Source organism: cyanobacterium endosymbiont of Epithemia turgida isolate EtSB Lake Yunoko (assembly GCF_000829235.1).
Lineage (GTDB): Bacteria > Cyanobacteriota > Cyanobacteriia > Cyanobacteriales > Microcystaceae > Rippkaea.
Map to the genome: position 1 here is coordinate 1 of NZ_AP012549.1, position 57,671 is coordinate 57,671.

A 57,671-nucleotide genomic window follows, 5' to 3' on the forward strand; every position below is an offset into this window, starting at 1 on the left:
TTTTTTAAAAAACCCCTCATATATTATTGTTAGAGTCTGAGACTAAAACTTAGAAAATGCGCGTTTATTCAACAAGAAATATTGACTTTTAAAAGTTGATATTTATAAAAAAGATATCCACAAGTCGAAGCATATATATGCTTGTTTAATGGAAATAGAGTAAGATTAAAGTTAGTCATAATACAAGATTGAAGTATCATGTAAGGAAGAGCAACTGTTATGGTAAGCTGAAGCTACAAATGGTCATATATATATAAATTTGTCAACCTACTAATTAACCCCAAATTATATAATTTTATTTTAAATATGCCTGAAATATTGAGTAATTAGTTCAAGAAGACATCTTTTTGTATTGGGAACAGTATTGAGATAACAAAGAGATAATTTGATGAGAACAAGGAAAAATACATTTCTAGATTGTCTTTATATGCGTTGTGACCATAACCTATCCATGACAACTCGATCATCCAAAATTCCCTGCAAAGACGATTCATTAATCAACTTATATTCATGAATCTATAAGCATTTAAATGGAGAATATGATGCATTTTGAGATGTTCACCTCGACATTAAATCTGGTGGTATGAGAAGAAGAATTTCATTTTTATTAAACCATTATGGAGAGAGTTATTGCTAAACAGAATATTCCTGGAGTAACAATAGAGGTCTAGAAACATTTGGACATTATTCCTTGGGGTTTTCAGTAGTGCATATGGATGCCACCGTAACCTGTTAGTTCTATCATTCAATTATAATTTTGTTTTATTTAGAACCAATTTTACTAGGTTGCGGTGTATGCCCTTTCTGAATATACCTAGTCTTCAAACTGGTGAGTGAACGACGAGGGCAAATTCTTGATTATGAAGCAGGTTTTGACTGCAAAGGATAAAACTAGGTAAAGGCCTATTTACCCTAAGAAGAAATGCATAATTCTACTATATAATCATCTATTGCTTACCCTGTGAAGTTGGCTAGGCAACTCTCTTCTTACCTGTCTCTGATAACATAATATTGAGTTTGCAGTCATAGACTTAAAATTAAAAGGTCTAAATGACTAAGAGAACTTTTGGAAAGTTGTTTAGTGCATCAGTCTGTCTTAACTACTTATATTATATACTAACTCACAGTGAACCTAAAAATCTATAAGATCAAGTAAATCTCAAAATCCCTTGATGGAGGTCCCAACATTGGATGAACTGCGAGCAGTACTAGAATTAGCGACAGAAGAAGATCTACGTCATTTAACCCAAATACTTTTTTGTCGTAAATTTAATCCCCTCGATTATTTGCAAACCCCTGACCCCATTGAAGTAGAAAGTCAAGACTGGGGAAGTTGGATAGATGCGGTGGAAAAACGGTTTCGTTACCTGGGAGCTGATGGCATCACGGTCCTACGAAAAAAGAGTAATCAAGTTAGCTACCGTCAAATTCTTATTCGTGTTTGTCAGTATTTAAAAATTTCTTATTCTAACCAGATGCCTACCACCGATATTGAAGCAGACATTTTTCTTTATTTGGTCAGTAAAGCTTGGAAAAAACTTCCTCTTTGTGAACAAAAGACCCTGATGAAAGGAATAGAACTATCATTAGCTAACTCTAACCGGGGTGAAACCCACCCTGCTAACTTTCAGAACAATCGCCTTAGTCTTTTGTTGAAGGGTAGCAGCGTGATCACGATAAACTCTTTCGTGAAACCCTGGCTACTTAAACATATTGCTCAACAATTTGTCCTCCATTTTGCTCGCTATCAAGTTGCAAAACAAGCTGTAGTTGGGGCTGGGACAGTGGCAGCTAATCAAATTGTACTTAACACCGCTAGACTAAGAATGGTGACGACAGCAGCCCGTTATGGGACGTTTCGTGGAGTTTTTGCTTTTGTTGGTCCGATGTTATGGGGTTGGTTGTTGGCTGATTTAGGATGGCGAGCGATTGCTACTAATTACGGTCGCATTATTCCAGTCATTTTTGCCTTAGCTCAAATTCGTCTTACTCGCACCGAATGTTGGGAAACCACTTAGATAAGTGAAAATAGTCAATATTTATCGTTTATATTCTAAATATTGTCAACTATTTAATTGATATTGTGAAGTCTTTGTTGTCGAGTTTCCAGTCAAGATCTAATGATCTTCAATGGGTAGAGAATTTCCTCAAGTTTGGGGTCTTTTTATTCCCCTTTTCTGCCACTATTGGGGGTGTAGGTTTAGTGATTGCCTTGTTTAGCCTGTGGCAGCAACGTTTTCACCAAATTATTTCTAAGCGTTTTACCTGGATATTAGGAGTATTCAGTCTTTGGCTGGTTATTACATCATTTTTTGCTTTTCAACCTATTCTTGCCTTACAAGGATTGCCAAATTTTCTACCAGGAATTCTTCTATTAGCTGCTTTCCCCATTTTTTTTGTTAATTTATATCGATTGTATCAGTTTGCTTGGTGGGTGGTTTTAACGTCTATTCTCCTGACTGGATTAGGGTTTATGCAACTAGGATGGGGTTGGGAAAGTCCACTTTTTTTTAGGAGTATTGGGATTAAATTACTGGCTTATGGTAACCCTGATGGACGAATGTCTTCTTTTTTGATGTATGCTAATATTTTAGCTATTTATCTTCTGGTTTCTTTTTTGTTAGCCATAGGGTTATGGATTTATATCTATCGTCACCGGCAAGCAAAACACAAACGAGAGATAATTGGGAAACTAACTATTCTCAGTCTTGCGGTAGTAGGAGATGGACTGGGACTAATTTTTACCAATTCTCGTAGTGTCTGGGGATTAGCCTTGTTAGGGATGGTGTCCTTTGCCATTTATTTACGTTGGTATTGGGCCATTTACCTAGCGGTTATCGCGGTTGGAATGGTTGTTTGGGCTGCCTGGGTTCCTTGGGGACAGGAAACTATACGTGAACTGGTTCCTGCTTATTTTTGGACAAGGTTGACGGATGAATTATATGATGATCGCTACGTCACTGCTTTACGGACTACCCAATGGAAAGTCGCTAGAGCGATGATATTACAACAGCCTTGGTTAGGATGGGGACTCCGGAATTTTACCCCAGTCTACCAAGCTGAAATGAATGTGTGGATGGGACATCCCCATAACTTATTTTTAATGTTGTTTGCTGAAATTGGCATCCCTGGAACTTTACTTTTTTGTGGCATTGTGGGAAATGTGATATTTCGAGGGGTAAGAAATTTAGTTCAATGGTCTAATAAGCAAGAAAAACGTCAAGAACATTTACTACTGTTTACTTATTTAATAAGTTTTTGCAGTTGTATTTTATTCAATCTATTTGATGTCACTCTTTTTGATATTCGGGTCAATCTGTTGGGGTGGTTTTTGTTGTCAGCGATCACTGGTATCACAGAAGTTAAACGTTAGTTTGTAAAGATATCTTAATTGAGACTTAAACTACTATAAAATATAATTATACATGTGAGTTATAAGAAGTATAAAACACAGTTATTCTTTCCGATACATAAGCTAAACCACAACGATATTAATGAGGTTTACTAACTTTTAGTTTATATTCTGTTGATGGTGAGTGATTGTTTTCAATTCTTGTTAATAGAGCTTTTAAAAAAGTTATATCAACAAGGTATTTTCGGTTTCTAAATAATTTATTTTCTGGAATAAATACACCGTCATTGTTGCTTGAAGTCAACTCAAAATCAATAATTGACCGCAGTCGTTTATGATTAGATGTAGTTCAACTAAAAAAATGTACTACAAATTTTAATCCCGTCCAACTAAGCTTTCAAAAACTCAAAATATTCTACTACAAGATTGATGAAAAACTTTGATTGGAGTAGAGTTTGTGAAACTAATTCATATTATTTTTCCTTTGCAAGTCGGTAAAAAACCGTACAGTCAAATAATTACCTAGAGCATAAGATCCACAAAGCGATGATAGTTTACCGGATTAGGAAATGTTTTTTTGCAATGGAGAAAAATATTTGATGTATAAAATCATCTGAAGGTCCAATATTCATGAATTATGAAAAGTAATTATAATGTTGGTAACTTGACCTCTACCCAAACGAGAACAGCATATTTTTCTCAAATAAATTCCGTTAATTTTGGAACGGTGTTACAGTGCTGTTTGAATCTTTTTTCGATTAATTGCACAATTTTTTCTATGTTAAAATCAAGTTTTTGCAAAAAATATCTTGATATTCTAAGGATTATTACGATTGATTTAAGATAAATATTGAAATTAATTTTTTTGTTTTTAAGAGTTTTAAGTTAAATAACTGAGGATAAATTTTTATGAGGCCTGTAACTTATTGATTATTGTGGTTATATTTCCCAGTTAATGAACTTTAAACGAATGAACTTTAAACGAATGAACTTTAAACTTAAATGGTTATCCCTAACTGACCAACAGTGCCGAGAATCTTATTACATTTAATTTATTTAGTCAGCAACGAATAATGAACTTGATTAATCGTTAGAGGAACATTATCTGTTTACTAAGAAATCATAATCAAAAACAATTGCATTAGCGGCTACGGCGGACTCAAAAGTATTCTAGAATTTTTCTCTCTGTCGTCAGAACCATAACTCCAAAACGAACTATCACCCCAAGCCTAAGCACTAATCCCTAAAGTGTAAAAATTGATATTTCTAACCAATAGTTGATGATCTTCTATAAGTTTTATCGTGATGGGCTTTACCAAATTGTTTTACAATAAAACACCTTTTCTGGTTTAGGCTGAACATGCTCTGAATTTTTTCTTTATAATTGCTGCTTTAGCGAATCTAAGTGAGTATTTACTCGATAATAAATAATATCCAATGTTTAAAACAATGTAATATCTACTATTGTCAATTTAATTTGTACTAAGTCTTAATGAGCTGCCTAGTTGACAACTTTCCTTAGAAAAATTATTATAGTCTTTCAGGGGCATAGCAAGTAAGCTTTGTTAAACCAGGTAAGCACGTCCTACTGAAACCTAACTTTTAAAAAGCAAGTTACTCCACTAAGTAGGGAATATATTACCTACCCTGAAATGGGTCACTATATGGTTGAGTTGGTAAAAGATGTGGGAGATGTGGGAGGAAAGTCTTGATGTAGTCATTAATCTTCCGAAAGTTAAATTCTATTTTTAATTTACCCTAACCTTGGGATGTAAAAATTTCTTTGGATCTATGCTAGGAAAAATAAAAGCTTGGTGGTATATGAAGGCAAGGAAAAACATTAAGGGCTTTTGGGAAAAGTTAGTAGAAAAGGCACGAACAATCAACTCTGATTCAACCATTGTTGAAAGTTTTAATTGGCAATAAAGGTAATGAACTGGTTGATGGCAAACCTCGTTTGTTAGAGATTTTGGGTGAATCTGCAGATGTTTTTGTTTTAGATTAAAATTATGGTCAATATTTTAGGGTTTGAATTCTCATTTGTGTTTACTGTTACTGCACAAACATACCTTGGCTTCTGTTGAGATATGACCTCGTTCTCGTTCACCTCCTCCTGTTTTTTCCAGAGCGCTTAAAAGTCACTGATTGGAAGTTGCCAGAAGTGTTGATGCTTATTGATGTTGGTTAACCTATAGTTCTCCGTTCTACTTTAAAATATTTCTCCGTTCTACTTTAAAATATTTCTCTATTCGTTTTCTTCGAGAACCCCTTAAAGTCTATTCAAGAAAATAATTAGGACTATTGCATATTATAAAATTAACTATCAAATTAGTTACATACACATTACAAGTATTATTACTTATTAAATAATAATACATAAAGTCAATTATTAGCCTTCGATTGCTTAGGATGACTACTCACTCTTTAGTGGTATTTTTTCATGTATTTCACCGAAGTTTAATTAAGAATTAACAATACTAACACTTGTCAAGAAAAAATTATTACAATGAAAATAACGAGGTTATCATTGAAACCTCATTGATGACAATTTATTGAGTTCAGGTCAATCAGCCATTTTTATGGAATATAGTACTCCGTCAGGGAAGGTTGTAGAGCCTCCGGCTCACAGGTGGGCTTATATTATAGGAACCACGATCGCTTTGTTAACACTTACCTTACCGATGTTTGCCATTGCTTATTATTCTCCACAAAATCATCGAGCTAGACCAGAAACCTCTATAGAAAATTTTCAGCCATTACCATGAAAGACCGGCAATCTTTCTTTTATCTATTTCCCAAACCTCAATGGGCTCCTGATTGATTATACTCAGGAGCAGCGACGACTTCAGCTATTTGCTTTACGACGGCTAATTCTTCAGAAATAAATCCTTTAGTGACATATTTTTAGAACAAAGGGAAAAGTTGTCGAAACAGGGAATAGTAGTTACGGAAAGGAATGGTAATGGAAACACATCTAGGATAAAAGGATCTAAAAGTAATGCCAGTTGACTCCTGATACCGTCGATGTAGTTCTCACATGCTCATAACATTACATACTTTACTGTTTTTATAAGTTTTCGTTGATGGGTTCAAAGGCTTTCCTATCAATCCTAAAATAGGGATTTTAAAAGCCTTCTATAAACCCTTGAAGTTTTCTTAAATCGGGTTATCATGTAATTTTTACCTAATTCATCGGGGTTGTGAGTAAAGATTACTAAAATAACTAGTCTGGGTTCCGAAGATAGTGAGTACTTGAGATAGTCTAACATCAAGTTACATAAGAAAAAATGTCATAAATGGTTGGTAATCATGGTTAACTCATAGCCTTTAGGCGACTGCAAGGGTTCTTTGAGTAATGGCATATAAATGGCTGCATTACACAATAGAGCGTCTAAAAATTTCTCAGTATCCTGAAAAGTTTCTGCAAACCGTTGAACAATCTTCAAGCTTTCTAGGTTAATAGGCTAAGAGCATGTAGTTGTCTTGGGAGATTTTTACTGCCTGAGCTACTTTATGGATTTTTTCTAAATTGCGACAGGCCATGACAACGTGGCAATTTCATTTTTGAGTGAGAGCTTTCGTTGCGTGTAACCCAACTTATGACTAAGCTCCTGTAATAATTATAGGTTTTTGAGTTTACCTCATTTATATTGATACTTCATTACCTGAAAGTTACTATTTGAGAAGCAATCTTATATCACTAAACCATAGATCTTTATTCTGGGGTTATTGTTGGGACAAATGTTTATCAACTTAATATAAGTGTATTTATTTAGTGGTTGAAGAGATGCTAAAAGCAAACTATTTGCTCGTAACTTGAGTATATTTAGGAGTTATAAGATGGCAAAAGGCTAAAAAACTGTCTTTCAGGACAGCTTATTTTAATAATTAAATTGCAATACCTTAGTAGTTGGACATAAATAATACTATATTGAAAAGTATTAAAAAATTAAATACACTATTAATTAATACCCAAGATTAGTCAAAAAAAATCGAATAAAGCTCAAAATTAATATCTGTATTAGTTCGCTTTAATTTAGCATAAAACTTTAACCTAGTTAGATAAAATCTATACTTTTTTATTTTAAATAAAAAATATTGCCACTTTTAAACTATTTTTTTCTCAAAATAATTAGACAACTTCCATAACTGCTATTGCTAATATATATTCATGGTCTTTTTTTTTCCATTTGTTCTTAATGCCATCGAATTCTAGAGAATAAGAATAAAAGCATCACTTTGAACGCTCTTTAAAGCTTATCCATATTCAAACCTTTTTTTCTATCTTTAAGTCGAGGAAGTACATTTGAAATAAATGGCAATTTCCCTCAGTTTTCACTCTATTGCCGAGAATATAATGACACTAACTCTATCTTTTGTTCTTTAAGCAACTTATTTAAGCTTGACTTAACCCCAATAAAGTCTTTTCTTGCTCCGACTTGAAAAACAATCTTAAGCGAATAGATGATACTAGTTGCTCATAATTATTGTCGCTAACTCTATTTATACACTTTTATATTTGTTTTTCATTATCACTTTTCAATATAAAACCTACATTAATATAGTACTATTTATATGTATCTAACTACTTATTTTTTAATTTTTAAAAAATAAGTAGTTAGATACATATAAAGCATTACATGGTAATACCTTTATCTTTTATTTATTAAACAATTGTTACAGCTAATCTATAAGAGTTGCTTGTTATACAATTTTAACTTAATCACTAAGAGTATGGTCTAATTATATTAGACTATGCTCTTAGTGATGCGATAGTAAATTACTTTTATCTATCTTAGGTTTTCTATTTTTAATAATGGAACAACGGCAATTAAAAATTAAGCTTATATTTACCGATAAAAAAATGATTTTATCATAAAAAAATAATATTTATAATTATTGTAATAATTAGTATTCTTTTAAAGAAAAATACTAATTATTAACTTATATTAACGATTAATATTGATTATTATTTAATAATACAGGTTTTGTTCTAAATATCTAAATTCAAATTTGCAAACTTTAACGATTATATAATTTAGTACTTATAAAACAATACTACGATAACTATTTCAAAAAAGTAAGACGTAAAGCTAAATTACCTTCTCAACATAAATTAAGAGAAAGTTTATTAAGTAAATATAGATAAGCAATCAGTAGAGTAAAAAAAGTCAATAAAACAGTTACAAAAATTTATATATTTTGAATATTCGATATTATACATGTTTTAAATTTAGTCATTAATAGTTTGAATTAAAGAATATTTAAGAGATAAAAGTTGATTAATTAAGTTTACTGATTATTTTATAGTAAGTAATTATTTTAAATTTTCGTTGATTTAATCTCTCAAAGAGTTCTTGGGCAATAAATCCTCAGTATTTCAAGAGTTTTAAACTCAAGTATTACCTTAATTCAGGAACAGATTTACGGTCATCTATGTTGCCATAAGTTAATTTAAAAGCCAATAATTGACTGTCAACTTATTTCTATAATTTCTCTTTTATGAGTCTCTAAAAAACAGCACACTAAAATCATTATCCATGGCATATTTTTCCCTACTATTAAATGAAACTATTATCTTTTTTTGATAAAGGTTTTCAATTAAGGAACAGAATAACAATGCCATTTTAATCTTTGATAGAAACAATCTAGATAACAAAATACTTGGGTCAATATCGAGATATAATTTTATATTCATAGCATCTTACCTTAATAAATGCCGCTTCTGAAATAGATTCGCTACTTGTCTATCTCTCCCAAAATTTTTATAAAATTTACCTTGATTAATGTTGCCCCTGATGGATGACCAATAAGAAGGCGGACATTACCCGCCCTATTATTCTAACTTAAGACTTCTTTTGGAATACCCAAAATATCTTCAATCTTTGTTATTTATTCTAACGGAATAATCCGTCCTTCGTCTTGAAAACCTTCAATTTGATTGAAATTTAAATAACAATATAATTGACTAGAAAAGGGTTTAATTTTTTCTGTGATAATGGACATGTATTCCTCAACTGTTGGAATTTTTCCTAATAAGGCACACACCGCAGCCAATTCTGCAGAACCAAGGTAAACTTGAGCCCCTTTACCCATACGGTTATTAAAGTTGCGGGTAGAAGTGGAAAACACTATCGTATTATCTTCTACACGTGCTTGATTACCCATACATAGAGAACATCCAGGTATTTCTATCCGCGCATCAACAGCTTTAAAAATATCATAAATACCTTCTTCCCGTAGCTTTTTTTCATCCATTCGAGTTGGGGGACAAATCCATAAACGTACCGGTAAACCGCTATATACTCCTATTTTTTGTCCTTCTAAAATACTAGCAGCAGCGCGATAATGTCCAATATTTGTCATACAAGAACCGATGAATACTTCATCAATTTTTTCTCCTGAACATTCGGACATTAGTTTAACATTATCTGGGTTATTTGGTGCAGCAACAATAGGTTCTCTAATCTCACTTAAATTAACTTCAATAGTATCTGCATATTCAGCATTTTTATCTGCTTCCAGCAATACAGGATTTTTCAACCATTGTTCCATTTTTTCTGTACGACGTACCAAAGTTTTAGAGTCTTGATAACCTCGCGCCACCATATTTTTAATTAGGACAACATTGGACTGTAAATATTCAGCAATAGTCCCTTTTTCCAACTTAATAGTAGCTCCTGAACAAGACCTTTCTGCCGTAGCATCTGTTAATTCAAATGCTTGTTCAACCTTTAAATTCGGTAAACCTTCTATCTCCATGATACGTCCATTGAAAATATTAATTTTTTTCTCTTTAGCAACGGTTAATTTACCTTCTTGTATGGCTACCCAAGGAATAGCATTAACAATGTCCCGTAAAGTTACCCCAGGTTGTAATTCCCCAGTAAACTTAACCAACACTGATTCTGGCATATCCAAAGGCATTACTCCGAATGCTGCTGCAAATGCAACTAACCCTGAACCTGCCGGGAAAGATATACCCAAGGGGAAGCGAGTATGGGAGTCCCCCCCAGTCCCGACAGTATCGGGTAATAACATTCGGTTTAACCAAGAGTGGATGATACCATCCCCAGGATGCAACGCGACCCCCCCACGGGTTGAGAAGAAATCCGGCAACTCTTTATGAATTTTGACATCGACAGGTTTGGGATAAGCGGCAGTGTGACAAAAACTTTGTAGAGTTAAGTCTGCATTGAACCCTAGACAGGCTAACTCTTTTAATTCATCACGGGTCATAGGCCCTGTGGTATCTTGAGAACCTACAGTCGTCATTATGGGTTCGCAAGAATCTCCTGGACGAACCCCAGGTAAACCGCAAGCTTTACCAACTATTTTTTGTGCTAAGGTAAACCCAGGTATTTGTTCGTCCTCGATAGAGGAGATAGGACGAACAAAAATAGTGCTAGGTTCAAGTCCCAATGCCTGGCGAGTTTTATCAGTTAAGGCGCGTCCAATAAGTAAAGGAATACGTCCCCCTGCGCGTACTTCGTCTAAGATGGTTTCAGGTTTAGGGATGAAGGTTGCAATAATTTTTTCTGCTTCGTTAGTAATTTCTCCTTTGTAGGGATGGATAATGATAACGTCTCCGGTTTCCATTTTGCTGACATCGCATTCAATGGGAAATGAACCGGAATCTTCAGCCGTATTGAAAAAAATAGGGGAAATTTTTCCGCCAATAATGTATCCTCCTGAACGTTTGTTGGGGACAAAAGGGATATCATTCCCAATATGCCATAAAATAGAATTGATGGCAGACTTACGGGAAGACCCCGTTCCAACAAGATCCCCTACGTAAGCAATGGGATGGCCTTTATCTTTGAGTCTAGCAATAGTTTCTATTCCTTCTGGAACAAGAGATTCTAGCATAGTTAAGGCGTGTAAAGGAATGTCCGATCTTGTGGTTGCATGGAGGGCGGGGGACAGGTCATCGGTGTTGGTTTCTCCACAAACTTTGAAGACAGTGACGATAATGGCTTCGGGGACTTTAAGTTTATTGGTAAACCAGGAAGCATTAGACCAAGCATCGATGACCTGTCTGGCATAGGGGTTAGTTTCCGATAATTCTAAGACTTCATTAAACGCATTGAAGACTAAGATAGTTCTACTTAATGCGGTGACTGCTGCTGATGCTAAGTTGCTGTCGGTAGATTTAAGCAGTCCGACCAGTGATTGTACATTATAGCCACCTATCATGGTTCCTAATAAGTTCACTGCTTCTTGAGGGGAGATTGTAGTACAGATTATCTCACCTTTAGCTACCCCTGTTAAAAATCCTGCTTTGACATAAGCCGCTTCATCTACACCAGGGGGAATTCTATCTCGTAGTAACATTAAAAGTTCTTTTTTTAGTTCTTCAGGAGGATTTTTAAGAAGTTTACATAGTTGCGAAGTTTGTTCTGCCGTTAAGGCTAAAGGAGGAATTCCCAACTTTGCGCGTTCCTCTTTGTGTTTACGATAACTTTTTAACATTCAGTTGTTCTCCTGTGATTTTATTCTTTATGTTTTGATTTATAGCCTTAAAGGTGATACCTTTAAGGCTATAAATTTTATTCTGTTACAATATAGATAGTGTTATTGAAAATCTTATAAAGCTAAGCTATATTTTTTTGCAATTTGATAAAATTGAGATGTTTAATTATACTTTTTTTAGTAACCTCTTATAGTTTTATACAATATTTTTTTATTTATTAGATAATGGTAAGTTTAATTATTTATAGTTAACTAAGCTATATTTTTTATGTTAAATATTAATTAATCTACTCTTGGATAGAGTATTAATATACGTTTAAATAAAAAATATATCTTTGTTTTAAACAACATCAAACTTTTAAAAATCTATTTTTTTTTCAATTTTACTATTTCTGTAGTTAAATTACTCTTAATATAAATCTTATACTAAGTAATTCTAAATAAATATTTATAATACTGGATATCTAATTATATTAAAAAGTAAAAGTCATATTAATTAAGCATTCATAGTAATTTAATAATCAAAATATTAACAATTTACTTATTTTTTTAGATTTTTTTATAAAAATAATTTATTTAAATTTAACTTTTTTAATATACTTATCAAGTAAATTTTTTATAGTATTCTGGTGTAACAGATAAATATTAATCATGTCTAATTGTTGTAAAGATTAACTCAAAATAGACTTGACTTGTCTTGAGTAAAAACTGTTAAATTCAAACATAAAATTGTACCTATAAATTTTATAAAAGTAGAAATAAGAACAAATAACAATATAACTATTTAAAGAAGAAATAAGCCTACGAGTTATATGTTATAAATAACTAGGGATAGACTAGAGAAAAATGACTCAATAATGTAAAACAAAAACTTGGTCTATAAAATAACTGAGGAATTTAGTAAAGCTTTCTGTGAAGAGTCAAAACACTGCACTAGTCACAACTATAAGCTAGTTAATAAAAACATTAAGTTGCTGCAGTATTTCACTTACTGATTACCTTTTGGGAGGTATTTATATATAATTGACTCGATTCGTTTTTTATGTGCGCTCCCGATTATTATGGCGTAGATTATCTTATTTATCTATAGATGGAAGAAAATATTCATAAATTAAACCGTAATCGTGCTGTGGAACAGTGACAGAACTTCTATCAAATCATAAAATATTTGGCAATCGTCAATCTGATGACTCCCGAAAAAGGTCAGACAGATATACTATTTACCGCTAATTTAGGGTTGTTTTTAGGGGACAATGTTATTCCAAGTCGATTTTACCACAAAGAACACCAAGGAGAAGACCTCTACTTCAAAAAATAGTTCGAGGAAAATGGTTTCACCGTCTACGGAATATCCGAGCATTTTCCCTTTGAAGGGACATGGGTTTCGATATGAACTCGACTTATACTCTATGGTTGAAGACAGAAGTCCTCTCCCTACACTTGATCGACGAGTGATTCTCCCATCTGGACACTTGTTTTTGTCCTCTCAGTGGTGGTTAGTTGATATATTATCCCCTTCCTCCTTACTCGAATCGCCTCCTTTGTCTTTAACAAAATTTCTTAAAGCGGGGGCGGCTAAATGTTTGACCCTAAGAGTGTCAGAATTGTACTAGACTACGTTTACGCTAACTGCCTTTACGCTAACTACCTTATTGACAACCGTATTATCCAACTGCAAAACTATTTTTTCGATGCAGGGGTGATTAATAACGCCATCGACCAAATTGTGTCAAATTGGGGCAGCTTCAAGATTTTTAACTTTAATTTAGGAATATAACGCTGAATTGTAAAGGCATTAAATACGGGTTAAAAGTAGTAAAGTGACAGTAAACTTAGGTGCTGCGGTAATTTGTAATTTTTTAAAATCAATACATCTTTTTTTAGCAAATAAAGGCTATATTTGCACTTTTTTGTCGTAAATACGATAGCTGTTCATGATATTAAATAAGCTGGTAACTCCTTTAGGGGTTGATATAAAACGGGTAGTTTCTGTAAGTGAAGGACATCGATGTTACACTCCACTGGAGTTAGTACAATGGCTCCAGCGGGAGTCAAAAAAGTTCGTGTGGAGGTTAATCCTGCTATAGTGACTTAATTGTGTGATAGCGGTTCCGTAGCACCAGTAGATATTCTCAGTAAGGATAAAGAGTCGATTTATATTTTAATTAACATCTATTAGTGTAATTATTTTTTAGAATTAAAATAATTTAATTCTAAAAAATAGAACTTTAAGCTTAGTCTATTTTTATTTATTAGAGTATTTAGTTATCTGCTGAGTATATTTTTGTGGGTAAATTCTAGTTGAATTAGTATAGTAGAATTATTCTATCTATTTTTAAGGCAGTATTGATTTTAAAACTTGGTTTAAAAATATTAAATTTTAAGAAAAAAATCTAATATAATAGAACTAAAATCTAATATAAAATCAAGAAAAATTTTATATATAAATATTATTATTCAATGATATTTATATATAAAAAAAAAATAAGATTAGCACATAAATTTATTTTACTGCAGAATAAATTTCAATAAAAATGAGAAATCAACTTTTTTTTAAGGAACTAAAAATTATAGATATATATTATATCTATATCAAGGTCAATAAACTCATCTATTTTAATCATGCCTATTTAATTATCTTTAACCTCAAAAAGTTCAATTCAAATATAATCAATACCATGTAATCTCAATGGTATAAATCAGAGATGAATAGATATTGATAGACAAATATATTGGTTTAGAGTTTTGTTAAAAACAGCAATTTTAATCATATTACTTTATAAAAAATATTCCAAATTAGCTTTTTTAAAAAACATCAATAACAATAAATTATATTAGGTATTTCAAAATTATTAGAATCAGTATATCTTAAATATTTAATAAAAAAATAAATAATGAATTAATCTTAATATTTAGCTTCAAAAACTACAATATTATTTATTAAAACAAAAATATAAATAAAATTCTAAGTTTAGAGTGTATCTAAACTTAGAATTTTATTTATATTTATAATACAAGAAACCTGATGATAACTATAGTATTTTTTATGAAGTAAAAACTAGAATAAACTTGTATAGCCTATTAGTAAACTTTGAGGATTATCCATCCATGAACCAAAACAGCGTTAAACTGACAAAGCGTTTGTCTAGTTCAATGAAAAAATTTTTAATTGTACCAAAAATTAAAATTGGTACAATTAAAAATTTTTTTGAGATTAAATAAAGATTGTTGGGATCTTGTGGTGTCAACTACCTTAGTTAATTTTGACCACTGTATCACCGTGTCACTGCATGACTTCATCAGTCTGTTACCCTCTGGCCCTTTCCAAGTCAATCCTAAAATGCGATAAAGTTAGCAGGATGAAACGTTTATTTTAAAACTGGAGTCCATTTTAATCAGGAGATTAAAATAAGATGCTAATCCTAAAAATTGCAGTTTATATAGTCGTTGCTTTATTCATTTCTCTGTTTGTCTTCAGTTTTCTATCGAGTGACTAAACTCGTAACCCTAGACGGAAAGATTTTGAGTAAGCATAATTTGACTGTGTTAACTTAGGTGATTAAGACGACAGGGGCGAGGTACGGCTCGTCCCGAGCGTTCTTCTGCTGAGTCACGCTGCAGGTAGCAATTGACCCCTTAAGCTTGATTTTTATCGAAAAGATGCCCCCATTCGTTCCGCCACCTAATCCGCCCGCACTAATCCAACCTATAGCCCTTGACCCTCAAGGCAATTGCCTGGAGATTCTGAATAAAGGATTGTCCACTCACACCATCCTTGGAAAACGTCCCCCCCTTATTTCTCAGATCCCAATTTTGATGCTCGAACCTCCATCATTAGAGTCGTCTGAAAAAATCCCAGCGACAAAACCCCCTGGAGTTATTGAATTTTATCTGTCTGACCCCAAAGAAATTACCACTAAGTCTTTACCCCCTAATTCTTCATCTGAAGACAATAGTGCTAGGACATTAGGGAATCCGATTTCTGTCGGTCAACCGTCTTCAACAAAAAGCACATCAACAATGATTAATCCAGTTCCTAACCTGGTCTTTGGGCTCAATCAACGTCATGACAGCTTCTCAAATACAGTCCATCGTCTCGTTACTCGTAAACGAAGAGGGCCAATACAAGAATTTAAGCTCCTAACCTCTTCTACACCTAAAGGACAAGAAACCTCTATAAGTCAACAAACATTGGAAATTATTCCTGAATCCTCACCGGAACTAGATACCGCTTCAATCCCAGAAGAAGCCATAGGGGTAGTGGAATTGATTGCTGATCGTCAAGAATATGATTCTAAACAAGAGGTAGTCTACGCCGAAGGCAATGTGGTCATGCGCTTTGCTAATGGAGTTCTATTAGCAAAGCGCATGCGCGTTAATCTCCCCGATCAATTTGTTGTTGCCGAGGGAGAAGTAGTACTAGAACGAGGAGAACAAACCCTACGCGGAGAAAAGTTTGAGTATTATTTTGTGCAAGATCAAGGGGTGGTCTTCAACGCTAATGGGGAGATTTATCAACCTACAACAGGAAAAGACTTTTCGCCAAGATTACCCAACGATTCTACTAACGATCTTATTCCCAACCAAACTTTAAATGAACGCTTAGCGGTAAATCAGCCTCTACAACGAATCACTACTACTGAAGGGTTTCGTTTCGGAACTTCCTTTGATTTTGGAAAGGAAGCCTTAGGACTGGGAAGTGATGTTCCTAATCTACCAGCGACCCAAGTGCCGCCTAAAGGAGGACAAATCAATCGTATCCGCTTCCAGTCTGAACGAATGGAATTTGATGGAGATGGATGGAGTGCCACGAATGCTCGTTTAACTAATGATCCCTTCTCCCCCCCTGAGTTAGAAATTCGAGCAGAAACAGCAACATTTCGCAATATTGCTCCCTTGGTAGATGAGGTAAAATTGACTAATTCGCGAGTGGTGCTTGATCAAACAAATTCCTTTCCCACCCAAGATCGGTTGATTTTAGATCGGCGTGATCGCCAACCTGGGGTAATTTCTTTTGGTTATGATGACCGAGATCGCGGAGGATTGTATGTGGAACGAGGCTTTAATATAGTTGATGATGATATGGTTAGTTGGGAACTTAAGCCCCAATATTACATCCAAAAAGGATTATTTCCTGACAGTATTACTACAGACAATCCCAATACTGATCTCTTTGATGCAGACACAGACGACATTGATGCTATTAGTCCCCCAACATTCGGACTTATCAACAGAGTTGAGGCTAACTTTAGTAAGAACACTAAATTATTTTCCCGAACCTCACTGACGAGTCTAGATTTTAATAACCGCACTGAAGAACATATCCGAACAAAAACCTATTTTGAACAGAAGGTTCCCTTGTTCAGTATGGATAATGATTTGCGATTTGAATATAATTATCGTGAACGTCTTTTTAATGGCTCCTTGGGTTTCCAAACTGTCCGGGATAGTTTGGGGTTGCTTTTCGTGTCTCCTCAAATTCCTCTTGATCAGAAAGGGTTACTGCGGCTGAGTTATCAGGCATCTCTGCAAAATGTTAATGCCGACACGGATCAACCAGAGTTACTCGCCCCAATTCGAGAAAATAATCGTGTTACCCTCTTTCGTACCCAAGGAGCCGCATCGGTAAGCCGACCCTTTATGTTATGGGTAGGGAAAGCCTTACCCCCAACTTCTAAAGAAGGGCTGCGTTACACTTCTACTCCTGTACTACCTTTTGTTCAACTTTCCACCAGTGTGACAGGAGTGGCCAGCCTCTATGGTAATGGTGATTCTCAACCTTCGATTTCAGGTAGTATTGGAGTCTCAGGACAATTGGGCAATTTTTCCCGCCCCTTTTTCGATTATACAGGGTTTAATCTTTCTTTTAGTCAGGCATTGCGCGGAGATCCTTCTCCATTTTTATTCGATCGTTTTGCCGATCTCAAAACCATCTCTTGGGCATTAACCCAACAGCTATATGGACCTGTACGCTTTGGGGTTCAAAGCGCCTTAAATATCGATACTGATGATGAAATTAACACGGATTTATTCCTTGAATATAGTCGCCGTACCTACAATATTCTCCTACGTTATAATAGCCGTCTTCAAGTAGGTTCTATCAGTTTACGAATCAGCGACTTTAATTGGAGTGGTGATCCAGGTCCATTTGACGGGACGGGAATTCGTCCAGTTATTCAAGGAGTTCCCCGCTAATACTTTCCACCTTCAGTGTATTTATGATGATCAAAAAGTTTTGTCCTGACATTTTTCTAAAGGTGCTGTGTCTAAATCAAATTATGTCAAGCTCAGCATCTCAACTTAATTTATAGCTATAGCATCAAATGCTCAACTAAGTTTAATCAATGTAATCAATGAAATTCTAACTTGAGAAGGACTCAACATTACCGATTATCAGATTTAAAATGAGATAGGATCGGAATTAGTATCAATATTTATGTGAGTTAAGGTCTACACGATCTAAGATGAGATACCCGGGTGGACATTGCCCACTACCCTACTATGTATGCTATTTATCTTGTTAATTCTTGAAAAGGAACAGCTTTCCGTTTCAAAGTCCTCATGGCTCGATTGTTTAATTGTCGTACTCTTTTATAGCTTAACCCGCATTGTTGTCCAATTTCTTTATAACTCATTCGTCTTCCATTTTGTAAACCATAGCGTAAAGTAATAATTTCTCTTTGACTAGGAGGTAAATTGTTTAATAATTCACCAATTTTTGATTCTAGTTCTTGTTGATATACAAAATCATTTGGTGATCTTGTTTCATCGGGTAGAATATCTTCTAACTCTGTATTATGTTCGTCTAGAACAATGTTTAAGCTATGAGAGTTCGTTTTATAAACAGCTTGGCTGATAGTTCGTAGTTTCTCTAGAGTAATTTTTAGCTTTTGAGCCATTTCTTCTTCGGTAGGTTTCCGTCCTAATTCTACGGAAAGTTCCCGTAGTATTTTTTTGATTTTATTAAAACTATCGGTTACATGAATGGGAAGACGAATGGTTCGTGCTTGTTGAGCAATCGCTCGTGTAATAGCTTGACGAATCCACCAATAAGCATAGGTAGAAAACTTATAACCGCGATCAGGATCAAATTTCCCAACCCCTTGTATTAACCCAATACTTCCTTCTTGAACTAAATCTAATAAAGATAATCCACGGTTTTGATACTTTTTAGCGATAGAAACTACTAAACGCAAATTGGCTTTAAGCATTTTTTGCTTAGCTTGTTCTCCTCGCTTGACTATTTTTTGTTCTTCCGTAGTTAATTTTTCTTTATCTAAAAAAGAAACCATTTCTTTTACCTGAGAAGCAAGGTTAAATTCCTCTTCAGGACTTAGCAAAGGAGTTCGTCCAATTTCTTGCAAATAAGTACGGGTGCTGTCAATTGATTTAGGCATTTTATGGTTAATTTATTTAGGATATGTCATAAAATATCAAGTCTGATACCCGAGGAGTAAATTTTATTTTAGAGATTAAAGTAATTCCTATTTTATTAGCTAAATAATTGATGATAATATATATTTTCTTGAGTCACTTTAAATCGTTTTTGTCTTCCCAACTTATTATTGAGTAATGTTTATCTCGAAGATTAAATTTTAAAATTTAAATCAAGCCTTTGGGGTAACTGCTCGGCCTTACGTTAACTTAATTCTTGTATTAATTTAACTATATACATATAAATTAGCAATTTTTTAATGTTTTGTCCATTTGTACAGTAGTCAAAGAGAATATCCTTAATTTTTGTCCAAATATTATCCTTTTTTATTTACTCTCCAACAATAACAAAGTAGAGGTTGGATTATATTTTCTCTTATTGAAATCGGATTAGTTGAATCCGATAACGTTGTTTTTTAGTAAAAGTAACTTCCCCGACTTCTAAACGTCCTTTACCTCGGACGGCAATTAAATCCCCAGATTCAACAGTATGACTTGTCTGAGTAATGTCTTTCCAATTAACTCGTACATCTCCCGAATTAATTGCATTAGCCATTTTACTACGAGACATCCCAAAACCTGCTGAGGCGATCGCATCTAAGCGCATAGATGCTTCTACAGTAGTCATTTTCTTGGTTTTAGGAGAATGGATTTTTAATTCATTTAATGTTATTAATTGGGTTTTCACCGGAACTGAACGCACCTGAACAAGGGAAATTTCAAGAAATTTCCCTTGTTCAGGAACTACTATTACCTGCGCTCCCCGTTCTTCTAGCACTATGATATCTCCAACCTTTTCGTGGACGATTCCTGTTCCTAAAATTGCCCCTAAGAAGTCTCGATGGTTAGCAGGATCAAATAGAAAGTTTCCAGCAATACACAAAGCAGCTAGTGGAATTTCGGAAACATCCAGAGAAATTTCAGAACGAGCTATACTCACTCGTTGCCGTTCTGCTTGAGGATAGCCTCCCCATGCCACAATTTCAACTTCAGCTAATCTTTGAAATAGTCCTTGAACTTCAACGATGGCAGGAGGACAAAGAAAGTCACTGACTACGATTTCCCAAGTTTTTAAGGCTATTTCCGCTTGATCAAGAATACGGGCAATCGCTTCTCGATTTTTAATTCCTTTTAACAATTTTTCTTTAGGTAACATGAACTATTAACTATTCACTATAGTAGCTATATCCTTAGGTATTTTTACGGTTACATTTTTCTATAATTTCAGTGGAATTATTTCTAAGTAATTAAAGACTTTTGAATCAAAATAATATACCTACCCCAATTTAATCTATTACGATACTGTAAAGCATCTCCGTTGACAATGGATAAGAGTGTCAACCCCCCCTCCCCAAAATGCTACCGCCTGCCTTATTTGTTGCATCAGCAAATCCTCCCAAACATGGAATTAGCTGGTCTTCTTATCCATCCAAAGATATCCACTTGAATAATAGTCCTAAATATATTTACCCTAAAAAAACCGAAGAGAACTAAGCAACATGCTATCATAATCGCTTTCTCTATAGCTGTATAGGTTTCTTCGGCTTTAAGCTGACCCGAGACAACAGCACTAGAATAGTTCACGGTTAATGTAAAATCTAGTCAAAAATAAAGAAAAATAAAGTTTAAAAATATAGAAAAAATATAAATTATGAAAAAATAATTTGAGATCCTGGGACATTTATTTTGACTGAAAGTACCTCATGGTGAGTAAAAGTTTGCTTTAGGTTTTCATGTGATTCTGGAGGTGCAAAAAACAACATAAACCCTCCTGCCCCTGCACCTAGTAGTTTACCACCCCAAGCCCCTGATTCTCGACCTAATTTATAAAGATTATCAATTTCTGGGTTAGAAATTATGGTATCTAAACTGCGTTTGGCTATCCATGCCTGATGTAATAATTCTCCAAAAGCTGATAAGGGTTGATTAGTGGTTAAAATATCCCATCCTTGGTCAACCATTTTCCGCATTTTTTTAAGAGTATCGGTATTATCAGCGACCCGTTTTAACTGCTTAGCCACCACTTGAGATGCTTTGCGTTTGATTCCAGTAAAAACAATAAAAATATGAGATTCAAACTCCGCTAATCTTTGGGAAGATAGGGGAATTCTAGTGACAATTATATCTTCTTCAGTCCTAAACTCTACTAAGTTAAATCCCCCCATCGCTGCCATTAATTGATCTTGACATCCTACACAATCTTTAACTAAATAGCGTTCTACATAAATGGCTTCATAAGCTAAATCTAATGGCTTCACAAATTCCCCTTTAAAACTATGCAGTGCTTGGAGTAAAGATACGGTAAAAGCAGAAGAAGAGCCCAACCCTGTAAACGCCGGTAAGTCAGCTACATTATGCAACTCAATATCTTTTTCTAAACCACAGAATTTTAAACATTGTTGATAAACATTATGCTCTAATTCATCAACAGTTTTAACCAATTCTACTTTTCGGTAAGACACCCGAATTAAATAATCGAACAAATGACTAGGAAAGGGAGTTGCTGTAACATAAGAGTACTTATCAATTGAAGTTGCTAATATTGCACCTCCATGCTGGAGAAAATACTCAGGATAATCGGTTCCTCCGCCAAAAAAACTAATTCTAACTGGTGCGCGTGAAATTAGCATGGGTTAAGTAATTGGCTAAAGTTTTCTAGGATAAAAGCTTCTGCTTTGGGTAAAGTTTCAGGAGTTCCAATATCTAAAAATGGAGCTTTAATTTGATGAACTTTAATTAATTGTTTTTTATTGAGTAGTGCCGGAAAAACATCATATTCAAAACTTAGTGGAAATCTTGATGGAAACTTCTCTAAAACCTGATGACGAAATAAATAGACTCCGCCGTTAATAATTCCTGCACCTTGGCGTTTTTCAGCAAAACTAATAAGATTTCCCGATTTATCAACCACTAAGGAACCATAACGAGAAGTGTCTTCTACAGATACTCCTAAAATTACTACATCAACTTCATAATTATCTAAATAACTTATCATTTTGTTGAATTGTGCAACGATTAAAGAATCTCCATTCATCACTAACCAAGAATTAGAAGAAATGTTAGTCTGCTCAACTACATTAAGAAAACCGCCTGCAGTTCCTAACGGTTGCTTTTCCTGGCAACAATAAACCTCTATGTCTGGGACAGGTTGGTTTTGAAAATGCTCCTCAATTACTTCTGATAAATAACCCGTTGAGAGAATATTTTGGGTTATTCCTTGAGATTTAAGATATCTTAAAATCCACTCTAAAAAAGGTTTGTCAGCGACAGAAGCCATAGGTTTAGGAACGTTTGGAAGCAAGTGTTTAACTCGCGTTCCATACCCCCCTGCTAAAATAACTGATGTAATCTTTCTCATACTTCAACTACCAACTAAATCACTCCACATTGTCCCTGTTGACGCAAGAGATGATCACATAAGACTAGAGCGACCATTGATTCTACCATCGGAACAGCGCGAGGTAATACACAAGGATCATGTCTTCCTTTTGCGGACAATGTGACTTTTTGTCCTATTTTGCTCACTGTTTTTTGCTCTTTTCCAATAGTTGCTGTGGGTTTAAAAGCTACTCTAATAATGATATTTTCTCCATTACTAATTCCCCCTTGAATTCCGCCAGAACGGTTAGTCGTAGTGCGAATTCCTCCACTTCTATCGATGTAAAATTCATCATTATGTTCACTTCCGGTCAATAAGGTCCCGGAAAACCCTGAGCCGATCTCAAACCCTTTACTCGCTGGAAGAGACATCACTCCTTTTGCCAAATCTGCTTCTAACTTATCAAAAACCGGCTGTCCGAGTCCTTTAGGAACCTGACGCGCCACACACTCAACTACCCCACCGATAGAATTCTTGTCTCGTTGAGTTTGATTGATCAAATCAATCATTTTTTTTGCGGTTTCTTCATCAGGACAACGTACAATGTTGTTTTCTACTTCTTCTAGTGTAACTGTTGACGGATCAATGATTCCTTCAAGGTTTTTTATCCGCTTAACATAACCGACAATTTCCACATTGGCTACTTGTTTGATAATTTTTTTGGCGATTGCACCGGCGGCTACTCGCCCAATAGTTTCTCTTGCTGAAGCTCTTCCTCCTCCTTGCCAGTTACGAATTCCATACTTCGCTTCGTAGGTGGCATCCGCATGGGAGGGACGAAACTTCATGTTCATTTCATCATAATCTTGCGATCGCGCATCCTTGTTTCTAACTAGAATAGTGATAGAAGTCCCTAGAGTTTTTCCTTCAAAAACTCCTGATATAATCTCACAGGTATCAGTTTCGTTCCGAGGGGTAGTAATTTTACTTTGGCCAGGACGGCGACGATCCAAGTCAGCCTGAACGTCAGCTTCGGATATTTCTAAGCGTGGAGGACAACCATCAATAACGACTCCAACCCCTCCACCGTGGGACTCGCCAAAGGTGGTGATGCGAAATAAGTGTCCGAAAATATTGCCCATAAATGTCCGTTAATTAATATCTGTTAATTAATGTCTGTTAATATTAATGGCTCTATTTTCTAGTTTAAAGTAGTCGATAGTCAATAAGCAAGGTAAAACGAGGTAAAAGTCACAAAACAGAAGTTAATACATAACAAATATACAGATAATAAAGAATATAAAAAATTTTTGATTTAAAAATTTGGACACTTCTCTATAACAAAAATTCCCCTAATTTTTTAAGAAAAATTATATAAGTAATTCAAAACACTGTTCACAGACAACCGTCACATTTCTTAAAGAATTAGTATGGCTTAATAACGTTAAAATATTAGAATATAAACCAAAGTATAACTTAGGTTAAGGGCGAGAAGATCCAAATTTATTCCTCGTTTAATTTCATAGAAATGGTAAATACTTCAGTTTCACTCACCAGGAAAATATCCAAGCTAGAAGCAATTAAGGAGAAGAGTAACTTTCTAAGAGAACCTCTAGCTACAGAACTTTTAGAAGAGACAACTCATTTTACAGAAAATGCTGTTCAAATTCTTAAATTTCATGGATCTTATCAACAGGATAACCGAGATAATCGAGTTAAAGGACAAGAAAAAGATTATCAAATGATGTTGCGGACTCGCAATCCTGGAGGGTTTATCTCACCTGAACTTTATCTGACTCTTGATCGCCTTAGTGATGAATATGGAAACCATACCTTACGGGTGACAACACGCCAGGGATTTCAAGTTCATGGTATCTTAAAGAAGAATCTCAAAGCAGCAGTGTCAGCAATTATCAAAAACATGGGGTCAACTCTTGGAGCTTGTGGGGACCTAAACCGCAACGTTCTAGCTCCTCCTGCACCGTTTAAAAATCGTCCTGAGTACCAATACACCTGGGAATATGCTGATAAAATCGCTGATTTGTTCAGACCTCAAACTGAAGCCTATTATGAGATTTGGCTTGATGGAGAAAAATTTCTCAGTGCGGAAGAGTCTCCTGAAGTAGTCGCTGCCCGTCAATACAATAGTAATAAAACCATTTTTGCTGGTAAAGAAGAACCTATTTATGGGGAACATTATATGCCCCGTAAATTTAAATGTAGCGTAACTGTTCCAGGGGATAATTCCATTGATGTTTACACCCATGATGTTAGTTTAGTGGTGATGACCGACAGTCAGGGAATCCTGCAAGGATTTAACATCCTGGTAGGAGGTGGAATGGGACGCACCCATAACAAAGAAGAAACCTTTGCAAGGATAGCTGAACCCATCGGTTATGTAGCTAAAGAAGATGTTTATGATATATTAAAAGCCATTGTTGCCACTCAACGGGATTACGGCGATCGAGTTCAACGTCGTCACGCTCGCATGAAATATCTGATTAATGACTGGGGAATAGATAAATTTCGCGCTAAGGTTGAAGAATACTTTGGTAAATCTCTATATCCTTTCAAAACACTTCCTAAATGGAAATATCAAGACTTTTTAGGCTGGAATGAACAGGGAGATGGTCATTTATTTTTGGGAATTTCGATTGAAAATGGTCGAGTAAAAGACGAAGTAAACTTACGACTCAAAACCGCCCTACGCCGGATTACCGAACAATTCAGGTTACCTATGCGGTTAACAGCTAACCACAACGTTATTCTCTATGAGATTGACCCTAGTCATCAAGAGGCGATTGAAGAGATTCTGCAAGATTGTGGCGTAATTACTAATCCTCAAGAAATTGATGCTTTAACCCGTTATTCGATAGCCTGTCCAGCTTTACCAACTTGCGGGTTAGCCATTACCGAATCGGAACGCGTCCTACCTGGGATTATTGAGCGGATTAAAACAGTTTTATCTAAATTAAACATGGCATCAGAGAAAATTGTCATTCGGATGACTGGATGTCCAAACGGTTGTGCCCGTCCCTACATGGCTGAATTAGGATTTGTAGGAAGTGCACCAAACACTTACCAAATTTGGTTAGGGGGAAGTCCTAATCAAACTAACTTGGCTGAACCTTACCTCCAGAAACTACTTGACAAAAATATAGAGAAATTTTTAGAGCCTCTATTTGTCTATTTTAAGCAAGAGAAGACAGAACAAGAAAGTTTTGGTAAATTTTGTCGTCGAGTCGGCTTTAAGTCTCTAAGATCGTTTAGTGAAACTTATAAGCCTATAAAACCGCGTCGTATTCGCAAAAATCAACATCGGGTAAGTATTTCTGATAAGATGTTTGTTCAACTTAAAGCTGTATCACAGATAAACAAACAACCAATGAATAGAATTGTTCATGAAGCGTTAAAGACTTATTTTAGTCAATAAAAATCGGGGTCAATAGAGACAGAAGATTAAATAACAAGACTTACGCTACAATTGTACTATTAGAATCAATTTGCCAATAGATACAGCCATACTTCATAATCACTCAAAATGCTATAAATAGACAATCTAGCTTACAACTTTACGAGGTTGGTTTTGGTCTAGGTTTAATAACTATGAGATATGCTCCTCAAGATAATACTAACTAACAAGTTCTCTCTCAAAGATGAAGGGCGAGTTAATAGTAGATGATTCTGAGCTATGACAATTAGGTTTATTTGAAATAAAAGAAGAAGGTGAGGAAGATTTTTTTACAAATTAAAGATAATTGATGAGAAAAGTTTTTACGAGATTTTGCTTCTAACCCAGATAAATTTTTCTTATGACTCAATTAGGGAAATACATTGCCAACTTTAGTTTTAATTGAATCAGTTAAAAAGTGAATGGTATTTAAATGAAGCCGATTAGATAATTAATTTTTGCTACTAAATCCCTAATTTATAGTTTTTTAAACATATAATGCATGATCAATGATTTATTATTCACTAAATTAGCCGTTATCGGTTGACAATCAACTTTGTGATATTATTCGATTATGATATATTTTAGTTGAGTAGTTTTATGTTCTCCTAGAATAAAGACCTTATACATTAATGCCTCTATTATTGATCAACGGTTGGTATTAGTTGCAAATCTATTCAAGAACAGACTATTGAAGAACTAGCAATTAAAAGTAACAGTTAGCTTGAATCTTATTTATAGGCTAAAGTGATTTGAGATTTAGAATAGAAAGATAGTTTTAATTATTTAACAGAAGAAGTAGGAAATTTTTGTCTAAATGCTGTCCATATTTCTTAAAAATCTAACGGAGAATTGACTATTAGTTTATCTCAAGGAGAGTATAAGAATAATTTTTTTTAAAATAGTAGTTTGCTTAAAAAGCATACCATTATCTTAACAAATACTATTAGTCAATTATTTATTCGCTTCGACTGTACAATCAGAATATATTAATCAATGTCTTCTTGCTAAGATAAAACAAGTTCATAGCTTAATTTGGGACGGATGGATTTCCAAATTATGGACGTTAGCCTATAACGATAGGAGAAAATCGAACTAGCTAGCTAAGTGTATCACAAAACCATAAAAACAGCTTAATTTGGTAACTAAGTTACCTGAAAACAGGTTAAATAAATTTTGCAACTAAGTGACACAGCAATTGTTGAAGATATGAATTTTAATTAGGCAGTGCTAGGATAAATTGCCGTTACCAAAATTACATATCTTATGAAACGACATGGTGGATATTTATTAGAACTTAATATCCGCCACTATTTAAAATCACAAGGCAACATTGTTAATTTATCTCTCCGCGATACGTTAGTAAACGATGATAAATACAATTTTTTTTAAAAAACCCATGGAACTAATAATTAAAGTCCTGCAGATCTTGCTGACTTACGTGCTCATAGTGAACGTCAGCAAAGTTTATAAAGGGATATTAAAGAATTAGGGTTTAATTATCGCTGTAAACGTTCTAATACTAGCACAAAATCTACAGATATTACGTCATGTGTTGCTGGTCAAGCTATGTTAGCAGTCTAGCAACAAAAACTCTATCAGGCTAGGTTATTCACTCGCCAAATAAAAATTTATTAGTCTCCCTGTCATGTGCTTTTAAGCTATTATAAAAATAAACGTTATTCTCTGGTTGAGTAATATAAAAGACTTTTTTAGTTAAAATTCTAATTTACTAAGGTATTAAAATAATCTCTAAAAATATTATCATCAAAACTGTTTTTCATCAGCTTACTATAGTAAATAGTATTAAACGTACTATTTTATCTATAAAAATACAAGGTATAAAAACCTTTTAGCAAGTCTAAGTCAATTAGAGATTAAGTATTGTAGATTTTACTTAAATAAATAAAAAATATAATACAGAAGATTATTAGTTAGACAACTCAATATTAATGAACACCTATGCAGAACAGAATGTCAATATTAATTGGACTAATAAATAAGAATACTATTGCTAGTAAATCAATCTAAGAATAGACACTGATATAAATTACACTTTAGATTTAGCCAACCAAAACATAGTTCTATTTTCTGAAGTAAAAATACTTAGAGGGTAATAACCGTATTTATCTCTATTAAGATGGAAGTATAAAAACTGGATACAGAACTATTGAAAATAGAAAAAATAGCTAAAAATATTTAAGTAATGATTAAATAATCATAATTTTATCCTAAAAAATTGTTCTTCATAGCTCTGATTTTGCCAAAAACTTGTTCCGGTTCTTTTACCCCTACTATTGATTGTAAACTAACACTATCCCATCGCAAAAAAGGATTAGTTTTTTTTTCTTCTCCTAATAAAAAAGGAACGGTTGCTTGTTGTTCTTGACGCATTTTTTTTACTTGATCGAATCTCTTTTTTAAGACTTCATTATCAGGATCAACTTTTACTGCAAATTGAAGATTTTTTAAGGTATATTCGTGAGCGCACCACACACGAGTTTTATCGGGTAAATTTCGTAACTTATCTAATGAACTAACCATTTGTGCTGGATTCCCTTCAAATAACCGTCCACATCCTCCTGAGAATAAAGTATCTCCACAGAACAATTCTCCGGTATTTTCAGCTGATTCTGGGCAAAAATAGTAAGCAATATGAGCGCGAGTATGTCCAGGGACAAAGATGATTTCTCCCACCCGGTTAGCAAATTTAACGCGATCACCTTCTTTCAAGAAAACCTGTTGGTGAGGAATTCTACCCCGATCTTCTATCCCTCCATAGACACAAAGGTTAGGAAACTTTTTAACTAAAATATTATTCGCCCCAATATGATCGCAATGATGATGGGTATTAAAAATAGCTACTAGTCGGGCTTCTAGCTCATCTAAACATCGTAAAACGGGAGTCGCTTCAGCTGGATCAACTACAGCTGCAGTATGATCAGTAGGATTATGAAGCACAAAAATATAGTTATTAGATAGGGCAGAAAGTCGTTTAATATCCATAAATGATGGGTGAATTCGGCTGACATGAGTCATATTTCTTGGTCTAAAACAGATTTGTCCAACATGATGAAAATTGTAAGAAATTTAGTTTCACAAACATGGACAATAATTGATTTAGAAATCCTTGCATTTGCATTATTTTATAAAAGACTTATCCATATTGGCAATATTGTATTGTTCAGTATCTTAAAGGTCGATGCAATTCTTTAACGTAAAACTATTATTCACTGAAAAATCATGGATGTTATATTACTTATTTTCAATCTAACCGTACTCGTTAGATTATAGGTTAAATAAACCTAAGCTGTTGTGTTTGTAAGTACTTGTATATTACATGCTGTTCTTTGTATCATTTTTACCAAACAAATATTTAGAATATTTTAACTATTAATAAACTAATTTTAATCATTCTTTTAGTGATTCTTATTATTCTCAACACATAGTATAAGTTTTGTAGGGTGAACAAAAATATATTAATGTACTCTTATTCAAGACACCTATTGTAATTTACTCATCTTATAGTCTTAAAGTTTCATTTGTAAAAAGTCTCCGAGAAAAATTTATGACGATTACTGAAATACTTGATAAACTCCGTAAATTAACGCAGATTAATATCCAATCTTCTTGGCTTAGTATTTCTGAGCAAATCTCTTTTGATTCTATCGATATAGATATTTGGAAACCTGTTATTCTGAATCAGAAAGGTTACATTGTTTGTCCAGCAGGAAAACAGGTTAAATGGTTAGCTCAAAAGCTTATAATTCCTCAAGAAATTAGGGGGTATCCTCTGTCAGGATTAACCGTCAAATTAGCTTTAACTTGGTGGGCAGAAAAAGCAGAAATTTTTATTGACAAAAAATTAGTACAAGAGGGAGACTTATTTGATTCTTCAGCTAGGATTTTAGTAAGTAAATCTGCTAAACCAAGAGAGGAATTTTTGATTTTATTACGTTTAGTTAGTCCTAGTCATGATATTGGTGGGCTAATGAGTTCTCAACTCATTTATGAAACAGATATAGGTTTAATAGACCCTGGTTTTGTTGCTGATGAGCTAACTATATTATACAATTATTTGTCTGCTTTTGAACCTCAAAATATAAATTTATTTCAAAAAATAATTAATCGAATAAACTGGAATATTGTCGAGAACAAAAAAAAATTTAATTGCCATTTATTGGAATTACGTAAAAGTCTTAAACCTTTGGCTAAAAATATTAAAAACTACTCTTTATATTTATTAGGACATGCTCATTTAGATATGGCTTGGTTATGGCTAGTTGATGAAACTTGGGATGTAGGAGAGAGGACATTTGATTCTGTCATAAACCTACAGAAAGAGTTTCCAGAGCTTATTTTTGGTCATACAACTCCTGTTCTTTATGAATGGATAGAAAAACATCGCCCTCAGCTTTTTAAAGAAATTATAAAAGCATATAAACAAGGAAAATGGGAAATATTAGGAGGAATGTGGGTTGAACCAGAAGTAAATTTAGCATCTGGAGAATCAATGGTTAGACAACTGTTGTATGGACAACGTTTTTTTAAAGAAAAATTTGGAAAAATAACCCAGATTGCTTGGCTTCCTGATAGTTTTGGTTTTACTTGGCAATTGCCACAGATTTTCCACCAGAGTGGAATTAAATATTTTGTAACTGGAAAACTTCACTGGAATACTAATGTAAAATTCCCTTATGGGTTTTTTTATTGGAAATCTCCCGATGGAACTCAATTATTAACTCTTATTTCTCCTCCAAACGTCGCTGGAGTTATGAACACTAATCCTCTGAGAATGACTAATTATTCTATTTCATGGAAGCAACAAACAGGCTTGCAAGATGCTTTGTGGTTGCCTGGAGTGGGAGATCATGGAGGAGGTCCAACTCGTGATATGTTAACTGTTCAAAATCGTTGGAGACAGTCTCCTTTTTTTCCTGAAATTAATTTTACTAAAGCTATTGATTATTTAGATAAATTGAGAGAAATTTCTGATTATATTCCGGTTTGGGATGATGAACTTTATCTAGATTTACATCGGGGTTGCTATACAACTCATGCTGATCAAAAATTTTATAATCGTCGCTGTGAAGATTTGCTATATCAAGCTGAATTATGGTTTTCTATCGCAACAATTATTCAAAAAATAAATGTTAATGTTGATAGCAAAATATTGTTAGAAAAAGCCTGGAAAAAAGTTTTATTCAATCAGTTTCATGATATTTTACCGGGAACTTCTATTCCTGAAGTTTTTAATCAAGCTAATAAAGATTGGCAGAAAGCTTTAAAAATTAGTAAATCTTTATTAAACGATTCTTTCCAAACGATTATTTCTCAAATTTCCTTGCCAAAATCACCTAAAACTAAGGCTATTCCTTTGATAATTTTTAATTCTCTAAATTGGCAAAGATCAGAAGTTATCGAATTTTCAGCAACAGAAAATAACTGTAAAATTTACGATTCAGAAGGAAATCAATTAACCTCTCAACTATCAACCGATAATAAACTTTTATTCTTCGCAGAAAATATTCCATCAATTGGATACCGCATTTTCTGGTTATGTCCTACCGACAAAACTTCAGAAAACACTGATATAGTCAATAATAATGATTGTAGTCTTGAGAATCAATACTTAAAAGTTACTATTAATTCTGAAACAGGAAATATAAACAGTATTTTTGATAAAGTCGCTAAAAAAGAAATTGTTAGGGGAGAATGTAATCAATTGCAAGGATTTCAAGATCAAGGACAATATTGGGATGCTTGGAATATTGATCCCAATTATAATGATTATCCCTTGCCAGAAACTGAATTAAAGACCATTGAATATTTAGAAATGGGTCCTATACAATGGACAATAAGAGTAATTCGACAACTAGGAAACTCAGAATTTTGTCAAGATTATAGTTTACGAATTAACTCAAAAGTTATTATAATTAAAACAAAAGTTGACTGGCAAGAAACTCATGTATTGGTAAAAAGTTCTTTTTCCTTTAATTTAGACAGTGATTATACAACCTATGAAATTCCTTTTGCTGCTATTGAACGAACAAACTATCCTAAGACCCCGGAAGAAAAAGCTAAATGGGAAGTCCCTGCATTAAGATGGGCAGATTTAACAGATAAGTCTCAAAACTATGGAGTCAGTATTTTAAATGACTGTAAGTATGGTTATAATAGTCAAGGTTGTCGCTTGAGACTTACTCTTTTAAAAAGTCCCCGTTGGCCCGATCCTAATTGTGATCGTGGTTTGCACTATTTTACCTATGCCATATATCCCCATCAAGGAAGTTGGCAAGAAGCAAAAACTGTACAGCGCGGATATGAATTAAACGTTCCCCTAAATGTGGTTGTTTCTTCAAAAAATAAAACGAATCAACCGACGACATTACCGCCAGTCAATCAATTCTTAAATTTGGGTTCAGATAATTTAATTCTGTCAGCTTTTAAGCCAGCAGAAAATCACTCGAATGCTTGGGTTTTACGATGTTACGAATGTGAGGGTAAAACCACCTTAATTTCTGTGACTACTAACCTGGATTTAACATTTATTAATCAAGTAAATCTTTTAGAAGAACCTATTCCCAACTTTTCTGAAATTACTCCGTGGAAAATAGTTAGCCTTAAAGCAAAAGTAGAGCTTTAAGTAATCCATAAGTTAAACTATCGGGAACTTTCAGCCAATACTAAACTCGGTTCTCATACCCTTATTTTCTTCTCGAGTTTTTAAACCTTTTCTCCTTCTGCCTTACTTCAATTTTAGTTGATACTATTTTCGTCAACTCTGACTACAGATGTTGGTATTCTATATATTATTCATCAGTTACTAAATTACTTCATTGATAGCGCGTTTGAGACCTTAATAATTTGAGAATTCTTAAAGTCTCAAATGTTGTTTAATTTTCAACTTAGAGTTTTCAATGGAATTGAAATCAGCAGAATAAAGAGATAAGAATAAGACTTGTGTTCCTATAGATTCTATCAGTTCTCTAACTTTTGTTGTGCTTTATAAGTCTATAAGCCGATAAATTATCCATGACCATACAAGTTTCTAGCTACAATAATATTAGTACTTCTATTTTATCAGTGAAAGACGTTTCTTTAATTTATCCATCGTTTAAAAATAAAAGGGGTGAAAACTTCAATTTAGCGAGCTCTCCAATTAAGGTAATATTGTTTCCTCAATTATTGGGATATTTTACATAAGCTCGTTTCCCTTTAATTTTTCTGATACACTGACGAATCATGGCTAGCTTAACTTTGGTTTTGTCGGTCATAATTAGGTCTGAAAGTTTGAGTTGTTCAAGTGTCGTCAAAATATTTCTATCTAAAAGATAAAACCCTATATATGTAAAGTTTCAAGATATTAAGTATATTTTTTAGGGGCAAGTTAAGTTTTTGGACTAAACAAAACATGAATGATAAAAATACTAACTATGACACCTATTTGTCGTGTAAGCGAGTACTTAGTTTTTATGGAGTAGCATTATTGTCTTCTTCTAGAAATTATTCTAAAACGCTAAGTTACTATTCCTCAATTAAAGAGGTTTTTTATCGGTTATGAGCGCATAGTTCTATTCTTTTTGTTGATTTCTAACGTCTAAGGATAAAATTGACAAAACTATGGCTGACTTTAAAATATTCTGCTATTTTGTTGAGTTGTTCGATGGGTTTTATTGTGAATTTTTATTATTTTAGTAAAAATATCTGTGGAGTATGACTCTATTTTTCGGTGCAACTAACATTTTTTTCTTTCTTCACTTTGAATCTATCAAAATAGAACTCCTATTTAAACTTGACGCCATCAAAATTTACAAGAAAATTAGTTATCCATAATTTTTAAAGTCTCTTTGGATTTTACTTATATTTTTACTGATGTTAGGTCTATCGATAAACCCCACCATACTACAATATTTCTGATCCACTCTTGAGAGAACTCAATCTAAAACCTTGCTCAATTTTGACTTGCTTGCCGTCTCAAGTCTAACAAAGTTTAACCCTTAATCTCAGAAGAGCCTAATCATTTTAGCACTCACATTTGCTCACGTATCGTCCTCATCCCAGATTTAGCTCAATCGAGCCTAGAACCTCAGTATTTATAGCAAAAAACAGCCAAAATACTACGATTAAGAATAATTATTTTGACTTTTTTAAAAAATAGAACTGCGAAAAGACAGGAGGAATGGAGTTTAATCCTCCCTGTGATGTTGGACTGAGTGAAACTAGTTGGCTAACTATAAATTTAATGAGAAGTGTTGCCATTTTTATTGGTCCCACGAGGTTGAATTACACCATATCCACCATGATTTCGAATATAAACAACATTGATTTCATTAGTTTCTTTATTGAGGAACATATAGAAATCATGGTCTACTAATTCCAATTGATGTGAGGCTTCATCAATAGTCATCGGTGGCATAGCAAAATATTTCATACGGATGACTTCAGGTGGTAATTCTGGGGTACGATCACCAATCAAGTCCCCTTCTACCGGACGTTCCTCAACAATTTCTGCTGCTTTAACCAGATTGTAAGATTTCTTTTTATCTAGTTTTTCTTTATATTTGCGAAGTTGACGAGCAATTCTATCAGAAACTAAGTCAATACTAGCGTAGAGATTTGTGCTGTCTTCTTGAGCCCTGATAACAGTGCCATTGGCATAAACCGTTACTTCTGCTTTATGCTTATCAATAATCCGAGCATTGTGAGCTACCGATAAATGTACATCAACTCTCGTTGTTATTGTTTGAAAATGTTTGACTGCTTTTTGGAGCTTTTTTTGTACGTAGTTATTAATAGAATCGGTAATGTCGATATTATTACCCTGTATCAAAAGCTTCATATTTAATACTCCATTGTTCATTAAACTTTATTCACATCAAACAGCAATCAAGAAACTAGCTGCTTGTTTCTAAACAAAGATGAATTAGCATCTTAAATACTACTAGTTTAGTTTGAGCTAACGTATCAGATATTTTATATTTTTTCATTAGCTTTTTAACCTTCTTTTAGATATCTTAATCGTAATTTATCTCTTCTTTATTGCGGCTTGATCTAAGACAGAGCAATGATATAGTTTTGTCGAAAAACAACTTCCGTCTATTTTTCAATTTGTATTTTATCTCTCGTTTCACTTTAGTGTTTTATTAAGGCTCAATGTCAAAAAAACTTAGGATACTCCCAGATTTCTTGACTGTATTTACCAATCAAGGAAAAGAGTCGAACAGAAAAAACATATCTAGGTTTTCTCTCCCCAATTTCCCACTTAAAGAGAACTATCAGACGTACTTAGACTAACATGTTTGTATTGTTTCTAGCATCGCTTTTTATCTTCTTGTCATTTTCCTTAGCACATCTTGATGTTTCTTAAAATTATCTTCATGAGATGAGACCAACTTCTCGATTGACTTTCAACCATAAGGGACAACAACGACGATGTGTTGTCTACCAGGGAGGAATTATCCCCTATGAGTTAGCCTGGAAGACGCAGCGTTCACTAGTTAAAGAACGCCTAGAAGACCCAACTTTAGAGGATATCCTTTTACTACTTGAACATCCTCCTGTTTATACTTTGGGAACCGGATCTAGTCTAGATTTCCTAAAATTTGACCTTACCACGACCTCTTATGAAGTTCATCGTATTGAAAGGGGAGGGGAAGTTACCTATCATTGTCCAGGTCAATTAGTAGGATATCCCATTCTCAATTTACGCCATTACCAACAAGATTTACATTGGTATTTGCGACAACTCGAAGAAGTAATTATTCAAGTGCTTCAAGAATATGGAATTAAAGGAGAAAGAATATCTGGTTTAACAGGAGTTTGGGTAGAAGGATATAAAGTTGCAGCCATTGGGATTAAGGTTAGTCGTTGGATTACAATGCACGGGTTTTCCTTGAATGTTTACCCTGACCTAAAAGGATTTAAAGAGATTATTCCTTGTGGAATTGAAGATAAACCTTTAGGAAGTTTGGAGCAACTTATTCCTAATATAAAATTATCAAAAATCCGTCAAGAAGTTGCTTTAGCTTTTGCTAACGTTTTTCAGGTTGAAATAGTAAGTAAATATAGCTTTTCAAAAGACAACTTATTCAATTATTTTTTTTAGTTGTTTAATTAAGTTTAGTTGGAATTACTTTACTAATATTTCTATTTAAAATTATAAAATATAATTTATGGCCCAATTATATAACCTTTACCTCAATTAAAAAACTAGTAACTATGCTATTTTGGGGTCCTCCATCTTAATTTTTTCAAAAAGTATTCTAAATATTGATAAATAGAGAATTTTTTAAATTTTATACTTGTCGTATATTGGCGGTTTTACTTCTCTGATCGATTATTTTCTTTAAATAATCTGTAGAAACTAAGCTATCTCTATTTTACAAAACAGGTAAAAGAAAATTATAGTCACTTTTCCCGAAACAAAAACGTTGATATTCTGAATCATTCTCTTAACAGAATCTTATTAATTAACCATTTATAAATTCCTTTATTATTAATGATACATTCATTAAAATCCAAGAGAATTACTTTTAACATCTGAGCCCTTCGTGAATTAGCAACAAATACTTGAGCATCGGATCAATGCTCAATACTTAATTTAATATTGTCACTTTTGCAGCTATTGGCTCAGGCTATCTTATAAAAGATTAATTCAGAGAAGAAGTAGTGTAAAATTTAATTTTTTTTATCTTCGCAAAGCATTACGGTTTGGAGCAAAAAATCTTCTGTTTTATGGTGTTCACCAGCAACTAAGATTCTGGCTATATGTCCTTTGCTTTAGTTACATATATTCTATTGAGCTTAGCATGCATTCACTTAATGGTTTTTATTGGTTGTGCTGATAATCATCTTTACCTATTTTACTAGGCTGTTGGCTAAGAAAGACTATTAATAACATAAGTTCTATTATGGAGCCTATATTCCTGACTGGATAGAATTTCGGGAAGTTGGTAAATCTGTAGAATAAGAAGTAAAAAACTTAGTTCAAGCGTCTATTATCAATTATTTAGTAGAGTTAAAGAACTAAAAATGTACACACTATAGAGCCAAACTAATCTGTGATTATGTGGAATTCAGCTAAAGCTAAGTTAGATAATTTTGATATCATCCTACCCGTACGACGGAAGAGTATAATTCCTATGATGATCTGGGACTTTCTTGTTTTACTTCTTTGAGACACATACTAGAGATTCGCGATTTAAGTAAAAACATGGTAGGCACTTCAATCCAACATCTTTAAAGATATTAAGTCCAATGACAACTATTTAAAAATTTCAAAAATTTAGTGAAGTTAAAACGGTTCTCCATAGACCTATTGAGGGAAAGATTAAGACCGTAACTTCTCCTCAAAGCTAATATAATATAACACGTAATAAATAATATTACACGCTTGTACCATTACATCAGCGTCGGGACTGTTCAGGCTCTATATCGATAATAATGCCGTCGGGTGCCGTGGGAGTGGACTTAGGTTCTGAAATGGAAGAACTACGCTGAGAAGAAGTGCCTAGGGAAGGAGATTCAATGGGGATAGGAACAATTTTTGTAGGTTCTGGAATAGACGGCAATTCATCAGTAGAAAAAACTTCTGGTTCTGGCGTAGTAGAAATTTCTGGTTCTGGCGTAGTAGAAACTTCTGGTTCTGGCGTAGTAGAAACTTCTGGTTCTGGCGTAGTAGAAACTTCTGGTTCTGGCGTAGTAGAAACTTCTGGTTCTGGCGTAGTAGAAACTTCTGGCTCTGGTGTAGAAAAACGTTTAATTTGAGACGGTGGAGTAGTTTTTAACGGTAATTCAATCGATTTTAGGACGTTTGAGGGAGATAAAGAAGGACTAGAACGTTCTTTAGTCGTTAAAATAAATGCTAAGATCAAGGATCCAAAAATAGCACTGACGACTAAAAAAGAGCCTAATACTAGAAGAGCCCAAGGGGTTTCCCTGTCGCATTCTGAGGAGCTTGCAGAAGGGTATAATTGGGGTTTTAAACAAGAAGGGTTCGACATAACCGCTATAGTCGCAGCAGTAACGGTAGGCGATGAAATATTTAGGGAAGCCAACATTTTTTTTGCTGTGAGGAAGCGATCCTTCGGATGAAAGCAAAGAGTGCGGTTAATAATACTAGTTAGATCAGAATCAAGATCAGGAATTTCTTTACCCCAGAGAACTTCTCCTGTGTGAGGATCAATATCTAGATACTGAGGAGTTTTTCCAGTGAGTAGAAAGACTGCAGTTAACCCTAGACTATAGAGATCACTTGAATAAACTGGGCGACCAGCTGCTTGTTCAGATGGCATATAGCCAGGAGTTCCCCAGGCGATAGAATAGGCGGTTTTTCCGTTGCTATTTATCATAGTGGCCACCGCTTCTTTAACAATACCAAAATCAATTAAGACCGGTTGACCATCTATAGCTCGGATAATAATATTATCGGGTTTGATATCCCGATGAATAATATGGTGAGCATGAATGTAATCGAGAATTGGTAAGATGTTGCTAAGAAGTTCTGTGACTCCCGTTACCGAAAAATTTCCCCGTCTTTGGTGAACTTGAGAAAGGGTTTCTCCTTCAATCCATTCTTGTACTAAGTAAAAATGATTATTTTCAGAAAAATAGGCATACAGACAGGGAATTTGTGGATGATTCTCGCCCAATTTTTCTAACACAGCCGCTTCAAGTTTAAATCGCTCTTGTAACCACTGTGGAATCGATTGAGATTGTTGTAATGTAGGTTTCAGCTGTTTGATAACGCATTTTCTAGTTGAGGGCATCTGAGTGTCAATAGCTAAAAAAGTTTCTCCAAAGCCACCTTGACCCAAAGTTTCTAAGATTTGATAACGATTGCTCAACAGCATAGTCATTTAGTTATGAAGGCAATAATGTTATTGCTCTAACAATAGGATGAGACCTTATTGTAAGAGGATCGATAGACTATTGAGAAGGTGCCACATCCGATTGAGAAACTTGCACAATTTTCATCTATGACTATGCCTTGACAGAGTTTCTACCACAACAATGATATCTTAAAATAAGATTAACTTATATCATCTTACTGAATGCGGACGAAGAGACTCGAACTCTTACGCCAAGGACACTAGAACCTAAATCTAGCGCGTCTACCAATTCCGCCACGTCCGCTTGCCTTCGGGTATACCATCATAGTATTTTCTTTTTAGAAAGTCAATACTCCAGATAATGCTTTTTCAAAAAAGACAAGAACTAATTTTTATGCTGAGTTTGTAAGAAGTTCTCTGCAGTAGGACTTTCAAAACTAGGATACTGTTGTTGCCAATCTTGGCCCAATACGATAGTAATGTCAGAGGAAAGGGTTCCGGTACTTTCGACTAAGACTTCTCCTACCCCTAGGATAGCTTTCAATGAAGCCGCCCCTAAATCATCTCCTTGCTGGGCGACAATGCGAGTAGTTGCCAAGGGTTCTCCCCAGTCATCACTCACAAAAACTCTACCATAACCCCTCTCTCGTAAATAGTTAACCATAGCTTCCACGGCCTTTGAGTCTTCAACACTATCTTGAATCGCAATTCTCAAACGAGTGGGATTTTTGTTCTCAAAGTCTGGGTAATTACCATGATCGAAGTAGTCTACAACCATTTCCCTGATTTTATGAGGGGAAGGAATCCAATAGCTTATCTTCTGTTTGCCATCGCCACTAAAGCCTCCAGGAACCATTAACATTTCCACATCAGATCGTTTAGTCTGAGCAGCAAATCCGGCTAAGGCAACTAACTCTTCAACAGTTAAATTAGTATCAATATAAGTCCCAATCACTGAAAGAATTTCAGGTATTTTTAGAACTGTCTGAGGTCTAAGGGCTTGTTCAACCACCGCCCGCATTAACATTTGTTGTCGTTGTACCCGTCCTATATCTCCATAGCGATCATAACGAAAGCGTAAAAATGCAGTCGCTCTTTCCCCATCTAGATGTTGTTTGCCTTGCTTAAGGTCAATGTAGAGATGTTGACTGTGGTCAGTGTACTTCATATTTTGGGGGACATAAACATTAACGCCCCCCAAAGCATCAATCACTTTTTCTACTCCCTGAATGTTCACCCTGACATAACGATCAATGGGAACCCCTCCTAAAAGAGTACTAACGGCTTCGGCAGCTAAAGCTGCTCCCCCATAATAATTGGCTTCATTGATTTTTCGAATCCCTCTACCAATATTGGCTCGAGTATCCCTAGGGATTGATAAAAATCTAAGTTTATCTTGATTAGGATCAAAACGCAATAAAACCATTGTATCCGATAGCCCTTTAAAAGAATTCACTAAGGCATGATATCCTAAGTTTTCTTCGGGTTTTTCATTCACTTCTGAGGTTAAAACTTTAGTACCCAATACTAAGAGATTCATAGGACGACTTAATTCAGGTAATCGTAGATTTCTATAAGCAATAGTGCTGTCTTGATTAAAAACTTTTTCTTGTCCAGGAGTCAGACTACTTTGCCTTAGAGGAGTAGCAGAAAATGATATAGAAAGAAAAGCGCCAGCCATAGCAGAAACTAGGGATACTGCAGTTAATCCTAATCCAATCAATAACCAGTTACCCTTTTGCTTTTTCGCATTAGACTTTTTTGAGGATAATGGTTTACTTGGGGTAGGACTTGTCGGATAGGTTTTGTTGACTGACACAATTCTCCTCACATCTTAACGATGTGTCCGTTGTAGTTCGGTTTTACTTTGCGCATGTTACCTGACCATGTTGATCACCACAACTTGCTTGGGACTTAGGTAGTTATCCCATTCGCAAGATTATGCCACAAGATAGAGAAATTGGCTATTTACATTTGAATTTTATCGTCATTTTTTTAGACAAAGTTGGCTATAAAATATGGGAACACAAAGGAAAGCTAGGGAATTATTGTTGGAATTTGGTATCATCAATGAAATTAAAAGCAGCACAATTTTCCAACCTTTTCTGGATTAATTTATGGTACTCTCTAGTTGGTCAAAAAAGCTCAATCTTAATCGACAAGCTATCCGTAAGCGTATTCTCAATGATCCTTATTATCGGTTCTGTTCCCTCGAAGAAGTTGCGATTGCAGCAGAATCAGGAGTAACAATTGATGTTAATCAAGCAGGTGTAGATGATTGGTTGAGATTGCCTGGACTTTCCATTCACCAAGGGCGTACCTTAGTAGCGCTAGTCTCAATGGGGGTAGAATTACTCTGTATCGAAGACATAGCTGCTGCTTTAAGTATTCCAATACAAAGTCTTAAACCCCTGGCTCCTATTCTTGTTTTCTCCTACCGTGATCCCCAAAGTTTATTAATGTCTCAACGGGTCAGTATCAACTACGCTACCTTAGAACAACTTGAAGATATCCCTGTTATTGATGCTAATCTTGCTCAAAACCTGGTCAACAATCGTCGCGAGAACGGTTTTTACAAGAACTTCGCTGATTTACAACGAAGATTAGCTCTAACAGGCTCAATCATCTCCGAATTGATGCACTATTTACAATTCTGATGCTGAAGTTTAAATTTTCAATTCTCATTGATACCTTTGTTAAAACGGTATGGAAATTCCACGAATGCCCTGATGTTTTGCAATGACTAACTCTATAGTGACAACCTGTTTAGTCCATTTGTTGTGAAGGGGGACTTAAACTTAGGACAATTCCCAAGTTAAGTCTGTGGTTAGGTTTGATTTTCCTCCGTGGTTGGACTATCATACTCAGTATAAAAAATTACATTTATTTGTATATCGCTCAGAAGTTATACCAGTTTTACTGGTGTAATCATAGATTCTGTTGTCGTTAATTTTACCCCTAAAAACAGAAACCCCGTTGAATCGATGAGGCATTCTATGAGATTTAGGAGTAAACTGTTGTAGAATTTTTGACAAAATAGTTGGTTTATTCACGCTTACAGTGAATGTTCGGTTCCAGTTTTCCATCGCCACTAAGTAACTCACCAAAAATATCAATAAAGCTCCAAATTTTAAAGTTAAATTACTCTTAACTTAGATAGAGAATAGGGTGGATAAAGTTTTCAAAATACATATAAACTCAGCTTATATTCATAACTTACTGTATCTTGAGAACGCATCTATATTTCAAAAATTTTGTGCTATTTCTTTCAGTTTTTATGGATAAGGATATCAATGAATTCTTCGTATAAAAAAATAATTGATTACTTACAGTGTATTTTTTCTATACCAAGTTCTTACTCTAGCCAAAAGATATTGATTTGTATTCTCTAGTGACTCTTTACTCAACAATATACGGAGACACTATTAATATATAATTATTATATCTTAGGAAAGAGAAGCAAAATATGTCAAGTTGGTGGAATGAAGCTGTATTTTATCAAGTTTGTCTTCGTAGTTTTCAAGACTCTAATGGAGACGGAATTGGAGATTTAAGAGGACTAGTAAATCGTTTAGATTATTTACAAGAGTTGGGAATTAATGCTATTTGGGTTACTCCATTTTATGAATCTCCTCACGTTGATTTTGGTTACGATGTGAGTGGTCATAAAAATATTGATAGCCGCTATGGAAATATGTCAGTCTTTGAAGACTTAATCTCAGAAGCCAATAAACGTAATCTGAAAATCGTCGTTGACATTATTTTAAACCATACCTCAGATCAACACCCTTTTTTCATTGAATCTCGTCGTTCTTGCACCTCTGCAAAACGAGATTGGTATATCTGGTGTGACGGGAAACCCGATGGCAGTCCCCCTAATAATTGGGAAGGATTTGAGCGATCAACATGGACTTTTGATCCTAAAACTAATCAATATTATTATCATTTTCACTATCATGAACAACCTGATCTTAACTGGCGTAATTCAGCTGTTGTTGAAGAAATGTTTAGTATTTGTGATTTTTGGTTAAATAAAGGGGTAGCAGGACTGCGATTAGACGCCATTAATTATTTGCTTGAAGATCCTCAATTACTGGATAATCCTATCCTTGATAGGGTTCCTGATTACCTGCGTAATATTTATCAATTCAATCAAGATCCTATTCACACTATCAATCATCCTGACAACCATAAAATTTTAAAAAAACTACGTCATCATCTCAAAACAAATCATCAAGATGACCCTTTATTAATTGGAGAAGTTTGGGTTCCAAATTTTAATGAAATCAGGCGATTTTATGGAGAAAAAGATGATGAAATTCAATTGCCTTTTAACTTTTTCTTAAGTACCCTTCCCCAAGTAAATGCTCACGATTTTCGAGAAATGATTATGGAGTTTCAGCAAATTCTAGAAGATCTGCCAACTACTTTAGTTTTAAGTAACCATGACTTTGAACGAGCAACCAGTCGCTATGCAACAGAAGAAAATTCCGATGCAATGGCTAAATTGTTAGCTACTTTGTTGCTAACTCTACGAGGTATCCCGTTTATTTACTATGGAGAAGAATTAGGACTTCGAGATTATCCTCCAGAAACCATCGAAGAAGTTCAAGACCCACGAGGTCGAATTCGTTGGCCAGACTATAAAGGTCGTGATGGCTGTCGCACTCCGATGCCATGGAATAGTCAACCTCAAGCGGGATTTACCACTGGTCAACCTTGGTATAAACTTAATCCAGATTATCAAATGCGCAATGTTGCTGTACAAACGGATGACCCTAATTCCGTCTTGAATCATTACAAAAAACTACTAAAATTACGGCGAGATCTGCTACCATTGAGTCTGGGTCAATTGACTATGTTAGGAAATGATATTATGGTATTGGCATATATGAGGTCTTACAAGGACCAAAATGCTTTAATCGCGCTTAATATGTCGGATAACCATACTCAATTTTCTTTAGCACAATTACCCCATCAAAGAAATTCGTCATGGAAAATTCTCTTATCCACTCATATTCAATCAAAAGATAAAATTGTTCAGGAAACTTTAACGTTAAATCCTTTTGAAGCAATTATTGTCGTTCCTATTTAGATCAATAACTTGCGTTTAATTGAAATCTAGCTGGGATGATAGAAGGACAGCTGAAAGCCTAAAACCATTAGGCACTAAGTACTTTGACTTAACTGCAATGTAGAAGTTTTTTTGGTCTGTGTCTTAGTGGTTTTTAGCTCGATTTCAACATAAAATATAGTTGACTGCGGTTGCAGTTGCTACTATCTAACATGGACGGTTTTGGGATAACGTTATTTAGACTTTTGATAGCTAATCTTCATAAACGTTCTTTTAAAACTTTTTTTAAATCTCATAGACAGTTTATTTAATGTTGCTACCATTATTTGTGAACTCATGAACTGGGTATTCAATATTGGTTTGATTTGTTAAAAGATGTAACCTGTTTATTTCTTTTTCTTAGTTAACTGAAACTAATAGCATTATATTCTTAAATATATTGTCACTCCACATTTTTTAATCATATTGTCAAGTTCATCTCAGATAAATACCTCTAAAACAGGAAATTTAACCTGCATTTGGCTATGTTTGAAAGTATTATTGCTTGTGAATTATAGATTAGAGGAACTACAATCCAATGCTTAAAAGGAACTGTTGTCCACAATTAGACTTTGCCGCGATTGCCACTTAGATATTTGGCATAATTTTGATTTGTATTATTGGTTTTGACATAGATATCAAACTCATCTTGCGCAATATTTATATTAAGTGTGTGTTTCTCCTGCTACTACAAGAGAAGGGTCTCCAAAACTACCAAAATATTCCACTATATTTAAGACAAGTAATCAAACGATACTGAAAAGGTGATTTCCTTAATTAGAGACTATTGTTTAGATAAATGTAAATCATTCATAATTTTAGTATATTTAATGCTTGATATTGACTGTCTTACATATCCAGTCTTGTCAGCTGTTCTGAACAAGAAGACTAAATTAATTTTTCCTAAGATGTCAGGACTCCCAAAAATGTGGATTTTCTATCAGTTTAATCATCACAGTAGAAATAAATAGAAAAAAATTTAAGTTTTGTGTGGATTAAAAACTAACCATAGATTACGATAGGCATATTTTTCCCGTTCGAGCAAATTATTTAAATACTCAAATTTTCTAATTTAAAAACTGTTATAACGTTTTTGCGTAGTGCTATAATTCCCGGTAAGTAGAAGTGTCCACACGTTTTTCTTAACCAATGCTTAAAGCAATCCTTTTTGATCTGGATGGAACAATTGCCCATACTGACACAATTCACTTCTCGATATGGCAATCTTGGCTACAGAAATATGGGCTAAACATTGACTTATCTTTTTATCAGCAAAATATTAATGGCCGACATAACCAGGATTTTTTACGTCAATGGCTATCAGAACTTTCTGAGGAGGAAATTCAACAATTAAGTAATGATAAAGAAGCCTATTTTCGGGAAATAGCACAAGACCAGTTGCGACCGCTTATGGGATTGTCTACTCTACTCGATTGGCTGAGGGATTGTCAGCTAAAGTCGGCGGTTGTTACCAATGCCCCTCGTTCTAATGCTGATTTTATGTTAAAAGCTCTTAAACTCCATGACTTCTGGGAGACGGTTATCGTAGGGGAAGAGTTACCCAAAGCTAAACCAGACCCTTATCCTTACCAAGAGGCTTTACGGTGTTTGAATATTGCCCCCGATGAAGCCCTTGTTTTTGAAGATTCCCCGACTGGTATTTATTCTTCTGTAGGTGCAGGAATTTTTACTGTGGGTATCTCTACCACTCATTCAGACAAGGTATTGTCCGAATGTGGTGCTAAATTGATCATCCATGATTTTAGTGATCCGCGATTAAAAACCATTGGAGTGTTAGATAATATCTGAATCACCATCTTCTCTGTCGGACAATTCCCCTTCCTCCCCATCTTTAATTTCTTTTTTTCTCTGATTTCTGAGTCTGAAAACTCTCTACAGTAAATTTTTTAACAAGCTAATTACCTATTCAGCCCAATACATTCCTGAGATAGACTCAGGATTTAAAGATTTATACCACCTATAAATAGACCGATATACAGAAAACTTATGCACAGCTTGAGAGTTTGTACAGGTTCATCTATCTTAACAGAGGTATTAGGGGAGACTAAACTGATGTTCGTTCTAACATAGTTAACATAAAGTAATATCAGATAGACAACAATTTGAGGTAATTTACTATAAATTGAGTGTTTATCGTTCAGTTTATAGTTATGTCTTGAGAAAATGTAAAGACGACTTAGTACTTCGTGAATAAATCACTCGTCAATGTTTGCTCTCTAAAATAGAAGATATATTATTTTTCTTTATATTTCTTATCCTTATCATCATAAGTAGTCTTAGAGTCTAATCAGCAACGAGGACAGTTGACCACATTCTCAAGACAGTTGGTGCTTAAGTTCTACAATAAATTTTAAGCATTTTAGGGTTTTTTTTGCTCACATACAATTAGAAAAATTATGCCCTTCTTGTTTTACAAATAAGGACAGGATGCGTTCTTATTAAAAACTTCACTAGGTATGCTCTACCGTAAGCTAATAAAAGAATCCTATTGAAGTAGACTTATCAAAGTATTTTTTGTAGTTTATACTTTGCAAGTCTGTAAAAAAAATAGCGTATTAAAATCATTATCCGGAGCATAAGTTTTATAAAACAATGATAATTTACCGGATTATAAAATGCTTTTTTATCATTAATTTTTAAGAATAAATGCTGTTAACCGGAGAACAAGCTTAGAATACTGTTCGGATTTTTGATGAATAATGAATGATTCAAGTTACAAAACACTTCAGTAAGATTAAAGACAGGACTTTGCATCAAAAGTATCATATTTCAATATTTATAATTGACCACTTAGAACAGCCTAGGGGTAGTGCAGGGAAAGATAGATTATTTTTCCGTAAGTGGGCTTAGACTCTTAGTGATTAGTTTCGATAATGAGATCATTTGTTAGTGGAACGGCAGACTTAGAAAGGCTAGGAGGCTTTGTCAACGTATGAGGATTAGAAGGAGTAGGAAGGTTAAGTGCTTTTTGCCAAACTCTGATTTGAGTTTGAGCCCCATGATAGGAAGTACTCTCAGCTGGAATGATCTGGGCAAGATTAATGGCCTCTTGCAATAAACTTTTGCGAGCCTTATCTTCGGCAATAGACAACAGTTGATAACTCCATCGGTTGAGGGCTTGTCGGCTTCGATTGCTAACTTGCGTAGAGCCGGGAATTTTACGGATGACCTCAATGGCTGATCCCAAGGCTTGGGATGTTCCTCCTTGGGCTATAAGATAAGCTTCTTGAAGATCTTTTTGAGCTTTAATTTCTTGTTGCCACTGACGGATTTTATTTTGGGCTTCTCGAAAGAGAACTCGACCTGGGCCAATTCGTCTAGCAGCCTGAATTGCACCATTATAATTTTTGGAATTTCCTAAAAAAATAGCTTGATCAAGAATCGGTTGATCCTCTTGCCGTTGAATACTCGCACGCCACTGATGAATATTTCTTTGTGCTTCATCATAAAGAGTGCGGTTAAAAGTAATAAGACTAGCTTCAGTGATCGCTTTTTTAAAAGCCACAACAGTTCCCTCACGAGCTATATCTTGAGCTTTATCTAAAATTGGTTGATCTTCAACTCGTTGAACCTCCAGGATCCAGGTTTGAATTTTTTGACGTACTTCTTGGTAGCGAGGGTTGCCCGAAGGAATTAATTCGGCATAGGCAATGGCGGCATTTAAATCGTTAATAGTTCCCCCACGTGCTAAGTTTTGAGCTTCTTTAAGACGGGTAACATCCTCGATTTCGAGCTGCCAACGATTAATTAGATCTTGAGCTTTGTGGTATAGAGGACGCTCCGAGTTAATTACTTGGGCTGAAGCAATGGCCATTTCTAGGCTTTCTACCGTGCCTATTTTTGTTTCCATACCTGCATTGGACAAAGCTTTCCAGTCATCAATCTCTTCTGTTAGTAAAAGGCTCTGGGGGAGGCGATCAACCACATTGAGGAGGGGTTGCCAACGACGAGCTTCTAATAACCCTTCAATATGATTGACTAGCTTGTTTTTAGCATTCTCAATTAAGTTTTGGGCTTCTCTGTAGGCGTAACTATCGTTAGAAATTTTTTGGGCATCAGCAATCGCCGCCAGCCAATTATCGACTCCTCCTCGACGGAATATCCGATAGGCTTTACTAAGTCTCTTGCTTTCTTCTTGGGCTAATTGAATTTGTTTAACAGTTGCATCGTATTCCGTTGTTGCCCAATATTTGTTTGGTAGACTCAGCAGTTTAACTGCTGAACGAAAGGCTTTATTCCATTCTGATTTTCGTAGCTTTTCTTCAACTTCGGCGAAAATCTCTTCTCCTTTTTGCCACAGTGATCGCCATTTTTTGATTCTTTTTTCAACCACACTATAAACTTGAACGTGATTAGGAACTCTATGAGCGATAGTGATAGCCTCTTGAAGTTGTCCACTTTGAAATTTTTCTTCAGCGATATCGAGAATAGCGATCGCCCATTCCTCTACACTCTTGTTGATTTCACTTCGTAGGGAATGATCTGAGGGTAAGGCTTCTACTAGATTAATTGCTTTGAGTAAACTGTCTACGGTTCCTTGAGCTGCTTCAAGTTGAGCGCAATAGATCCGCATCGAAGCTGAGGCAATCGGCCAGAAAATTCTAGTACATTGGGGAGATTTTGGCAATTTAAGTAACATAGAAGTGGCAGCAAATCCTACCATTCCCGATGCAAAAATAAGGGCAATTACCCATAGTTGCCAAGGTAATTTACCCAAGTTCAAAATAACTTTCTTTTTATCGGGAAATTCTTTGACTGCGATCAGCGATTTAGTAGATTGATTCATAACTCAAGAGACCATAATACCTTGATGTTTTCTCATCACCCACAAAGGTTTCGTTGGTCATTATCCCTAAATTTTTCTGAAGTGGCAAATCATAACCGAATAATCTTGAGAAATTCCGAGTCTCTGTCAAAACTTAGTAGTCTTTAAGGGATGATTTGTTATAGATTAAGACCTGACGTATCTTTCAAAAGATACTAGACTTTTGAGTATTTGTTGTATTGCGATTACAGGTTTACCCAATCACTTTGATTATGGCAGAAGAAACTACTCCTAACGCTAAACTGACAGCTAAAAAAAAGGCAAAACCCCCTGCTCTTGAAGATAAACCTTTTACTGAATTTATGGAGCAGCATTTCACCCCAACTTTGCACAAAAAATTGACCGAAACTGGACTAAGTGATGTTAAATTATCTTTTTCTCAGGAAAAATCGGCTATTTCTGGTGTTGATACTAATGAGCCATATTGGCAAGTTATTGGAACTTGGAATAAAGGTCAACGTCAGTTTACCTTATACTTTCTAGAGGAAGATATTAACGGCTCCAAAGCTTTTTCCTATGGGATTAATGGACTTCCTCCAAGTACGATTGAATCGTTTATGATTGATGAACGAAAAGTGACTTTAGATTTAATGGTGTTGTATACGTTACAACGCCTAAATGGACAAAAGTGGCTCACTCGTAATTAATTTTAATCCTCTTTAACGTGTAAATTGTTAGAGGCAAGTTTTAACGAAATCTAAGGGCATACAATGTTTATGCCCTTAGGTCTTATTTATTGATGATGAGGGATTATGTTAACATTAAGCCGATCCATTAATCATAGATAAATTGCTTTATGATTTTGTAGCTTATCAATCTAAGCCTAAAGGCACTTAATAGTGGGCAAATATGTAAGAGTTATATCACCACCGCCTATGTATGTAAAAGGTAAAGCTTTTGGCAATGTCAGATGCCTTACTTAATACTGCCTTCGACCAAAGTTCAGATATCATTGAAGTATTAACTATATCAAATAACGACAAAATGTTTTTTGACAGACAGTTTCTCGAAAGAAATTAGTTTTATTGTGGAGCTATTACCCCATGGAATTTGTTTGCAGTCAAGGCGAACTTAACAGTAATCTTTCTCTAGTCAGTCGTGCTGTTCCATCCCGTCCCACTCACCCTGTGTTAGGCAATGTATTAGTAGTGGTGGATGCCGAAAAAGGACGAGTTAGCCTTACCGCTTTCGATCTCAGTTTAGGCATTGAAACCAGCTTTAGTGCTGATGTTAACCAAGGAGGAAAAATTACCCTGCCAGCTAAACTCCTCAATGACCTTGTTTCACGACTTCCAGAAGGAGAAATTAGCCTTATCACTAACAAAGATGCTCTAGAAAACGACAACCAGTTAATTATCCTCAAATCTGCATCAGGACAGTTTCAACTACAAGCTATGAGTGCTGAAGAATTTCCTAAACTTCCTACAGTAGAAAGAGGAGACACCCTCAAATTACCTATCGCTATTTTAGCCGAAGGGTTAAAAGGATCTTTATTTGCTGCCAGTAATGATGAAACTAAACAAGTTTTAACAGGAGTTCATGTTGCCGGAACTCTTGATGGGTTGGAATTTGCTGCCACTGATGGACACCGTTTAGCGGTAGTGAAAACCCCTCTACAAACTGAACCAGATGGAGAAGAAGAGGCAAAAGGAATGCCTGAAGGAGATTTTGCAGGATTTGCGGTCACTATTCCTGCTAGGGCTTTAAGGGAATTAGAGCGGATGTTTGCTAATAGTCAGAGTACAGATACAGTAGCCTTATATGTGGATAATGCTCAGATAGTGTTTGAATTGGGAGAACAACGACTTACCAGTCGTAAATTAGATGGAACATACCCCTCCTATGAGCAACTAATCCCCCTTCAATTTGCACGGACAGTGAGTCTAGATCGAAAGCAATTTATAAGTAGTCTTGAACGGGTAGCTGTGTTGGCCGATCAAAGAAATAACTTAGTGAAATGTACGATTGATAAAGAAAAAGGGCAAATATCGTTATCGGTAGAAGCGCAAGGCTTGGGCAAGGCTAAGGAATTTATAGCGGCTAAAATTACCGGAGAGAGCGGCGATATTGCTTTTAACGTTAAATATCTAATGGATGGACTTAAGGCGTTACCGACTAAGGAATTTCAGATGCAATTAAATGCAGATAATCAACCCGTAATCTTAACTCCTTTAGGGGGAATAAAAATGACCTATCTAGTGATGCCTGTACAGATTGTACGATAAGCTGTTAACTATGCTAATATCAAATCCAATTATGATTATAAAAGTTTACTTATGTATTTTTTTCTTGGAAACTCTCCACTCCGAAGCCTTTTTCTCTGGTACAAAAAAAATATGAGGCTAAGCTTAGTATTAACCCTGTCTAGTTGAATGAAATTAATCAGAATTTGTATAATAAGTTAAAACTTCTAGAGTTAAATTGTAACAAATAGTGAGCTTAAACAAACAATATTTATGAATGACTAAATAGTCATACCGTTTCTCAATCGAGCGTATTGTTTATAGAAAAAGATGCCATTCTCATTTGAAAAAAGGTAAAGTTATGACCATTGTGGTTACTTTTGGCAGGTAAAAATATCGAAGCGGTAATTGGGAAAATTCATTACAGGGTTTTTCCCAATTGCAGAAAAGCACTTCTTAAATCTGGTCAGCTATAATTGTTTTGTGGAGCTTATGCTCTGGATATTGATGTTGCTGTGCTGTTTTTACAGACTTATAAAGAAGAAATTATAGGAAGTTGTTTCATCTTTATTAACCTTTTTATTTGATTGACTGCTTATTACTTAATTTATCTGAAAAACTTATTAAGATTAATGTAGAAAGGTAGTCTGAATCTTTTCTTTATTGTTGACGATGACTATTCTAGGTGATGGTTAACCTCGTTGCATTGCATTTATAAAAGCTTCTGCTTATCCTCCATCAAGAAAAGTGGCAACAAAACCGGATGTACCGACGAAACACCTATTTTTGCTTGTAAGCGATTGCTAAGTTCTTGCAGAATAGTATCCATCGTCATCTTGTTCTAGCCATTGTTCGTTCTGTCCCAATTAAAGTGAGTTTTCCTCCGCAGTGAGAGAATAATTGTGTGCTTGTCGTTACTTCCTAAAGTCTAAAGAGACTATTAACAAAACTACAATTGACTTAAAAACGTTTTGCCCGCTTTCAACATAATGGAAAACCGCCGTTATCAAACTTTGAAGCCGAGGCTTATGAAATAGTTGAAGGACTTGAAAAAATTCTTAGAGTTAAGGTTGAGTCTAGATGCAAATCTTTATTGGCTACCTCTGAAATCGAGGTAGTTGACGATATTGTATAAAACACCTGACGAATGTTGAAGATGATGTTAAAATGCTCACTCCAAGATGCACTATCCTTCTAAGGCTGACTAAAATTTAGATCTGAGTCTAACTTTGTAATTAATCTCAATCCTATCTAATAAAATTAAATAACATGGTGCAATTGTCCCCCAAAACTGAAGAAACTCCTTCCCAACTTAAGACAGAAACCGTTGTTTTAGACGTACACGAGATGAAGTGTGCCGGATGCGTCAAGGCAGTAGAAAGGCAGTTAAGTCAACAGTCTGGGGTTATATCTGCTTGTGTTAACCTAATTACTGAAGTTGCCGTTGTTGAATATGAATTGGGGGAAGTTCAACCCCAAGCTCTAGCTGATAAATTGACTAGGGTTGGTTTTCCCGCTAATTTAAGGAATTCGTCAAACCAGATCTTAAGTCTAACCCATTCGAATGCGGCTAAACGTAAGGAACAACAGAAGCTACAATATCAATGGAAACTAACTACTGCTGCTATATTATTGGGATTTTCAGGGTTAGGACACTTACAACATTTAGAAAATTTTACAATTCCCGTGATAAGTAATATATGGTTCCATGGGGGGCTGGCTACTGTAGCCTTATCAATTCCTGGACGAGAAATTATTATCGATGGTTGGCGGGGATTACGTCACGGGATGGCCAATATGAATACCTTAGTGGGCTTAGGAACTGTAAGTGCCTATGTTGCAAGTTTAATCGCCTTGTTATTTCCCCATTTGGGGTGGGAATGTTTCTTTGATGAGCCTGTCATGCTGTTGGGGTTTATTTTATTAGGACGCACCTTAGAAGGACAGGCAAGAAACCGTGCCTCCGATGCCCTAGAAGCTTTAATTGCTTTACAACCGTCTGTCGCCCGTTTAATCGGTGATCCCTTTACAGAAGATACTTCTAGCATCGAAATTCCTGTTGAACAAGTACAGATGGGAGAATGGATACGGGTTCTTCCAGGGGAAAAGATTCCTGTTGATGGAGAAGTAGTCACAGGAGAAACCCTTATAAATGAATCTTTAGTAACAGGGGAGTCAGTACTGGTTCCTAAACAAGCTAAAGATAGGGTGATTGCTGGAACCCTTAACCAGTCAGGAGCAATCACCATTAAAACAACCCATGTCGGAAACGATACAACTTTAGCCCAGATTATTACCTCTGTTGAAGATGCCCAAACTCGTAAAGCTCCCATTCAAAAATTTGCTGATACAGTTGCTGGCTATTTTGCCTATGGGGTGATGGTACTGGCCTTACTGACTTTAGTATTTTGGTTAGTGGTCGGAACAAAAATCTATCCTCAGGTCTTGGAAATGACCAGTCACAGCCACTCAATAGGAGTTAAAAAGGCAGAAGTTGCCCTCTTTTCATCTCCTCTTTCCTCTTCTCCTATATTATTAAGTGTAAAGTTGGCGATCGCTGTTTTAGTAGTAGCTTGCCCCTGTGCTTTGGGGTTAGCGACTCCTACCGCTATTTTAGTAGGAACAGGGATCGGAGCAGAACGGGGGCTATTGATCAAAGGAGGAGATGTCTTAGAAAAAGTGCATAAACTTGATACTATTGTTTTTGATAAAACAGGAACTTTAACTTTAGGATGTCCGAAGGTAACCGACTGTATCCCCCTAGCCCCAATTAGCCCTCAAAGATTGTTACAACTGGCTGCAACGATTGAAAGTGGCACGAATCATCCCCTAGCGATTGCTATTTTAGAAGAAGCTCAACGTCAGAAATTGTCTTTCCTGAAGGCTGAACATTTCCAAACTCAAGCAGGACTAGGGGTAAGTGCAATAGTTGAAGGGAAATCGGTTTTCTTAGGACACAAAGACTGGTTGAAAGAACAGGGTATTACCTTAAACGAGGAACGAGCCTTAATCAAAGAAGACAAAACCCTAGTTTATGTAGTACTTGAGAAGGAAGTCCAGGGAGTTATCGTACTCGAAGATACCTTGCGTCCTGATGCAAAAGAAACCATAACCCGTCTTCAAGAAAAGGGACTAGAAGTTATTTTGCTAACAGGAGACCGCCAAATTGTTGCCGAGTCCATCGCCCAACAACTGGGCATTAATCAAGTGTTTGCTCAAGTTCGACCTACTGAAAAAGCTACTATAATTCACTTTCTTCAACAACAGAAGACCAAAGCTCAAATATCTTTTCTTTTAGCCTCTCACCCTCGATTCAAGAAAGTTGCTATGGTTGGAGACGGCATTAACGATGCCCCAGCACTGGCTCAAGCAGACTTAGGGGTGTCTTTACAAGGAGCTACAGAAGTGGCTTTAGATACAGCAGATATTGTCTTAATGGGAACACATTTATTATCGGTGGTTCAAGCCATTGACCTGAGTTTAGCAACTTTCAATAAAATCCGTCAAAATCTCTTTTGGGCTTTAGGGTATAATGTCCTAGCTATTCCAATCGCCGCAGGTATCCTACTACCAACTCTGGGAGTTAGTGTTAATCCGGCTTTAGCGGGAAGTTTAATGGCTTGTAGTTCCATTACCGTAGTCACCAATTCCCTATTATTGCGTCGTCAGTTTCCAACTCAATCCGACTAGTGACTTGGATTACGGGCAAAATTAACATCAGACTCACCCAGACAGATGAAATTTCCCATATTTTTTACGCTTTTGATATACTTGATAATAATTAACTTGTAGCAGAGGCAATTAAATGCCATTGTTCATGTTGACTGATTGTTTCCTGAATCTGTTCAAATCGTTGTTGACAATGGTTAGTAACTTGTAAGGGTAATTCATCACTTTTGATCACCCAAGTAATAGGAACCTCATCACTCTTTGCTTTAGTGCTATCAATAAGAATTTCCACTGTCACTAATTTGGAGAAAACTACCTGACCTGGAATTTCTCGTGCCATTATATAATCCGTTGCATTGTAAACTGATTCGAGTCCACACAATTGCAAAACTTTGTCGATTGCTTCAGGAAGTTGGTCTACAGGTAAATTAACCAGATAAGAAGAAGTATATCGAGCCATAAATCTAAAATTCCTAATTAAAGATAGATTAATTAAAACTGTTACCTGCCATATTAATGAGTATCAACCCTTTTAAGCAACTAATCGGACAGCCTCAAGCTGTTAAATTGTTAGAACAAGCAATTGCCAAAAACCGGGTTGCTCCAGCATATCTATTTACCGGTCCTGCTGGTGTTGGACGTAGTTTAGGAGCTAAATGTTTCAGCGAAGCTTTGCTATGCGTCAACATTCCTCCTAAACAACAATTATTAGTTCAAAAGCGCATAAGAGAAAGAAATCATCCTGATTTATTGTGGGTAGAACCAACTTATCAATATCAAGGTCAATTAATTACGGTTCAAGAAGCTAAAAATTTAGGAATAACCCGCCAAATTCCTCCACAAATTCGGATTGAGCAGATCAGAGAAGTTACCCGATTTCTTAACCGTCCTCCCCTAGAAGCTCCTCGAATTTTAGTCATTATTGAAGATGCTCAAACTATGACCGAAGCAGCTGCCAATGGATTATTAAAAACTTTAGAAGAACCAGGGCAAGCTACTTTAATTCTACTAGTTCTTCGTATAGATCAGCTTATTCAAACTTTAGTATCTCGTTGTCAGAAAATTACTTTCCATAGTCTATCTTCTGAAGATTTAATTAAGGTGTTCAAAGAACAAGGAAACGAAGAAGTTCTTCAACATTTATATATAATAGACATCGCTCAAGGAAGTCCAGGAGAAGCAATTGTCGCTTATCAAGAATTAGATAATATCCCAAAAGAACTATATAAAAAAATAAAAGAAATACCTTCTAATCCAATAGAAGCATTAGAATTGTCGAAAAATATTGCTAAAAAATTAGATATTCAAACTCAACTATGGTTAATTAAATATATGCAATATTATTTTTGGATAAAATTTAATAACAAAAAAATATTAGAAGTTTTAGAAAAATCTCATCTCTATCTTTTGAGTCATGTACAATCTCAATTAGTTTGGGAATGTTTGTTATTAGAGATCCTTTCTATACACTCCTGAGTCAACTGTAAGAAAATCCTGTTTATTTACCTCTGGTGTCATTCTACTACACTACTACTTATAAAAGTAAGACTTCATGTGTCTAAAACTAAAGCAACACATGAGTATTGTTGTCACTCAAGGTAAATACTCTAACTGCAAGAAGCTGATTTACTATAACCAAGTACAAAAAACTTATAGAATAAAGACATAATCAACTATTATTACAATTAAGGAAACTTGGCCGACAATTACCTTGATAAAGACTCTACTAAATTGCTAGATGACTTAGCCATTAAGTTCTACTTGTCAAAATCTGATAGCAAACTTAATAAATCAGTAAGTTGATTTGATTCAGAACTGTTACAATCGACAACTCATTCCCCGTCAATCTCTTTATCTTTAACCTAAATACTCAGGGAATGTTTAAGAACATTGTAAAAAAATAGCTTCTGATCTATCTTGCTATTTGGTATTCTATGATATTCAAATGCTACTTACTCATAAGTAGTTTAAAATTCTTACCCAGCATGTAGTCTTCATAATTGGCAAAAATTTTTTCTCATACATAGTTTTGAAGACTTGATGATGGGTTAATCATTACCATTAAGTAGCTGCTAAATTAGGGGAAGGTGGTTACTTTACTAAATTATGTTCCTAGTCAAACAGTTCTCAACGAATGCTTGCAGGAGTTAGAAAAATAATAGCAACCACCGCAAATACTATTGATGATAGAAACGACCCCATACTAATTAGAGAAGAAATTCTACTTGATTTTACTGAGCGATTAACGAAAAATAAGATTTTATTAGAGCTTAATGGTTTAATAGAAAGTTAAATGCACTTATCAGTTGACACTTGTCGAAAGATAAAACAATTCTCTAGAAGTTACTAAAATAAATAGAACAAATGGCAAAACAAGATTGGTTAGTCACAGAAAATGGTAATTGTTTAGGGTTTGATTCTCCTAGAGAATGGGATTTGTTATCCAAAACTAACCCCTATCGATTATATCGATTTTTGGGAGAACTTGAAGATATTCTCAATCAAGGAGAAATAAAAAACCACGAGGAAAAGGATTTACTAAAGTCTATTCGTCGAGTGGTAAGAAAGTTAATTCTTAATGTTTATTGGTTGAAAAATACTATTCCTGACCCTTCCCCAAAAACAGGTACTGCGTTATCATTACTTTATGATGAACCTGGATTTTCTTTAACAATTCAAACCGAAATTATGTTATCAGGAACTACCACTTCCATTCATAATCATGGTACTTGGGGGGTAGTCGCTACTTTGGGAGGAAAGCAAAAAAATAGTTTCTGGAAGCGATTTCCAACTTTAGAAGTTTCCAATCAACTTCAAAAAGTTGGGGAAAAAATACTTCACCCAGGAGATATTATTAGTTTTACTAGCAATGCAATTCATCAGGTAGAAGCAATAGGAGATGAACCTAGTTTTACCTTAAATCTTTATGGCGAAACTCTCTTCAACCGTTTTAATTTTGATCCAATTACCTATCAAGCACAGAAATTTTAAATAACCTG

The 57,671-nt window shown here is 34.9% G+C and carries 32 protein-coding genes, 1 tRNA gene and 1 pseudogene; 19 read left to right on the top strand and 15 right to left on the bottom strand.

From position 1 onward, the window contains the following. The first annotated feature begins 1,187 nt into the window (after window positions 1–1,187). The 3 genes from ETSB_RS00005 to ETSB_RS00015 all read left to right on the top strand — a co-directional run bounded on the left by ETSB_RS00005 (window position 1,188) and on the right by ETSB_RS00015 (window position 6,117). The gene (locus ETSB_RS00005; RefSeq protein ID WP_044107503.1) at window positions 1,188–2,018 is read left to right on the top strand and encodes a YaaW family protein; all 831 of its coding nucleotides are present in this window, start codon (window positions 1,188–1,190) and stop codon (window positions 2,016–2,018) included. A 65-nt stretch (window positions 2,019–2,083) separates the two neighbouring features. Continuing rightward, window positions 2,084–3,373 (top strand): O-antigen ligase family protein, encoded by a 1,290-nt coding sequence (locus ETSB_RS00010; protein WP_232509815.1) that lies wholly within the window; start codon window positions 2,084–2,086, stop codon window positions 3,371–3,373. A 2,558-nt stretch (window positions 3,374–5,931) separates the two neighbouring features. After that, window positions 5,932–6,117, top strand: a complete 186-nt coding sequence (locus ETSB_RS00015; protein ID WP_044107506.1) for a hypothetical protein — start codon at window positions 5,932–5,934, stop codon at window positions 6,115–6,117. Window positions 6,118–6,642: 525 nt separating this feature from the next. On the opposite strand, the gene ETSB_RS09775 is transcribed toward ETSB_RS00015, so the two are convergent. Both ETSB_RS09775 and acnB read right to left on the bottom strand, forming a co-directional pair. Beyond that, window positions 6,643–6,798: a hypothetical protein gene (locus ETSB_RS09775; protein ID WP_171816360.1), complete on the bottom strand. Its 156-nt coding sequence runs from the start codon at window positions 6,796–6,798 to the stop codon at window positions 6,643–6,645. A 2,446-nt stretch (window positions 6,799–9,244) separates the two neighbouring features. Continuing rightward, window positions 9,245–11,824, bottom strand: a complete 2,580-nt coding sequence (gene acnB / locus ETSB_RS00025; protein ID WP_044105455.1) for a bifunctional aconitate hydratase 2/2-methylisocitrate dehydratase — start codon at window positions 11,822–11,824, stop codon at window positions 9,245–9,247. Between the two features lie 1,042 nt (window positions 11,825–12,866). On the opposite strand from acnB, the pseudogene ETSB_RS10740 reads away from it, so the two are divergent. The 4 genes and pseudogenes from ETSB_RS10740 to ETSB_RS00035 form a co-directional block, all read left to right on the top strand. Continuing rightward, window positions 12,867–13,321 (top strand): annotated as a pseudogene (locus tag ETSB_RS10740) (TIGR00300 family protein); the annotation flags it as partial. Between the two features lie 82 nt (window positions 13,322–13,403). After that, a complete protein-coding gene (locus ETSB_RS10745) occupies window positions 13,404–13,601 on the top strand; it encodes a hypothetical protein (RefSeq protein WP_232509817.1) in 198 nt (65 codons plus the stop codon). 1,636 nt (window positions 13,602–15,237) lie between these two features. After that, window positions 15,238–15,321 (top strand): photosystem II reaction center protein I, encoded by an 84-nt coding sequence (psbI, locus tag ETSB_RS09035; protein WP_084220164.1) that lies wholly within the window; start codon window positions 15,238–15,240, stop codon window positions 15,319–15,321. A gap of 163 nt (window positions 15,322–15,484) precedes the next feature. Next, on the top strand, window positions 15,485–18,019 hold the full coding sequence (locus ETSB_RS00035; protein WP_044105461.1) for a DUF3769 domain-containing protein: 2,535 nt from the start codon (window positions 15,485–15,487) through the stop codon (window positions 18,017–18,019). A 317-nt stretch (window positions 18,020–18,336) separates the two neighbouring features. Here the strand turns inward: ETSB_RS00035 and ETSB_RS00040 are convergent, their stop codons facing one another. The 5 genes from ETSB_RS00040 to aroC all read right to left on the bottom strand — a co-directional run bounded on the left by ETSB_RS00040 (window position 18,337) and on the right by aroC (window position 23,719). Continuing rightward, a complete protein-coding gene (locus ETSB_RS00040; protein ID WP_044105464.1) occupies window positions 18,337–19,221 on the bottom strand; it encodes a sigma-70 family RNA polymerase sigma factor in 885 nt (294 codons plus the stop codon). Window positions 19,222–19,634: 413 nt separating this feature from the next. Beyond that, window positions 19,635–20,414 carry a photosystem II S4 domain protein gene (locus ETSB_RS00045; RefSeq protein WP_044105466.1) on the bottom strand — a complete coding sequence of 260 codons (780 nt, stop codon included), beginning with the start codon at window positions 20,412–20,414 and terminating at the stop codon, window positions 19,635–19,637. A gap of 493 nt (window positions 20,415–20,907) precedes the next feature. After that, entirely contained in the window at window positions 20,908–21,888 is a 981-nt protein-coding gene (locus ETSB_RS00050) for a GHMP family kinase ATP-binding protein (RefSeq protein ID WP_044105468.1), read from the bottom strand. Further along, on the bottom strand, window positions 21,882–22,616 hold the full coding sequence (locus ETSB_RS00055) for a nucleotidyltransferase family protein (protein WP_044105470.1): 735 nt from the start codon (window positions 22,614–22,616) through the stop codon (window positions 21,882–21,884). Before ETSB_RS00055 ends, ETSB_RS00050 begins: the two co-directional genes overlap by 7 nt. Before the next feature lie 14 nt (window positions 22,617–22,630). Further along, window positions 22,631–23,719: a chorismate synthase gene (gene aroC / locus ETSB_RS00060; RefSeq protein ID WP_044105472.1), complete on the bottom strand. Its 1,089-nt coding sequence runs from the start codon at window positions 23,717–23,719 to the stop codon at window positions 22,631–22,633. Window positions 23,720–24,105: 386 nt separating this feature from the next. Between aroC and sir the strand changes: the two genes are divergently transcribed. Continuing rightward, complete coding sequence (sir, locus tag ETSB_RS00065) at window positions 24,106–26,010, top strand: sulfite reductase, ferredoxin dependent (RefSeq protein ID WP_044105473.1); 1,905 nt, start codon at window positions 24,106–24,108, stop codon at window positions 26,008–26,010. 2,244 nt (window positions 26,011–28,254) lie between these two features. Here sir and gloB read toward each other — a convergent pair. Next, on the bottom strand, window positions 28,255–29,034 hold the full coding sequence (gene gloB, locus ETSB_RS00070; RefSeq protein WP_044105475.1) for a hydroxyacylglutathione hydrolase: 780 nt from the start codon (window positions 29,032–29,034) through the stop codon (window positions 28,255–28,257). A gap of 562 nt (window positions 29,035–29,596) precedes the next feature. On the opposite strand from gloB, the gene ETSB_RS00075 reads away from it, so the two are divergent. Next, on the top strand, window positions 29,597–32,674 hold the full coding sequence (locus tag ETSB_RS00075; protein WP_044105478.1) for an alpha-mannosidase: 3,078 nt from the start codon (window positions 29,597–29,599) through the stop codon (window positions 32,672–32,674). A gap of 535 nt (window positions 32,675–33,209) precedes the next feature. Here the strand turns inward: ETSB_RS00075 and ETSB_RS10410 are convergent. Both ETSB_RS10410 and hpf read right to left on the bottom strand, forming a co-directional pair. After that, window positions 33,210–33,344: a hypothetical protein gene (locus tag ETSB_RS10410; protein WP_269763969.1), complete on the bottom strand. Its 135-nt coding sequence runs from the start codon at window positions 33,342–33,344 to the stop codon at window positions 33,210–33,212. A 926-nt stretch (window positions 33,345–34,270) separates the two neighbouring features. Continuing rightward, complete coding sequence (gene hpf / locus ETSB_RS00080) at window positions 34,271–34,870, bottom strand: ribosome hibernation-promoting factor, HPF/YfiA family (RefSeq protein WP_044105481.1); 600 nt, start codon at window positions 34,868–34,870, stop codon at window positions 34,271–34,273. Window positions 34,871–35,413: 543 nt separating this feature from the next. Between hpf and lipB the strand changes: the two genes are divergently transcribed. Continuing rightward, window positions 35,414–36,136 (top strand): lipoyl(octanoyl) transferase LipB, encoded by a 723-nt coding sequence (lipB, locus tag ETSB_RS00085; RefSeq protein WP_044105484.1) that lies wholly within the window; start codon window positions 35,414–35,416, stop codon window positions 36,134–36,136. A gap of 1,300 nt (window positions 36,137–37,436) precedes the next feature. Here lipB and ETSB_RS00090 read toward each other — a convergent pair. The 3 genes from ETSB_RS00090 to ETSB_RS00100 all read right to left on the bottom strand — a co-directional run bounded on the left by ETSB_RS00090 (window position 37,437) and on the right by ETSB_RS00100 (window position 40,680). Then, a complete protein-coding gene (locus ETSB_RS00090) occupies window positions 37,437–38,888 on the bottom strand; it encodes a protein kinase domain-containing protein (protein WP_044105486.1) in 1,452 nt (483 codons plus the stop codon). A gap of 196 nt (window positions 38,889–39,084) precedes the next feature. Further along, a tRNA-Leu gene (locus tag ETSB_RS00095) sits at window positions 39,085–39,165 on the bottom strand. Window positions 39,166–39,246: 81 nt separating this feature from the next. Continuing rightward, on the bottom strand, window positions 39,247–40,680 hold the full coding sequence (locus ETSB_RS00100; protein WP_044105488.1) for an LCP family protein: 1,434 nt from the start codon (window positions 40,678–40,680) through the stop codon (window positions 39,247–39,249). Between the two features lie 298 nt (window positions 40,681–40,978). Here ETSB_RS00100 and ETSB_RS00105 point away from each other — a divergent pair, with 298 nt between their 5' ends. The 3 genes from ETSB_RS00105 to ETSB_RS00115 all read left to right on the top strand — a co-directional run bounded on the left by ETSB_RS00105 (window position 40,979) and on the right by ETSB_RS00115 (window position 45,783). Further along, a complete protein-coding gene (locus tag ETSB_RS00105) occupies window positions 40,979–41,518 on the top strand; it encodes a ComEA family DNA-binding protein (RefSeq protein WP_044105491.1) in 540 nt (179 codons plus the stop codon). Between the two features lie 809 nt (window positions 41,519–42,327). Beyond that, the gene (locus ETSB_RS00110; protein WP_052470597.1) at window positions 42,328–43,956 is read left to right on the top strand and encodes an alpha-amylase family glycosyl hydrolase; all 1,629 of its coding nucleotides are present in this window, start codon (window positions 42,328–42,330) and stop codon (window positions 43,954–43,956) included. A gap of 1,167 nt (window positions 43,957–45,123) precedes the next feature. Then, window positions 45,124–45,783 (top strand): HAD family hydrolase, encoded by a 660-nt coding sequence (locus ETSB_RS00115; RefSeq protein WP_044105494.1) that lies wholly within the window; start codon window positions 45,124–45,126, stop codon window positions 45,781–45,783. 1,066 nt (window positions 45,784–46,849) lie between these two features. On the opposite strand, the gene ETSB_RS00120 is transcribed toward ETSB_RS00115, so the two are convergent. Further along, window positions 46,850–48,781: a hypothetical protein gene (locus ETSB_RS00120; protein ID WP_044105497.1), complete on the bottom strand. Its 1,932-nt coding sequence runs from the start codon at window positions 48,779–48,781 to the stop codon at window positions 46,850–46,852. Window positions 48,782–49,032: 251 nt separating this feature from the next. Between ETSB_RS00120 and ETSB_RS00125 the strand changes: the two genes are divergently transcribed. The 3 genes from ETSB_RS00125 to ETSB_RS00135 all read left to right on the top strand — a co-directional run bounded on the left by ETSB_RS00125 (window position 49,033) and on the right by ETSB_RS00135 (window position 54,693). Beyond that, entirely contained in the window at window positions 49,033–49,467 is a 435-nt protein-coding gene (locus ETSB_RS00125; protein ID WP_044105499.1) for a DUF2996 domain-containing protein, read from the top strand. Between the two features lie 396 nt (window positions 49,468–49,863). Continuing rightward, window positions 49,864–51,045: a DNA polymerase III subunit beta gene (gene dnaN, locus ETSB_RS00130; RefSeq protein ID WP_044105502.1), complete on the top strand. Its 1,182-nt coding sequence runs from the start codon at window positions 49,864–49,866 to the stop codon at window positions 51,043–51,045. Window positions 51,046–52,272: 1,227 nt separating this feature from the next. Beyond that, entirely contained in the window at window positions 52,273–54,693 is a 2,421-nt protein-coding gene (locus tag ETSB_RS00135; protein WP_044105505.1) for a heavy metal translocating P-type ATPase, read from the top strand. A 91-nt stretch (window positions 54,694–54,784) separates the two neighbouring features. Here ETSB_RS00135 and ETSB_RS00140 read toward each other — a convergent pair whose 3' ends face one another. Beyond that, on the bottom strand, window positions 54,785–55,132 hold the full coding sequence (locus ETSB_RS00140; RefSeq protein WP_044105509.1) for a hypothetical protein: 348 nt from the start codon (window positions 55,130–55,132) through the stop codon (window positions 54,785–54,787). 56 nt (window positions 55,133–55,188) lie between these two features. Between ETSB_RS00140 and ETSB_RS00145 the strand changes: the two genes are divergently transcribed. The 3 genes from ETSB_RS00145 to ETSB_RS00150 all read left to right on the top strand — a co-directional run bounded on the left by ETSB_RS00145 (window position 55,189) and on the right by ETSB_RS00150 (window position 57,663). Beyond that, window positions 55,189–56,148, top strand: coding sequence for a DNA polymerase III subunit delta' (locus tag ETSB_RS00145; protein ID WP_171816361.1), 960 nt, complete (start codon window positions 55,189–55,191; stop codon window positions 56,146–56,148). A gap of 658 nt (window positions 56,149–56,806) precedes the next feature. After that, a complete protein-coding gene (locus tag ETSB_RS09780; protein ID WP_171816362.1) occupies window positions 56,807–56,965 on the top strand; it encodes a hypothetical protein in 159 nt (52 codons plus the stop codon). A gap of 71 nt (window positions 56,966–57,036) precedes the next feature. Then, entirely contained in the window at window positions 57,037–57,663 is a 627-nt protein-coding gene (locus ETSB_RS00150) for a cysteine dioxygenase family protein (protein ID WP_044105512.1), read from the top strand. The last annotated feature ends 8 nt before the right edge of the window (window positions 57,664–57,671 follow it).

Bases quoted from the DNA above. Each gene is read 5' to 3' on its own strand.
- ETSB_RS00015 (WP_044107506.1), top strand. From the start codon at position 5,932: ATGGAATATAGTACTCCGTCAGGGAAGGTTGTAGAGCCTCCGGCTCAC.
- acnB (WP_044105455.1), bottom strand. From the start codon at position 11,824: ATGTTAAAAAGTTATCGTAAACACAAAGAGGAACGCGCAAAGTTGGGA.
- ETSB_RS10745 (WP_232509817.1), top strand. From the start codon at position 13,404: ATGTTTGACCCTAAGAGTGTCAGAATTGTACTAGACTACGTTTACGCT.
- psbI (WP_084220164.1), top strand. From the start codon at position 15,238: ATGCTAATCCTAAAAATTGCAGTTTATATAGTCGTTGCTTTATTCATT.
- ETSB_RS00035 (WP_044105461.1), top strand. From the start codon at position 15,485: ATGCCCCCATTCGTTCCGCCACCTAATCCGCCCGCACTAATCCAACCT.
- ETSB_RS00040 (WP_044105464.1), bottom strand. From the start codon at position 19,221: ATGCCTAAATCAATTGACAGCACCCGTACTTATTTGCAAGAAATTGGA.
- ETSB_RS00045 (WP_044105466.1), bottom strand. From the start codon at position 20,414: ATGTTACCTAAAGAAAAATTGTTAAAAGGAATTAAAAATCGAGAAGCG.
- ETSB_RS00050 (WP_044105468.1), bottom strand. From the start codon at position 21,888: ATGCTAATTTCACGCGCACCAGTTAGAATTAGTTTTTTTGGCGGAGGA.
- ETSB_RS00055 (WP_044105470.1), bottom strand. From the start codon at position 22,616: ATGAGAAAGATTACATCAGTTATTTTAGCAGGGGGGTATGGAACGCGA.
- aroC (WP_044105472.1), bottom strand. From the start codon at position 23,719: ATGGGCAATATTTTCGGACACTTATTTCGCATCACCACCTTTGGCGAG.
- sir (WP_044105473.1), top strand. From the start codon at position 24,106: ATGGTAAATACTTCAGTTTCACTCACCAGGAAAATATCCAAGCTAGAA.
- gloB (WP_044105475.1), bottom strand. From the start codon at position 29,034: ATGGATATTAAACGACTTTCTGCCCTATCTAATAACTATATTTTTGTG.
- ETSB_RS00075 (WP_044105478.1), top strand. From the start codon at position 29,597: ATGACGATTACTGAAATACTTGATAAACTCCGTAAATTAACGCAGATT.
- hpf (WP_044105481.1), bottom strand. From the start codon at position 34,870: ATGAAGCTTTTGATACAGGGTAATAATATCGACATTACCGATTCTATT.
- lipB (WP_044105484.1), top strand. From the start codon at position 35,414: ATGAGACCAACTTCTCGATTGACTTTCAACCATAAGGGACAACAACGA.
- ETSB_RS00090 (WP_044105486.1), bottom strand. From the start codon at position 38,888: ATGACTATGCTGTTGAGCAATCGTTATCAAATCTTAGAAACTTTGGGT.
- ETSB_RS00105 (WP_044105491.1), top strand. From the start codon at position 40,979: ATGGTACTCTCTAGTTGGTCAAAAAAGCTCAATCTTAATCGACAAGCT.
- ETSB_RS00110 (WP_052470597.1), top strand. From the start codon at position 42,328: ATGTCAAGTTGGTGGAATGAAGCTGTATTTTATCAAGTTTGTCTTCGT.
- ETSB_RS00115 (WP_044105494.1), top strand. From the start codon at position 45,124: ATGCTTAAAGCAATCCTTTTTGATCTGGATGGAACAATTGCCCATACT.
- ETSB_RS00120 (WP_044105497.1), bottom strand. From the start codon at position 48,781: ATGAATCAATCTACTAAATCGCTGATCGCAGTCAAAGAATTTCCCGAT.
- ETSB_RS00125 (WP_044105499.1), top strand. From the start codon at position 49,033: ATGGCAGAAGAAACTACTCCTAACGCTAAACTGACAGCTAAAAAAAAG.
- dnaN (WP_044105502.1), top strand. From the start codon at position 49,864: ATGGAATTTGTTTGCAGTCAAGGCGAACTTAACAGTAATCTTTCTCTA.
- ETSB_RS00135 (WP_044105505.1), top strand. From the start codon at position 52,273: ATGGTGCAATTGTCCCCCAAAACTGAAGAAACTCCTTCCCAACTTAAG.
- ETSB_RS00140 (WP_044105509.1), bottom strand. From the start codon at position 55,132: ATGGCTCGATATACTTCTTCTTATCTGGTTAATTTACCTGTAGACCAA.
- ETSB_RS00145 (WP_171816361.1), top strand. From the start codon at position 55,189: ATGAGTATCAACCCTTTTAAGCAACTAATCGGACAGCCTCAAGCTGTT.
- ETSB_RS09780 (WP_171816362.1), top strand. From the start codon at position 56,807: ATGCTTGCAGGAGTTAGAAAAATAATAGCAACCACCGCAAATACTATT.
- ETSB_RS00150 (WP_044105512.1), top strand. From the start codon at position 57,037: ATGGCAAAACAAGATTGGTTAGTCACAGAAAATGGTAATTGTTTAGGG.